The organism is Enterococcus sp. LJL51 (assembly GCF_054871795.1).
This window is the reverse complement of record NZ_JBTXLW010000002.1, coordinates 172,602-230,272: the sequence shown is the minus strand read 5'-3', so window position 1 is coordinate 230,272 and position 57,671 is coordinate 172,602. Positions and strand designations below refer to the sequence as shown.

The following is a 57,671-nucleotide window of genomic DNA, read 5'->3' as shown; positions in this document are numbered from 1 at the left end:
TAAGCATCAGCCATTTCCCACGAATAAGTTGAATACTGATTACAATCGTAGTAATCAACAACAAATACTGGATTATTTCATCACTAAATTGCATTTCTTCACCTTCTGATTTATTTTTTACTTACTTATTTCTACTAACTTCATTGACCATCAGGATTGATTATTTAAAAGATTTATTTTTTCTTTTTCTGAAGTTCATCATAAGCAGCACCAATTGCCAAGCCCAAGCAAAGTCCTAAGGCCAGCTGATTCAGCAACAATCCAAATAACAGTCCAAATGACAAACCTAGCGCAAGTCCATTTTCAGATTTCTCTTTTTGACTCATCCTCAACCTCCAAATCATAAAAAATACTTTTAATTTTCAAGACTACAGGAAAAGGGCTGTCACATTTATCAAACTGACAATGCTACATCCCTAATCATCAAATACACAGCTCGCTTTCCTTGCCCTACTGTTAAGAAGTTCCTTTAAAATCCACTTAGTCTTCACAATCCAAAGAAATCAAATCTTCATAGGTTTCTCTGCGGATGACTAATTTTGCTTCACCGTTTTCAACAAAAACAACCGCTGGTCTAGGATTACGATTATAGTTACTGGCCATTGAGTAACCATACGCACCTGTACTGGTCATAGCAAATAAATCCCCAGCGACTACTTCTGGTAAATCAATTTCCTTTATTAGGACATCTCCCGATTCACAATATTTCCCAACGACAGCTACTTTACTTGTCGTTTCTCTGCTGACTCGGTTTGCCAACATCCCGGTATATTCAGCTTCATAAAGAGCAGGACGAATATTATCCCCCATCCCGCCGTCCACTGCGACGTAATGACGAACATCTGGGATTACTTTTTGAGCACCAACCTTATACAACGTAGTGCCCGCTTCTGCCGCCAGACTCCGTCCTGGTTCCAGCCACAGTTCAGGTAATGGATAGTCAAGCCGTGCACACTGTCCTTTAACGCTTTCTACGATTGCTTTTACAAACTGCTCAGGTTTAAGCGGTTCATCCGCTTCAGTATACTGAATACCAAAACCGCCGCCCATGTTCAAAATCTCAGCAGTATAGCCAAAAGCTTCTTTCCACTCATGTAGAATTGTCAGCATCTTTTCCACGGCCACTAAAAAGCCGTCAGAAGAAAAAATTTGTGAGCCAATATGACAATGAATGCCTTTCACTAGTAAACCGTCTATCTCTAATGCACGCTGCATAGCTTGTTCGGCCTGTCCACTGTTGACATCAAACCCGAATTTAGAATCAACCTGCCCTGTCAAAATGTAGTCATGTGTCTCTGCGTTCACACCTGGTGTAATCCGCAGCATCACTGCCTGCTGGACTCCTTTTGCAGCGGTTAGTTCCTTCAGCAGTTCCAGTTCATAAAAATTATCAACAATGATAGTACCCACCTTGCTGTCCAACGCAAATTCCAATTCTTCTTTCAATTTATTATTTCCATGAAACTCTATATTTTCAGGAGACATGCCGCCTTTAACGGCTGTATATAATTCACCGCCGGATACTACATCGCATCCAAGATTTTCTTCTTCCAGCAGCTTATACATTGCCAGACAGGCAAACGCCTTACTTGCATAAATAACCTTATTTTTTATTCCCAATTCATCAAGTGTCTTCTTAAAGCCTCTGGCTTTCTCTCTGATATGAGCAACATCATAGATAAATAATGGTGTCCCGTATGTTTCGGCTAACTCAGTTGTGTCACATCCGCCAATGACTAAATGTTGATTTTCGTTAAACTCTGCTGTGCCAAATAATAGCGACATTTCTTCACCTTCTTCATTTTAGTTATTACCGATAATAGCACAAAAATGATAAACTTCCTATTTATTTTTCATTTTTTTTTAAGCTGGTTTTTCTAGCCTACTTTCTGCTTTTATTATTTTCTCTTCTTGTAGATACCACTCAAATCCATTGCTGCTCATATGACTATCCAAGACCTGTCCGAAAGCTATAGAAGAAGCACATTTCCCAGAAATTTTGGCAGTGAGCTAAGATAAAATGGGCATTGTGATTCTTATATGGGTACACTTTTTAAAACTAAATTAACAGTGTTTCAAAAGTCCTTCATTTCTCGAGAACCATTAGTCTCATAGAGACAAAGCTGACTTCACTCTGATTTCAGACAAATTCTAAGTTTTCCGATTCCTTATAGTAATCTTTAATCCATCACTTTATTGACAAAAAAGCTGTCCAACCTTGAAAATTCAACGTTGAACAGCTTTACATTCAAAATATTTATATCAAAATAATAAAATTTTAAAAAACACCAGTCAGAAGCAAGGCGTGTGTGAGTTCCTGTTTTCTAACTTCTCTAGGTAAAAATACTCGAATTTCATCTTCGTTAAAACCAACTTGCATTCTATAATCATCAATGATGATTGGTCGGCGGAGTAAGCTGGTATTTTCCTGAATCAAATCCAGCAACTCGCTGATGCTCAGTTCGTCCAAATTTACTGAAAGCTTTTGATAAACCATTGACCGTTGTGAAATAAGTTCACTAGTTCCGGTCTCTGTGTACCGCAACATGTTTAAAAGCTCATCTCTTGTTAATGGTACTTTGAAAAAGTTTTTTTCCACATAGGGAATATCATGGTCTTCCAACCATTTCTTTGCTTTACGACAAGATGTGCAGCTTGGGGAAGTGTACACTGTAATCATAACTATCTCTCCTCATATATATGTTTTTACTATTAAATTCTATTATTTAAATTTATTTTTTGCAAATATTTTGCTTTTCACGTCATTATGCGAAATATTTAATCAATTTTTTTGTTTAGATTGATTATTAAATAAAATTTTATTTTGAAAATTGATTTTTTTGACAACAATAGAGGATTAATTGCTTAATATTACAGATTCTGATTTACACTTCTTTTATCAATTTATTCAAAATTTTAAGCTTTCCAGCCTGTTCCTTTATTTCTTCCTGAGCAATGGTTAGAATGGCTGCCGGTATTCTGAATGGTGAACAAGAAACATATGAAATTGGCAGCTTTCTCAGGAAACGAATAGACTGCGGATCTCCTCCAGCTTCACCACAAACACCTATCTGTGCAGCTCCTTTACTTGCTGTAATACCATCAACCGCCTGCTGAATTAACTGACCAACTCCTTTTTCATCCAAATGCTGGAATGGGTCACTTGGTAAAAGCTTCAAATTAAGATACTCATTAAGAAATTTCGCGGAGTCATCCCGAGAAAAGCCATAAGTCAGCTGCGTCAAATCGTTAGTACCAAAGCTGAAAAAGTCAGAACTTTGACTAATCTCTGCCGCTGTCAGACAAGCCCGCGGTGTCTCAATCATCGTTCCAATCTTATAAGAAATCCGATGACCATAAAGCTCAAAAATCACTTCGATTGTTTCTTCCAGTTGTTTTCGTAGTAAGCTCATTTCTTTATCCGTACTAACTAAAGGAATCATGATTTCCGGCACCACAGAGAAACCGCTCGACTGACTGACTTCAATAGCCGCTTCGATAATTGCAGCAGTCTGCATTTGATAAATTTGAGGAATACTCACTGCAAGCCGACAGCCCCTATGCCCTAACATAGGATTTTGTTCCGCTAATTCTGATATGCGCTTGCGAATCTGGGCTGGGGTTCGATTGGTCGCTATCGCAAGATCCTCTATTTCCCGTTCTGCTTTTGGCAAAAATTCATGCAGCGGCGGATCAAGCAGTCGTACGGTACATGGACGTTCCTCCATCAATTGAAAAATTTCTTTAAAATCATTTTTCTGATACTTTTTCAACTGTTCCAACGGTTTACGGAGTCCTTTCTGATCCACTGCAAGTATCATTTTACGAACTTCACTGATTCGCTCTTCACCAAAGAACATATGCTCTGTTCTGGCAAGCCCAATTCCTTTTGCCCCAAGCTTAAGGGCAGTCTGAATGTCTTCGGGCGTTTCCGCATTCCCATAAACTTCTAGTGTACTAAGCTCTTGTGCCCAATCCAGCACTTTATTTAATAGCTCCTGCTCCTCTCCTTCTTTCTTAGGGATACTCCCCTGATACAGCAAACCGGATGTTCCATCCACTGAAATAACATCTCCTGTCCCAAAGGTCACGTCACCACAGCTCGCCTGTTCTAAAAATTCATCTACCTGCAGCTCTTCACAGCCTGCTACACAGCAAACCCCCATCCCTCTGGCGACAACTGCGGCATGGGAGGTCATTCCACCTCTTGAAGTAACAATCCCTTCACTGACAACCATTCCTTCAATATCTTCTGGAGAAGTTTCCTGTCGAACTAAAATCACTTTTTCCCCTCTGTCACTGGCCGCTTTTGCCGCTTCAGCAGTGAAGTAAACCTGACCACTAGCTGCTCCCGGGCTTGCCGGCAGTCCTTTGACAAAGGGTACAGCAGCCTTTAGCGCCTCTTCTTCAAAGACTGGGTGAAGCAATTGAGTAATCATAGTTGGCGTAATTCGCTGTAGTCCTGCTTCTTTAGAAATAACTCCTTCTTCAACTAAATTTATACAGATTTTAAAAGAAGCCTTTGCTGTTCGCTTACCATTTCTGGTTTGAAGAATATATAACTTTTTATTTTCTATGGTAAATTCAATGTCCTGCATATCCTGATAATGTTGCTCCAGCTGCTCACTTATCTCACAAAATTCTGCGTAAATCTCCGGCATAGACTTTTTCAAAGCAGCAATTGGCTGCGGTGTCCTAATACCGGCTACAACATCTTCTCCCTGAGCATTTATAAGAAATTCACCGAAAATACCTTTTTCACCAGTTGAAGGATTTCTAGTAAAAGCAACACCCGTTCCACTGTCCAAACCAGAATTTCCAAAAACCATTTCCTGGATATTTACTGCTGTTCCCAAATCATCAGAAATATCATGAAGCCGCCTATAGGTTTTCGCTCTCTTATTATTCCACGAGCGAAACACAGCTTCGACAGAGTGGAACAGCTGCTCCATCGGATTTTGAGGAAAATGTTTGTGAAGGGTTTCCATATAAATTCCTTTGTAGACATCAACTAGATACTGCCAGTCTTCAGCCGTCATTTCTGTATCAATCGTATAGCCCTTTTGACTTTTATAAAAACTAAGCTGATCTTCAAACTTATTCTTGTCAATTCCCCAGACCACATCTCCGAACATTTGCAAAAGACGACGATAACAATCATAGGCGAACCGGCTGTTTCCTGTTTTTTCAGCCAGCCCAACTACCGTTTCATCATTTAAACCAAGATTCAAAATTGTATCCATCATCCCCGGCATAGAAAACTTTGAGCCGCTTCGAACAGAAATGAGCAAGGGATCCTCTGCATCTCCCAGTACTTTCATGGTCTGTTGCTCCAGTGATTGAATGTGCTGTCTAATCTCATTGATTAATTTTTCATTTAATCCGCTGCTCTCTTTTAAATAGTCCTTACAAGCTTCTGTTGTTATGGTAAACCCATTTGGTACAGGTAAATGAAGAGCTGTCATTTCAGCCAGATTTGCTCCTTTGCCGCCTAACAAATCCGACCATTCTTTTGCACCTTCTGAAAAATCATAGATATACGTCATTCTTTTTCCTCCGATAATTAGTATGTCATATTTGAATTAATTCGAATTATATAGTGTATCACATTTAGTGTCAACCTCTATTTTTACACATTATATTTTAACTTGCTTTTATATGTGACCATATATATAATTAATAGTATGTCACATTAAAAAGGTGGTTTGAAGGAATGAAATTAACTTCCAGACAACTGGAAATCATTAAAATCGTCAAGGAAAATCAGCCTATCAGCGGCGAAGAAATAGCTAAAGCTTTAGGGTTTAGCCGGGCTACATTACGCAGCGACCTCTCTATTTTAACCATGACTGGTCTACTTGATGCACGGCCAAAGGTTGGTTATTTTTACACAGGCCAGAAAGTCGAGCCGCTTCTATATGAAAAATTGTATAAGAGCAAGGTCAAAGATATTATGATTCCCCCACTGCTAATCTCTCAATCAACAACTATTTATGATGCAGTAACCAACTTGTTCATGTATGATGTGGGCTCGCTCTATGTAAAAAATGAACAAGAAGAGTTGATTGGGGTTTTATCACGAAAGGATTTGCTTAGAGCGGCTATCAGCAATCCCCATACTGAAAAAACACCGGTGGCTGTTATCATGACTCGAATGCCGAATATCATTACAGTCACTGGGGAGCACACGATTTTAGATGCTGGAGATCTGATTCTACTGCACAGTGTGGATACCCTGCCGGTAGTGTCTGAAACAGAACCTCTAAAGGTCATCGGAAAGCTGACAAAAACAAAATTAATGGAATACTTTATTCTGGCAGGAAAAGATATCGAAAATGAAAACTATTAGGAGTGTTAAAAAATCATGAAAAAAAGCAATGTGAAAATCTATTTAATCTCAGACTCAGTAGGTGAAACAGCACAGAAAATTATCTCAGCCGTCTCCGCTCAATACCCTGATATTGATATGAGCGATATTCAGCGTTTTTCTTTTATCACTGATGCAGAGCTGCTGCAGCCTATTTTAAAAGATGCTTTGCATGACAAAGCAGTTGTTGTTACTACTCTAGTTAACAAAGAATTAGTTGAGCTGGTTCGAAGCTTTGCCAGACGGACAGGTTTACTGTACGTTGACTACATGAGCCCTCTTAGTGAAATTATCGAATCAACTTTTGGCATCGCTCCCTTGCAGGAGCCTGGTGCTCTTCACAAGCTTAACGAGCAGTATTTCAACCGGGTAGCTGCTATTGAGTTTGCGGTCCGTTATGATGACGGCAAAGACCCGCGTGGTTTTCTGGATGCTGACTATGTCCTTCTAGGGGTTTCAAGAACGTCGAAAACACCTCTAAGTATGTATATGGCTAATAAAAACCATAAAGTTGCTAACCTTCCTCTTATTCCGGAAGTTCCCCTTCCAGAAGAACTGAATCAGATTGACCCAAGTAAAATTATTGGTTTAACAACATCGATGGACAGCCTTAGAGAAATACGGAAGTCACGTCTTCATTCTCTTGGTTTGAAAGAGGATTCAGCATATACTGACTGCGACAGAATTAAAGCAGAGCTGGCTTATGCAAATGATGTATTTGAAAAATATGGATCCTTAGTCATTAATGTGGAGAAAAAATCAATCGAAGAAACTGCTTCGATTATTGAAAGTGTCAACGAAGCGTAAGTTTTTGAGGAGGAAGCGATTTGACTGAACAATCAAGAGATGAACTTATAGCAGAAATTGTTAATTTAGAAGCCATTTTAAACCTGCCCAAGGGAACGGAGCATTTCGTAAGCGACCTTCATGGAGAATTTGAAGCATTCGATCATATTTTGCGTAATGGCTCCGGTAGTATCAAAGAAAAGGTGAGAATGATTTTTGCCAAAGAGCTTTCAGATGACGAAATCGCTTCCTTATGCTTTTTAATCTATTATCCAGAAGAAAAGCTAATCCGCCTAAAGCAAAAACAGCTTCTGACCTTTGATTTTTCAAAAAGAACCATTCAGCAGCTGCTGGACCTTGTCCGTTTTTGTTCTTGTAAATATACACGTTCCAAGGTCAGAAAAGCATTGCCGAAAAACTATGCCTATATCCTGGAGGAACTTATTTATCCCTATGATCAGAATGCCGATAAACAAGACTATTATGAACAAATTATCGACAAAATAATTTCTCTGCGCGAAGCGGAGGTGTTTATTACTTCTTTATGTTATCTCATTCAGCGTCTGGTTATCGATCATCTTCATGTTATCGGTGACATCTATGATCGTGGTCCAGAACCAGATAAAATCATGGATAAGCTGATAGCTTACCATTCTGTTGATATTCAATTCGGTAATCACGACATTATTTGGCTAGGTGCATTTTGCGGGTCTAAAGCCTGCTTGGCAAATGTGCTAAGAATCTGTGCCCGTTACGGCAATCTGGATTTGCTTGAAGAATCATATGGCATCAATTTGACTGGACTTCGGAAATTCAGCCGCAAATACTATAAAGATAATCTGCAGTTTCAACCAAAAAAAAATCCTTACCGGCATTTGACTGAAGAAGAGAAAATCGACAGCATGTTGATTCAGCAAGCCATAACAATTATTCAGCAAAAACTAGAAGGTCAAATTATTCTGCGGCGGCCGGATTTTGCTATGACTGACCGCTTGCTTTTGGATAAAATTGATGGAAATTCTCTTATTTTGGATAGTACAGCCTATTCCTTGGTTAACAGCTGCTTTCAAACAGTCGATCCCCATTCTCCCTTCTCTCTCTCTGAAGAAGAGGATGCATTGATTTCAGAGCTTATGTCACAATTTCAGCACTCTGAGCGGCTGGCTAAGCATATGTCCTTTCTGATGAAAAAGGGCTCTCTTTATCATGTTTATAACCAGAACCTCCTGATTCACGGCTGTATTCCGTTAAATACTGATGGCAGTTTTCAAAAGGTCAGCTTCAAAGGGCAGTCTTATTCCGGAAAAAAATTATTAGATTATTTTGATCACGCTATCACTGCGGCTTTTACGAATCGCTTCAGGCAGGTAGAAGAACTTACAGATATTATTTGGTACTTATGGTGCGGCGAAGGCTCCTCTCTTTTTGGCAAGAAAGCGATGAAAACTTTTGAACGCTACTTCTGTAGTGAAAGTGAACTGCACGTTGAAGAAAAAAATGCCTACTATTATTTACGGGAACAAAAAGAAACCTGTATGAAGCTGCTGGAAGAATTTGACATCAATCCGGTAATAGGCTGCATTATAAACGGTCATACGCCGATTAAGCTTAAGAAAGGTGAAACACCAATTAAAGCTGAAGGAAAAATGCTGGTAATAGATGGCGGTTTCTCAAAATCTTATCAAAAAGTCACAGGGATTGGCGGCTATACACTAATCTACAATTCCTACGGCATGCATTTAGCAGCACATAAGCCTTTTACAGAGAAAAACTCTGCTATTGCCAATAATGACGACATCGTATCTAGTAGACAAATTATCGATCGAAGAAACAACCGTATTAAAGTATTAGATACGTCTATCGGTGCTCGATTAAAATTGGAAGCCTATCAGCTACAGCAATACCTGTCAAAAATGGCAGATACTACCCTAATTCAAAAACAAGAATAATTAAAGACTTCTACGCCGAACAATTTTGATAGAACAAAAACTGAATGAAATCATAGAGCTTGAAACGAAAAGACAGAGATTTGCAGCGACCCCTAAAAGTTGGACCTGAAAATCTAACTTTTGAGGATTGGTATAGATTCTTTGATTTTATTTCAAGTTCTTTTTATACTGCGAAAAAATAAGTCCTTGAATCCTATAAATACGTGAACGAAAAGGATAAAAATTGCGCAAACCATAGGCAGCATGCTTGATTCCCTTGCTTTCATTTATTATTCTGTCTGTCAAACCATTGGAGAAAGAATATTGAAAAGTATTAATGATTCCTTGTTGGCATTTGAACGCTTAAATAAGTGCTGGTGTTTTTTTCTTTACGATTTTGAATTTCCACTAACACAATATTACAGAGCAAAAAGGAGCTGACAACTGCATCAGCTCCTGTGTTTGCTATATTTTTGTAAATTGACGGTTCTTCAGCTCATAAACTGTATCACATGCATTCGCCACGTCCTGTTCATGTGTCACAATGATGATACATTTATGCTCTTCATGAGCCACTTTTTGAAACAGTTTCACAATATCTTCAGAGGTCTTTTCATCTAAATTCCCAGTTGGTTCATCAGCGACAATTAATTCATGGTTACAACAAAGAGCTCTAACGATTGCCACACGCTGCTGCTGCCCGCCGGAAAGCTGTGTCACACTTTTTTTGGCTAAAGCTTCATCAATTCCTACTACTTGCAGCTGCTCCAAAGCATATGCTTTTTTATCCAGCTTTTTTAAGCCTGAAATGGCCATTGCTGTCAGTACATTGTCAAGCGCTGACATGTAAGGAAGTAGATTATATGCCTGAAAAATAATTGAGACATCATTTTTTCGGTAATTTCTTAAACCAATATTTTTTAAAGACTCGCCATTATATTGAATGGTTCCGGCTTTAGGCACATCTAACCCGGAAATTAAGGATAGAAAAGTCGTTTTACCTGAACCGCTAGCCCCTAATATGGCATACATATTTCCTTTATGAAATTCCAAATCTACATCTTTGTATAGATAGTCTTCTTCTTGCTTATACCAGTAGCCAACATTTTTTGTTTCAAGCATATTTGATTTCCTCCTATGTTGTTAAAATTTTTCTAGGCTGCAGACGAATGATTCCTATGGATGAGAGCAAGATTGAACCAAAGCTGATTAATATACCTAATCCTGCCAGCATTGCAATCTGGTCAGCAGTCACTTTGATATCCATATTTTCAATTTCAGCTGCTGCTTCCTGAGAGCTCGCACCCATACTTGCGAAGTTTCCAGGGCCTCTTCCTCTATTCCCTTGCTGTCCGCCGGAACCGCCTTCTGTCATTCCATTGTTTGCTGTCGTCTGGCTGCTTTCTGTTTGTTGCTGAATCAGCTGCTCGCCAACCACATTGCCGACAACATTTCCGCTGAAGGATGCAATAGCCAAAGCAACAAGCATACAGACAATAATCTCTGAAAAGAATTGGAGAATTACTTTCACTCTTGCTTCTCCCATAGACAAAAGCACACCAATTTCATACCGTCTTTCACGAATAGTCATCATCACAATCAAGGTTAGGATAATAACACCTGCAACCGCTACGAGAATCACAATATTCTTAGCAAAGCTAGCTACATTGTTCAAAGGCTGAAGCATCTGCTGGTACATTAGGTCATTTGTTTGAATACTGAATGTATCTGTATCAATCAGTGCTTCTGATGCCTCAACAAATTGGTCCATTTTTTCCGGATCAGTTAACGTGTAAACAGCTGAATCGATTGTTCCTTCTGAGTCGTCTCCTTTTAAGGCATTTGCAAACGTATATGAACCATAAATCGTATTAGCTGGATTTAGGAAATTGAACATCATGCCCATGCTACTGCTGCTTTCAGTGGTTTCATAAATTCCTTTAACCGTCACTTCGTATGTTGTTTCTTCATCCTCCGGACTAGTGATTGTGAAAGTATCCCCTACACTTAATTCATTCGCATCAGCTAACGTCTGCTCAATTACTACGTTATTTGTTCCTTCGTCTTCACTAGTAACCGCTTGACCATCGACAATTACTGCACTGCCTTCTGAAAAGCTGGAATACATGGAAAGATCTTTTACTCCTGTAACTTGAAAATCGCTTTGCATCATCTGAGCGCCGCCATTTTCACCGCCGCCCATCATTCCTGCTCCACCTGGTCCGCCACCCATCATTCCTGCTTGTGCCGTATCAGAACTGGAAGAACTAGCTGTATCTGTCTCCTCTGTTTCATCTTCTGTTGAAATAGGTGTAATTCCATCTCCGGCACCTGCTGAAGAAGAAGAAATAAACGAATAGGTTTTAACATTATCCAACGCTGTTATTTTTTCAGCATCTTCCAGATTGACTGGTGTTACACTGAAGCTTCCAGGATCCGGCTTTTCTTCGCCTTCCTCTGTTTCAGAGCGTTTCATTCCATTTTCACGATTCGTTGTCAAAGTAACTGTAGCTCCTACGCTTTTCTTTGCATTCTCAGTAGCTGTCAAGGCAGCGCTGCGGATTGTTAATCCTGCCAAGACAAATATTAAAATTGCTGAGAACACCGCACTCAACAACAGGGTTCTCCCTTTCTTCGCTTTCATACTTAGTAATGCCCGTCTTATAAAATCCATATAATAGCCTCCTAGCCAAATAATCATATCGGAACAATCATTACTTTAGCCCAGTCAACTTAAATAGAACTTAAAAAGACTAGGCAGCCTTTGGATAATTTTATTGATACTGCTCATTTAACCTTTCTCTTCAATGAACTCCATATTCGTCTTGCAAAAGAAACATAAAAATGATTAAATGGAACTGTCTCAAATTATTTTAGAGAGGATAACTATATTTTGGAAAAGAAGAAAATGACCCTCTATGGAATGATTTTCTTTATTTGTCTGTTTTTAATTGTTACGTTCTTTTTTTCTACGAATACAGTCAATTATGCTGTAGAACAACAAACAGCTGAAACCCCTGAACCTGAATTAGCTATTAAAACAGGTCTAGAGTCTCCCCTCGTTGAACTGGAAAAGGATTCTGCTCAGGAAACAATTGAACTAATTGAGACTGAACAGCTGGATACTTATTTCGAACAGATTCAGACGATGATTGATAAAGCAGCGGCGGATTTCAACGGAGAACTGGCTGTCACCTATGTTGACACGACTACTGGAAAACAGCTGTCAGTTAATGGAAAAAAAGAATTTTATACGGCAAGCACTATCAAAGTCCCTTTGGCAATGATGGTCGCTGACCGGGTAAGCGAAGGCGTTTTCCAATGGGATGATCAAGTGGTCTATTCCGAAGAAAACGACTACGAAGAAGGTACTGGTAAATTGTTGAACGATATCCAGCCTTCCTATTCCCTTCAAACTTTACAGGAATACAACATTACCTATTCAGATAATATCGCTAAAAATATGCTTTATGGTCTTTTTGGCGGTGATAAACAGGCTAAACGCCAGCTTTACCGATACTTCTTCCAACGTGAGGCGAATGTTGAAGATACTCAATTTACTTCTCAGGATGGCGCAAAAATCCTTTTGAAGCTTTATCGGGAAAAAGCAGACAATAAAGAATATCAAAAAATTTATGATTATATGAAAAATACTGTTTTCCATGAGCGCATGGAGACATCTCTTACTAAAGGCAAAGTAGCTCACAAGATAGGATCCTATGACAGCTTTATTCATGATATAGGTATTCTTGAGACCTCTCATCCTTTCGTTCTGTCTATTTTTACAAACGGCAAAGATGGCTCAGAAGCAATTTCAGCGCTTACCGATCAACTTTGGAAAATGCAATCAGAACAATATCCAGCTACACAGGCAACTCCTCAACAATTAATTGATAAAACCGGCGCGTGAAATCACGCACCGGTTTTATTTGTATAGATACAGCAAAGCTACAATGATAATGATTATCATTACAGATTAGAAATAATACAGAGTTAAATATCAAAAACATTGATTTTAAGCCAAATGATAATCACTATCGTTCTCAATTAGCTATTTTCATTATCAATTAGACTTTTATTGTGCTATGCTATAGATGAAGGAGGGATTTGTCATGAAACTATCAAAAGAAAAACAAGCTTTAGTAGCTACTGTACTCTGCTTAACCTTGATGGCTACTGGTTTTATTCTTGAAAAAACGGCTATTTCATTTTATCCGCTGATATTTATTCTTGCCATTTTTATTGGAGGATTCAAACAAACAAAAGAAGGTCTCATCGATACCATTGAAAATAAACATTTAAATGTCGACTTGTTAATGGCTCTTGCCGCAATTGGCGCCTGTATTATCGGAAACTGGTTTGAAGGAGCTATGCTCACCTTCATCTTCTGTCTTAGTGGTGCATTAGAGGAGTACGCGACAAATAAAAGCAAAAAAGAAATATCCAATTTAATTAATATGCAGCCTGAAACTGCTTTAAAAATCAACAATGATGGAAAGACAGCTGAAACGCCAGTAGCTGAGCTAGCCATCGACGACTTAGTGCTTGTACCAAAAGGCTCCAGTATTCCTATTGACGGCTTTTTAATTAGCGGGGAAAGTACAGTTGATGAAGCTGCTATTAGCGGTGAGTCTGTCCCAGTAGATAAATCAGTTGGAGACGAGCTTTTTGGCGGAACGATTAATTCAGGGGAAGCCTTTACGATGAAGGTAGCGAAAAAAAGCGAAGATACACTTTTTGCTAAAATCATTCGTCTAGTAGACGAAGCTCAAAATACGCCCTCACAAACTGCCAGCTTTATTGATAAAATTGAAAATATTTATGTAAAAGCAGTACTAATCATTGTCCCTTTGATGATTCTAATCCCTTTCCTATTTCTTGGCTGGAGTTGGAATGAAAGCTTTTATAGAGGAATGGTTCTTTTGGTTGTCGCTTCGCCCTGTGCCTTAGTTGCTTCTGCTACACCAGCAACATTGGCGGCTATTTCCAACGGGGCAAAAAACGGCGTATTATTCAAAGGGGGAATTTACCTTGAAAATCTTGCTGATTTAAAAGCAATCGCCTTTGATAAAACAGGAACATTAACCAGAGGAATTCCTGCAGTTACAGATGCTGTTTTTCTAACAAAAGACAGCGATGCGCTGGACATTCTCTTAGCAATGGAGCAACGATCCAGCCATCCCTTAGCTCAGGCAATCGTCCGTTTCTATAGTGAGCATCAGATTCAAAATGATTATGGGCAGCTCGACGTCCAAAATGTTGTTGGTTCTGGAATGGAAACTACAGTCAATGGAACAACCTGGCGTATCGGAAAAGCAGCATTTGGTACAGATACGTCTTCTGATAATCATTTACATCAGCAAACTGAACAGCTGTATTCAGAAGGGAAAACAGTAATTTATCTTTTTAAAGAAAATACAGTTGTTGCTTATTTCGGCTTATTGGATTTACCAAAGCCAGAAGCTGCTGGTGTACTTGCCTATTTTAAAGAACAGGGCGTGCATACAACGATGATTACCGGCGACCATTTACAAACAGCCCAGGCAGTTGCTCGTGAATTAGCTATTGATGAAATCCACGCCGGCTGTCTGCCAGAAGATAAAACAACATTAATCAAAGAGCAAAAAGCGGCTTACGGTGTCAATGCTATGGTTGGAGACGGCATCAATGATGCCCCAGCATTAGCCAATGCTGCAATTGGTGTAGCAATGGGCGAAGGAACAGATGTGGCGATGGATGTAGCCGATATGGTGTTAATGAAAAATGATTTGAGTAAGCTGCAGATGAGCCATCTGTTATCAAAAAAACTGAAGAAAATTGTTGTTCAAAATATGATTTTCTCAGTTGCTGTCATTATGCTGCTGATTTTTTCTAATTTGTTTCAAGTGATATCTTTACCTCTCGGGGTAATTGGTCATGAAGGAAGTACTATTTTAGTTATTCTTAATGGCTTAAGAATGCTAAAAACTATTCCGACGACACCAGCAAAACCAGCTGCGGGAAATTCCAGACGTCAGCTTGCACATTATGAAGGATGAGCAATCAGCACAGAAGCTTTACTTTTATTAATAAAAACCGTGATAAAAAAATATAATCGAACTAATTAGTTACTAAAGGTATGAAGGTATGCTGGATACAAAAAAACTGTCGATGAAACAATCTCATAAGTTAATTTTTCACTTAAACTTATGGAATTGCTGCAAATCGGCAGTCTTTTATTATTTTAAAGATATTTTTCTAGACAGTCAGCAATTCGCTGAGAGGCAAAACCGTCTCCATAGGGATTACTGGCATGACTCATTTTTTCATAAGCTGCTTTATCTTCTAACAACAGCTTGAAATTTTTATAGATGCTTTCTTCACTGGTTCCCACCAGCTTCAAAGTACCGGCCTCAATTCCTTCCGGCCGTTCTGTTGTATCCCGCATAACAAGCACTGGCTTCCCTAATGAAGGCGCTTCTTCCTGAATTCCGCCGCTGTCTGTTAGCACCAAGTAGCTTCTCGCAAGAAAATTATGAAAATCAATAACCTCCAGCGGTTCAATCAAACGAATCCGGTCATCTCCAGCCAAATATTTATTTGCTGTCTCCCGAACCTTGGGATTCAAATGAATAGGATAAATTGCTTTAACATCCTCATGCTCATCAATGATTCTGCGAATAGCCCGAAACATATGTGCCATAGGCTCTCCAAGGTTTTCTCTGCGATGGGCAGTAATCAATATCAGTTTGCTTTTTCCAACCCAATCCAACTGTTCATGCTGATAGGAAGCTTTCACTGTTGTCTTTAGCGCATCAATTGCGGTATTTCCCGTAATGAAAATACTGCTTTCTGCTTTCCCTTCCTTTAGTAAATGGTCAGCAGCTTTTTGAGTAGGTGCAAAATTAAACGTGCTGATTAATCCCACTGCCTGACGATTAAATTCTTCTGGAAATGGTGAATAGATGTTGTAGGTTCTAAGTCCTGCTTCCACATGTCCGAATGGAATGTGAAGATAAAAGCAAGCTAGGCCAGTGGCGAAAGTTGTAGTAGTATCTCCGTGAACCAGAACAATATCCGGATGTTCTGCTTCCAAAACAGTTTTGATACCTGTAAGAATTGCAGACGTTACATCGAATAATGTCTGATTCGCCTTCATAATTGATAAATCAAAATCCGGTGTGACACCGAATACATGGAGCACTTGGTCCAGCATTTCCCGATGCTGTCCAGTTACACACACCTTAACAGAAAAATCCGGATGTTTTTTTAGCTCATTGACCAAGGGACACATCTTAATGGCTTCCGGACGTGTACCAAATACTAATAATATTTTCTTCACTTCATCTACCCCTCCTACTTCTAAAAAAACAGTTTAATCATCTAAAAAATGTTGCCTGTCGATTGCCAGAAACTGCTCATTTTTACAAGTTAGACTTAAACGTCGTATTGAAGCTCTTTAATAGCAGCTGACAATAAATCTGTTGATGTTTTCATTTCTCCTTCTTCATAACTGACAATTGAAATGATTAATTCTGCATGAATGTCTGTCAGCACTTCAGTAGTTTTCATTTTCTTTTGGAATCCTTCCTTGATAAGCAGGCGAATCGTTTTTAACTGAGCGGCTTCTTCAAAATTCAATATCCCCCAAGTTGGCACACTGTGATCAATGATATATTTGAAATTTTCCCGGCCAAAATTCTGTTTGATTTCATCAGATATCAAACCAATCATTTCTTTTATCTGATCATTTGTAATCATCGATTTCATACTATCCCAATAGCGAATACGAATAACCATGAGGCTAAGCATAGCTGGTGCGTTCTTCGATGCTTTGGACAGCACACAAAAGTCTTCGTCAAACATATTCAGTGTGCGCAGATTTGTTTCCTGATCCAATGCATTTAACCGAGCGTTATTTCTGCGCAACTGGACGTTTTCTGCCACTTGCTCTCTGATTCGAATTGTCACTCCATAGACTAGCAAGCAAAGAATCGGCGGAACGATTAGCCAGTAAATAAAGCCTAGGGTAAAGCCGTCTTTATACATACTGACATAAAACACATAAACTAGCTGACCAAAGAAAAACAATAGATTGAAAATCAAACCTGTGATGATATTCGTAAAGTAAGTAATTATCACTAAAATCAGTGAAATCATCAAGCAGATCAAATTAAAGAAAAAGTTATTCGGTCCGACTGCCATAAAAATGGCGGTTAACAATACAACTGTAACAAACCCCAGCAAACTGGCATCCATAAGAATTCCCTGTTTGTTGCTTTTATTCATCTAAGCCGCCCCCCTTCTTGAATCCGTCATCGTAATACCGTTTGATAATGAAATACAAGGTCAATCCAACAGTTACTACAGCCAAGATAAAGACGATTCCGTAAAGCAATGCATCCTTACGACCAATAATCCTTGAAATAACTGACTGCTCTTCTTCTGAAGATGCTTCTTTCTTGAAGCGATAATCATATCGCCGATAGTTGGAATCGACAACAATCGCATCTCCTTGATAAATAGAGGTATTAGCCTGTGACTTCAATTGAGTAGAGGCTAAATAGACATTCTCTGAATCTGTTCCTGTCAGGACTAGTGAAACTGCATCCTTATTATATGGAGAAAATAACAACTGAGCAGTTCCTATTGTTTTCCCATAATCAGATTCCACACTTAGCTTTTCGTTAGACGTAATCGTGCTAAAATCCTCGACATATTGGAAATAAAGCTGATTATTCATTTTTTTGATTAACGAATTATCTGAGGGCGTTCCTAAAATAATCAGATTATGTGCTTCAAGCTCTTTTTTAGATGGTTCTTCATTATAGAATGTAATATCACCAGTGTTACTCTGAACATAATTTCCTAACAAATTTAAGAGATTAGTCAATGTTTTAAAATAGTTAGCATCCAGTTTTTTAGGAGTAACAATCGCTAAATCAGCGTATGTCTGATTTTGAATCAACACATTGGGATAATTAGAAAAAAGAACATCCTTTGATTCTTCTGTCTTTATAAAAACATTTGAATTATTTTCAATCAAAGCCCAAGGCGTCGCACTATTTCTTAATACCTCTGGATTGTCAACATTCAAATCAAAGGCTACTTTGATAACAAATGCATCCGATACTTCCAAATTATCGGGAAAATTCAGCTGAAGACGGTCGCCGTTTGCTTTTGCTGCACTTAGCTTTTGACTGCCGATTGGCAAATCATTGACATATACGGTTGCTAATGAATTTTCAAAATCCAGATTGTCTGAATATTTCATATGAATATCGAGTGAGCTGCCGTTTACATTATTGCGGTCTACAGGTAAATCAACAAAGTAGACCTGCTCTTGGTGGTAGCTGCCTGTTAGCTTATCTCCACTTGACGTTAACGGAATATTGCCGTCAAATTCCAGTGAGGAGGTGAATGTTTTCGTATTCTCATCTACAATTTTTTCAGATTTTTCAGTTTGAGTCATCAGCTCCTGATTTGCAATATAACGTCCGGCATTCATCAACTGCGTTGTATCCTGTGACGTAACAATTAAAACGTGTTTTTCTTCACTGTTAAAAAAGCGAAGGACGGCCTTGTCAGCTGTATCGTCTTTTTTGATGTCCTTCTTATATTCTTCCGGCAGCTGATCGTATAGACCAATTATCAGCTGATATGGCAGCTGAAGAGCCTTTTCATCAGCCAAAGAACGAATCGGCAGATAGTTTTCACTCGTTGTGATAATCCGTGAAATCCCTGTGAGCGCATAGCTGGCTGCAGTTAACTCTTCCGCTTTTGCAGCTTCCGGCACAATAACTGCACTTTGTTGGTTAGCAATAGTATCAGCTCCTACAAAATGATTATAAAAAGAGTGAATTGTATTTTCAGGCAGAATTAAGTCATATTGAAAATTAACATTTGATCCATCATAAATCGTTAACCAGTTAGCTGGTGTTTGTACCAGCTTATAATTATCAGAGCCTTCTGCATTAACAATCTGACCTTCAATCGTCAATGTATTCGTGTTGCTGAGCAGCTCTAAAGGGATATCAACTGTCTGCGTTTGAATTCCTTCAGACTTCTCTGGGCGCCATGAATAGAATTTCACGCCGTTGACAGCAACCGTAATATCAGAGACCTCCGAAGACTCAAGCTGAGTAATCTGATAATTTAGATTAAACGTGGCTTTTTTTACATCCCAGTAGTCAATTTTGCTGAAGTACATGGTTGCTTTGACCGAAGTACCTGTCAGCGAACTGGTAACATTTTGAAAAGGCTGTGTATACGTATGATTACTCTGTTCCTCCGTTTCTGCATGAACAGCTGTTGGCACTGCTGAAAGCAGCAGTAGACATAACATTAAAACAAGTTTTTTCATTCCTATCCCCTCACTTCATTTCAGGCGTTTATACTCACGTTAGTGATTGACACCTCTACGTTCCAAAGTAGTTTATTGCACAATAAAAATAGCAAAAGCCACTACTATCAATCGCTTATCTCTTCTATTTGAACCGTTCAGTTTTATACCATTTTGTTGCTGTTTGTTTATGGAAAACATTCTCTTTGATATACATGAACATTCCATAAGCCGCGACCACTAGCCACATCTGACTATAAGTGACATACATCAAGCCAATCACACCGATGTTTCGCAGATTCATTTCCCCTTTTTCCGTACTGATGCTAAGATACGTACTGAAAATAAATAGAAGGACTGCTAATCCCCACAAGCTGTTACTAAATCCTTGAAGATTTGTATGAGCATAGCCGGAAACGGAAAGAACCAGAAAGACATCCGATAAAACCAGCGAAGTCATCAGTAGAAAATAGATGGATAGAAAATAAAGAATGTCAAACCGAATTTTTCGAGCTCGTTTGTCAAATAACAGTTTTGCATTCTTGACAATGACATAGATGTTTCCCTTTACCCATCGTGTCCGCTGTCTAAACCAAACGGGCAGCGTTTGCGGCTCCTGCTCCCAAGTTACAGCTTTCGGCTGAAACTTAATCTTATAACCCATCATATATATTCTAAAACTGATTTCTGTATCCTCAGCCAATGCTTTGTCATCCCAGCCGCCGATCTCCTCAATAATCGAACGCCGCACAATAAAGTTTGTTCCTGGAATAGTGCATAGCTTAAAGAGCTGAAAACGGCCGGCTTGAGCCATCCATTGAAAGGCAAGGGTTTCAATATTAATAAAATTAGTCAATATATTGGTGTTCTTATTACGCGTTCTGAACTTCCCTACAACTGCTCCATATTCTCCTCCTGCAGCCAACTCTGCTGCAAGATACCTCAAGGCATTAGGTTCTGGTGTATTGTCTGCATCATAGATGGCAATCAGTTCCCCCTGCGCTTGTTTGAAGCCAATATTCAAAGCATTGGATTTACCCTTTCCGCCAGTTACTGCATCCGTATTGATTACATGTAAATTTCGCTCAGGATATTCTAGTCCCAACCTCGCTAAAAGCTCGGCACTGTCATCACTGGAATTATCATTGATAACTATTACCTCATATTTATCTCGCGGGTAGTTAAAATTTAATAGCGCCTCTACTGTTTTCACAATCACAATTCCTTCATTATGTGCGGGAACCATGATACTGACAAACGGCGCCTTTTTTTCATCCAGCTGGGGCGGCTCTCGAGGATCGGTCCGTAAGTAATAAATATAACCAGCAATTACTAAAATCATATTTACAATTAGCAGCGACCAGATAATCAATGTGGCGCCTAGCATGATGCCGTCTGTAATTGTCATTTTCTTTTTCCTCCTCGACTAACATATTTCGAACGATAGTTTCGGTTTCCTCTAACAAATAAAATGACTAGCAGAATGAGCACTGAACCAATAAAAATAATCAATCCGGTATTAATTCTCCGAAAGAATCCAGCAAACAGTCCTTGATACTGATTGCTTAATGGTCGAACCTGCTCAGAATCTGCAAACTGACTAACACCTTGACCGTTTAGAGTAAAACGACCATCTGTATAAGCAATACGTTGTGTCTGAGTATTCAACTCAAATGTATACTGACTATCCAGCGACTGACTAAAATCAAATTTCAACTCATTTATCTTTGCCAAAACTGATTTTTCTTCAGTTTCATCCTTTGGAAAGTTAAAAGCCAGACTGACCGGCATTGGAAACAGATAGGATAAATAAGTTTGTTCTTCTTTCCACTGTACCCTGTCAAGTGCAGACTCTTCAAGTGAGTAAAAGCTTGTTGCATAAGTAGGGGCTCTATCGTCTTGAGCCCGGTAATGCATATCATCCACTGCAGGATTCTCCTCTAAAATAACCGTTTTGCCAAAGCTTAAGCCATCCAGCCGGTACTGACTATCCTGATTCCAATATCCTGGAGCGCTCAAACCGATTGGATAGATATTGTGAGAAACTAGTAGGCTAATTTGCTCAGTCATTATTGTTTGAAGCACTCGGCCGTCATTTAAATCTGCACTGTTTACAGCAGGAACAGCTAAAAAAATTACAGCGGATTCCTGTGCTTTCGCAAGGATATCTGTAAATATTTCATAGGTTAGCAAATCATTATTTCTGTTGATACTTGTTGTACTCAATGTATAATACAAAGCCATCTTATTGATTTTACTTAAAAAATCATTCGCAACCTCCATATCATTAAGGGGAGAAAAACCTTTGAATGTCAGCAGCGGCTGATAATTACTGCTCTTCCCTAGCCATTGCTGAATCAGCTCTGCACTCTGTAGAAAAACTGCTCCTTTGGTATCATACATTGGTAAAAACGCATTTTTACCCTGAATCACGCCAAATGGGTATTTCTTCTCTTCCAGTTCCTGACTAATCAACTGTCCGTAAAGCTGCCCATCCTCAGTTTCCAGTACCATGCTCTGGTCTTGATAATCCAGCAGCTGTTGAAAAGCTTCGTCATTGTGAACCAGTGTATACTGACGATGACTTAACTGCCTAAAACTGCCAGCGAATCCTGCCTGTTCAGTTTGGTCAAGTCCCATGCCAATATGCAGCTTTTTTCCTTCGAAGTTTTTGCGGTCTCTTCTAAAGTAATCCGACTGAAGCCCTTTTTCCGACCAGTTAACAAATGAAATAACTCCTGTGTATACATCATCCCTCAATGTATTTTCCAGATAAGCATTATCTTGTACAGTGTCTACTTTTACACCCAAGCTTGTTAGAAGCCTCTGCAGTGAATCAACATTTTTTTCCCCGGCATTTGCCAAGTTCAGGCTGTCATAAACTAAAAGTACCCGTTCTTGTTCAGTTGCCTCACCTTTTTGTGAAAAAGAAATCAGCGGAAATAGAACCATAATAATGAGTAAGAAGATTTTCTTCATAGCATAAATCTCCTTTCATCTGCCCATAAGCGGCCGCCTAATAAATCCGCGATAAAAATGAGCAGTAAAATATCAAAATAAACAGATGCTAAAAACAGATGGCGGGTAAAATCTGCATCTCCTTCATAAATAACAGCTAGTATAAAGGTAAGGAAAAAGTTTACAATTAATCCTAAAATAAAGAAAAACCGAAAACATAACCACTCCTGTTTCTGCTTCAGTCCCTGGTAAAAACCAATCCCATATACAACGAGCAGGACAAAAGAAAATAAGAAAAAGAAACGAAAATCTTTAGGAAAGACAGCTGCTTTAATTCGATTAAACAAGGTATAAAATAATGTTTGTTGTCCCGGTTGACTACTATCTTTCTGTAGATAATTACCTAGCTCTGTCGGCTTTACTAAATACATGTCCTGTACACCTATTTTTAACAGTGCTGGCAGTTCATCAAAATTCGCTAAATAAGAAGCTGTAACCCATATATACGTACTTTTTTTAATTAAATTTTCTTTAAGTGCCTCAGAATTTAACGGGATGGGCGAATATTCATCGTAATAGCTAGAGCCTTTGAGTAATCCGTACTGAGGATTTATCTCCCCTCCTGCTAAAATTTCTCCTGGCTTTTCTGCATTCAAAATCAAGCCTCTATTTACACTATGGTAAGCATCCCTTTGATGGGTCATATCAGGTGTTGCAGCATAGATTGATACCGTTAGACCAACTAGCCCGATTAAGGTGGCCAGTAACGTCAAACGTTGAGTAGCGCTTAACGAATAGAAGAGCAGCCCTAAAGCTGTTACTACAACTCCGATGACCAAAAAGAAATACTGCTGATAGGCTCCTGCAAAAAGAATAATTGCTAATAAGATAGTAACGAAAAAGCCATATGGACTAACCTTGACCCGAAAATAATAATAAAGGAAGCCGCAAAAATAAAGAAGACCAATATACGCAGCCGCTTCTGGATAAAACGAATTGAAATAAATAATATATGAGCCATCTCCTAACGTAAGAGCGATGATGACTGCTAAAAAATAACCACGCTTTTTATTCATGCCAAAAGAAAAAGAATGTGTAATCAAATAGATTGCAGGAAGCAAGGCCACTAAGTAGATCGCTCCTAAAAAACGAAGGTCAAACAGCCTTGTACTAAAAAACAACTGATTTAACCAAAGGGCGGCAGTAATAAATAATTGATTCGTTGAAAAAAAACCAGTATCTGTTTGATTAAAGTACTGACGAATACCATAAATATTTTGAAAATAATCATTGTATGGATAGGTTTCCGGGTTTTGAATGTATAAATTATTTTTATTCAGCATCATGAAGTAGTCGCCATTATCGGCTAAACCATTAATAGGCGGAATAAAGAGCAGCAGAATAGCAGGGATTGCCACTAAAAGTACAGCGAGACCTGCCGGAGAGATATAATGACTAACTATTTTTATAGATTTTTCAATTCTTTCTTTCATAAGGTTCACTCCTTTTATCATATTCCATACGCAAGGAGTGCCATTAGATTATTAAACGAATACACTTCTTTCGTTATCGTATCACCAAAGCCGCCATAAAGAATACTCGTTGGATCCATTGTCTGAAAATTTTTCAAAATCTCTATTGCCTGCGTATATAATTCCTGATCATCAACAAAGTAACCAATCAAAGCGGCAATTGCATAGCTGGCTGCCGATTGATTTTTATCAATTGCATTTCCATTTAAATCATAAGAATTGAACAATGTTCCTTTTGCTACCCGATCTTTAACAAAGGCAATACTCGTTGGTTGTACTTCACCAATCTCTGCCAAGTAGCGAATAGTTAGTAGGGACTCGATGATATTAACCCCATTCCCATCCTGATATTCTTCCTCTTTATAGCTGTATTTTTGATGATATAGCGGAAAATCATCTGAAATATAACCGTTTTTAGCAATATTCACTTGGTACTGCAGATAATCTTTACTAATCCCGTGCATTTGATAAAGGTAGGCAAGTGTTTTGTAATCTAGATAAAATAAAGAAATATCTTGAGATTTTTCTTTATTTTCTTCATCATAAAAGTCAATCAATAGACCATTGTTGGTTGACTGCTTTAAAAAATGAGTACTGATAGCTTTCACTTCTTTTTCGTAATTAAATGCATCATTGCCGAACTTAGCTTCTGCAATAATCAAGGCACGCATAATACGCAAATCATCCAAACTAGCATTCACTGGATAGCGTTTCCCCTTCTCACTAACACGATAACTGAACTGTGTCCCGTCATAAAACATTTCCTTCATTTTTTTGTAGAAAACATCAAATCGTCCCTGCGTATCTAAAGCCGCTAAGTCCAATAAATAGATCCCTGCTGATTCACTCAAAAGATCATGGCCTGTTGCTTCATTTTTCTGGGCTCCATCCGGGAGGTAATTAGTGATGATCTGTCCATCAGGCATCAGCTTTTGCTGAATAAAGTTTTTCAGTAAACTCCGACGGTTTTTCGTATCTTCATCTGATCTTTCTAAATTTAATACAAAATCAGACGGTCCAACAGTCATCATTTCCTGAACACTTTCATCAACTGAGGCAACATTTACATCCGTATTTTCACGATTTTTCAAAAATAAAAAACCTCCAATTACCAACAGAGCAACAGCTGCAATCATTAGTCCTATCTTTTTCATAACCTATCAAACTCTCCATTATATTTGCTTCCATTTTACATTCTTAACTAATTTTTTACCAACAATACACATAACACTTACTTATGTATTTTTTTAAGAAGAATCCAAGCTAAAAGCTTGACTTTTTAAAGAATCGATTTCCTAAAAAATATCTATTTCATAACATTTTAGAGTTAATTCTTGGTTAGAGCCGAAGTTATTAGATAAATTAAGCTTTTCAAAATTATTTTTGCTGTTAAGGAAAAAAACTTGTCATCTTTTATTGCAATGCCTGATTGGATTCGGTATAATGATTACTGTTGAATTACATTTTAGACTTTCTAGAATGTAAGACCTTATTTTATCGGAGGTGAAATAAATGCCAAATATTGAATCTGCAATCAAACGTGTGCGTACAAGCGCGGACGCTAATGCAAAAAATTCATCTCAAACAAATGCGATGCGTACAGCTATCAAGAAATTTGATGAAGCTGTTGTTGCTGGTGCTGACAATGTAGATGTCTTATATAAAGATGCTGTTAAAGCTATTGATATGGCTGAAACTAAAGGTTTGATCCATAAAAATAAAGCAAACCGCGATAAATCTCGTTTAAGCAAAAAAATTGCAAAATAATCGATGATTAAGAAGTTGACTTTGGTTAACTTCTTTTTTTGTAAAAAAAGCTAAGCCTTTTAAATCTAATCAACAAGTCGTTGTTAGCATTTTAAGGCTTAGCTTATATTTTATTATTTTATTTTGGCGGCTAGTAAAATGGCATTAGCGGTATTTTATTAAAGAACCTGCGTTGATATCTTTAATATAAACAGCTCAAATAACAATTCCTTAGCCATTTTTCCAGTTTTCACTGCAAAATCATTTTCAATTAATTCATCATAAATTTTTTCAAGCCTAGTGAGTTCAAACCGTTTGCTTTGCTGCATGCCAAGTTTAATTCTGTACGGATGGATTTTTAAAGCCTCTGCTATATTTGCCTGCTGATAGCCTAATTGAGCTAGTATCTTAATTTGCAGAAGCAGCCGAATTTGACTTAGTAAGATTGCAGTTAGCTTAATTGTTTCCTCTCCTTGTAAAAGTAAATCCTGATACGTTTGAAGCGCCTTTTCACTGTTTCCGGAAAGAATTTCCCCAGTCAAGTCGAAAACATTATGTTCTAATGACTTCGGCACTAACTCCTCCACTATATCTACAGAGATTTTCTTGTCTTCTGAGGCAAACAGAAATAGCTTTTGAAGTTCGCTAATAATCTTGGTTAATTGAAAATCAGATAAATATAAGAGTAAATCAAAAGCCTTTGGCTGAATGTCATAGCCTTCATTTTGAATGGTCTGCTGCACGTAATTCCGAAGAGTTTTTTCATCCATCGGCGATACATCTACCACCACTGCTTTTTTCTTAAGAAGTTTTGTAACCTTTTTTCGTTCATCCAGCTTCTCAACATTTGCTAAAAATACAAGAATCGCTGTATCTGAAGGCTGTTCCAAGTAGTCCATTAGTTCTTTTAAATCATGTTCTGGACCGCCGGCCTTCTTTTCACTTGTTAGAAAATAAGGATCATCCACAAAAACTAATCGATGGTCGCCAAAAAACGGCAAGGTTTCAGCTTCTGCTAACGCCATTGAAAGAGTGGTTTCCGACATATCATAGGATGTTACATTGAACTCCTCGTCTTCCGGCTGAAACAACTGTCTTAGAAGCTCTGTTTTGAACAGCTCGCTTAAATAGGTTTCCGTTCCTAAAACTAAATAAACCGGAGCAATTTTATTCTCCCTTATCTCCTTTAAAACTGTTTGTAAACTCATCAGATCCCTCTTTTCTCTTATTCATCCTACCATTACTATCTACGAAAATCTAGTCAGAATCTAAAACCGTATTTCCTTTAGAAAGAGCTGTAAAAAGGTGCCAAGTATAATAAACCATGCCCTGTTGATCTGTTCGATAGATTTGAATATTATTCTCCTTCAATCTACTAAGAATTTCTTCATGAGGATGTCCAAACCTGTTCTCCCTGCCACAGGAAATAACAGCATCTGTCGGAGCAATGAGCTCCAGAAATTTAGAGCTGGTCGATGTGCGGCTGCCATGATGCCCAACCTTTAGAAGATCTGTTTTAAGTGTGGGAAAATTGGTTATCAGCTGTTGTTCCCCTGCTTCTTCTAAGTCACCAGTAAATAGCAGACGACGGCCTTTAATCTGCATTTGAATAACTACAGAGTCATCGTTGCTTCCTTTCCCAACTTCAATGGGAGCCAGCACCTTTAAGTCAAAGGAGCTTTGTAAAACTGTTTCTCCAGCTAGCAACGGGTAACAACGTGTTCCTTTACTACGTAAAGCTCTAAGCACTGCCTGAAAAGATTTTTTTTGCTCTGCCCCAGCCCCAAAATATACGGCATGGATCGGTATAGCATGATTTATTTCCAGCAAGTCTCCCATATGATCTGTATCGCTATGAGTAATAATCACTTTATCCAGCTTCTTTACACCGCGGCTTTTAAGAAACGGCACAACCGTGTATGCTGCATTGCTTTTTTGATGTCTGAGCTGCCAAGGTTCCTTGGGAAAGGCTAGACGTCCGCCAGTATCAATCAGAATTGACTCTCCTGCTAACGGCTTCTGAATAAAAATACTGTCTCCCTGGCCTACATCAATAAACGCAACAATCCCATTCTGAAAAAAGTATTTTTGGTTTAACAATAGCAGTAGCAGTCCAGCAGCCAAAAGTGCATACGAAAACTTCTTTCCTAAATAATATAAAAGCGTCATAATCAGCCCAATTTCAATAAAAAATAACCATAGAGGTATACTACCGATAACAACTGTAAATATATTGTGTGTGCCAACCCATTCAAAAAAACGATTTAGATGCACCAATGCTGCTTCTAAAGCTTGGCTGACTATTGGCGGCTGATAGATTGTCGATGCGATAAATACAGCCGTTAATATTGGCAAAAGCAGCCACTCAAACACAGGCATCAACAGAAAGCTTAGCAAAACTCCTATCGGCTGCCATTCGTAGACTGATAGACCGAGAATTGGCAAAGTATATAAAGACAGAAGACCAGAGAATAAAAGCTGCTTGATTAGATAGTTTCCTTTGTTGCTTTTTTTCAGCGCCTCAGTAGTAAAGAGAATACCAAAAGAAAGGAAATAGCTGAATTGACCAGCTAGTGTGAATAATAAAAACGGATCAAATAAGACACCCAGCAGCAATGTTATACTCCAAATATCAAGAGCGGAAAGATGCAGCTGATACCGCTGATTTCCTTCCATAAGATTTTTCTGAATCAATGCTCGAGATACACTGATAGAAAAACCGGCAAGACCTGCGTAGAAAAAGGAGACAAGTAACTGTAGCCAAAAGAAGGACTCAATTGTTAGCCCTGTTCGCAACGCTGCTGATTTAAAAACTTTTGTATAAAATGACACGTGCATACCCGAAAGACTAAAAAGATGAAGAATTCCTATGGATTGAAGCTGTTCACTTTGTTCCGACTGGGCGCTTTTTTCACCGAACAGCAACAGCTTTAAATAATTGGCAGCTGTCTCAGGAAATTCTTTTTCACAATATAATAATGCTTTTTTTCTAACTATGGTCAAATAGGCAAAAATATGATAAAACGGCGGCTTTTCTACGGTAATCCTCTGAATTTCTTTAATCGTGAATACTTGGTTGATTCCACGATAACGAAGCATTTTCTGATAATCAAAACCATTTAAGTTGGTAGCTGAAGCAGGACTTTCCAGCGTGCCGGATAGATGCAGCTTTAACTTTTTATCCATCCTGAGCCAAAATTTCTGTTCTTTTTCATTAGATAGATAATAGGATGCACGAATAGCAAGTTTTTTTTCATCTTTAATCAGGGTTCCGTCTATTTGAAGCAAATCACCTCTAAGGTTAATTTTATCTGGTTGAACAAATAAAACAGAAACTGTATCTCCCAGAATTGCTTTTTGTTCAGCGCGCTCCTGCAATCTGGTATTTATTGAAAAAAAAAGAACAAAAAAACTGCACAAAAAACCCGCTGTAATGATCGGACGGTTTCTTGTGCATAAAAGTCTGAGTAGGACCAGCAGACAAATGCCTACAGTCAGAAAGCTTCTTTGTAAAGACAAACAATAAACGGAAACAGCTAGAGCTACTGGAAAAATCCAGTAGTTATTCAGCTGTTTAACTGTCGCTGTCAATGACTGTACTATCTTCTTCTCCTAATTGAAGTTCAGCAAAATACTTTTTGGATAGTGTTACTTTTTCGGCAGTTGCTCCTGCTTTGGTAATTAGTTCAACTGCATATGGATCATTGCGATAATCTTTCAAATAGTGAATTTTTTTAATACCTGCCTGTAAAATCATTTTTGTACATTGGAGGCAAGGAAAATGAGTCACATATATTTCAGCATGCTCCGTTGGTATTCCAAACTTAGCACACTGTAGAATTGCATTCATTTCAGCATGAATTGTTCTAACACAATGGCCGTCTACAATATAGCAGCCGTCATCAATACAATGAACATCTCCGCTGACAGAACCATTATAGCCGCCGGCAATAATCCGCTTATCCCTTACAACTGTTGCACCAACTTCTAATCGTGTACACGTGCTTCTCAAAGCTAGTAATACGCTTTGCGCCATAAAATATTGATCCCAAGGTATTCTTTCTAAAGTCATAGCTTCTCCCTTCTATATAAATCGAAACAAGATAAATCTTCATTTCTTTATCTGTAACAGGTACTAGTCAATCGTAAAAGTACTGTGAAACAAAGAAATGAATAAATCGGACCTAGCTATTTACAAATATTTTGCTGAAAAAATAACTATTATAAATCCCATTGAATTCTTAGAAAGTATTTTTTCAATAAGAGTCAGGCTATCCATTTTCTTTTTAAAAGAAACAAAATAGATTATTAATGGAATTTATATAGTTAAATAGTACGTGAATAAAAAAACGCCGTCAATAGTCTTTACAATTTATTTTTATGAAACAAAAATATCGTCTTTAAGTTTTTCAATTGTTTTCTCGCCGATTCCTGTAATATTTGTTAATTCGTTAATAGATTTAAATTTACCATGTGCTTCTCTGTAGTTAATGATTTCCTGCGCTTTCTTTTGACCAATACCGCTAAGCGTCATCAGTTCCTGTTCACTTGCCGTATTCAAATTTACTTTTCCTTCTGCTGCCTCTTCACCAGCCTGTTCAAAGAATGCAGGGGAATCAGAGATTTCGCCCATTTTAGGAACATAAATGACCATCTGATCAGAAACACGCTGTGAAAGATTAATCTGATTCTCGTCCGCCTCTTCTTTCAAGCCCCCTGCCATTTGAAGTACATCCCAAACACGCATTCCCTCCTCTACCTCATAAATTCCCGGCTTCGCCACAGCTCCCTTTACATCTACGAAGAACTCATGAGATGTAACCGGCAGTTCAGAAGAGATAGTTTCGTTAGCACTGAAAGAAGTCTCTGTCCATGAAAGCTCTTCATCGATTAACGTAGTATTTTCCTGATTTAGTACGAATATACCTATGATGAACAAGATAAGCGCTGCACTACCTCCAATAAATTGATAGCGGTGGTTTAAAATAAATTCTTGCATATTCCTCCCTCCTAAAATAATTTACGCAATTTTTTCTAGTATTGATAAAAAATCAAGATCTCAACCATATAATAAAGTAAGAAGGGGTGAAAAGTATGGATGAGATGATTGTTAAGCTGATAAAAAATCAGGATTTTAAAGGACTTGAATTGTTAATAGACCATCTTGGCAAAGATATCTTGAAAACAATCTATTCTATACTAGACCGTCCTGAAGAACGTGATTATCGTAGAGAAGCAGAAAATGAGGTTTTTTATAAACTATAAAAAAAATGAATCATTATAATGCAACAAAAAGAAGTTTGAAAACCTGGGTCTTAACGATTACAAAAAATACCTGTATTGATAAAAAACGCAGTTTTAAAATCCAAGAGCCATATGTGCCCACTCCGCTTCACAATAGCTATATATCAGTGTTTTCATAAAGTTTAAATATCATTCGAGTTCACTATACTTCAAAAAAGTGTAGTCAAAACTAACTAGTTTTTCAGGTAAAATATCTCATGCCACTAGAATGTATAATTTAAGTGCAACACTAAAATTTGAAGGTAGAAAAGCCTGTTATAATGGTGTTGACGAATCATATCGACTAGGAGGTATTCAGCTATGACTTCATATACACACCTTACGATACGTGAGAGGGAAATGATCTTTCTCTATCATGATTTTGGATTCACTATTCGTAGAATTGGACGTTTAATCAAAAGAAATCCGTCAACTGTTATTAGGGAGCTTAAAAGGAATACTACAAAATTTAGAACATACTCGCCTTCTCTAACGCAAAAATCGTACTAAAATGCATAATTTAAGTGCAATAATTTTTTATACCTACGTTGATGTTATTCAGCATGTCAAAAGCCTTGTTTTCCTAAATAGTACTTGGTAAATATCATAGGTATTCTTTAAACAATTATAGGAACGGAGGTAAGTAGCTTGGAAGAAGACTGGGTTTTAAGACAAATTAAACAGGCAGTTGATGGCCTCGGATACCTCTTGAAGAGGAACATTGAGACTATAGAGCTGGGAGAAAATATGAGTGAAGATGGAAAAACAATCCCAACATATGATTTAATTTTGCAGTATCTAGAAAGCAAGAGGTTTCATGATGCATTCTTAATAGTTGATTCTTTAAAATATAAGTTGTCCACATATGATTTTAACACAGTTTCTAGTTGGTTTATTGAGTACTTGAAAGCTATTAACAATGGAAATACTAGTTGGATTGATATAAGTGAAATTGAAAAGTATCGAGAGCTTTTAACACAATTAATATAAATAAAAATGAATACTACAATAACAAAGAGGGCTGATAATCAGTCCTCTTTTTAATATCTATAAGTAACATGTCCGCCGTGGTGTGCTTCTCCTATAAATTTCGTTCTGTCTTCCCTTCTCAGCCAAGCTTCACGGAACAAAAAAGCCACTCCAAGAAGTGGCTAAGTTCACGAATTAAGCTATTATCTTTTCTAACTCTTCTATAGAGCCCGCAAATTCTTCTATTTTTTTCAAGTCGTTGACAAATAATTCTTTACCCTCATCACTAAATATATTTCTCGAAGATACTCTTTCATCTTTAGATTCTAAATATTCAATCATATGCTTCAACGTACCATCATGATTGCTTTCACTGTTAGAATCATATAATAGAATAATATGATCTGAATTATCGAAATTATCAGTAATAAAATTCATTCTTTCTAACCAATCATAAGCTGTTGACAATTTATCTGGAGTAGCGTGAATCAAGTTAACGTTATTTTTTAATAAATAGCCAAAATCTATAGTGTAAGTTTTCGACAAATTCTTAATCGGTTTGATTCGAATATTACTTTTCACTATTTTTTCAAGTTTCTTTCGTCCCTGAATAATAGAAGCAGCTTTTCTCTTAACAATCATAGAATTACTACCATATTCCTCATTTAGAAAGTTCTCTCCAATATAAGTATTATTCAATTGCTCTATAAACGATTCAACACTTGAGACTTTAGCATACTTTGGATTTGATAAATTGAATCCAGTTGGAAGTTCAAAAGATTTTACAATTGATATAAAATCAGGAGAAACAGGGCTTACTGAAAACGACAAATCGTTATTATTGATTGAATCAAATAGATATTTTAAATAGGAAAGACCACTTTTATAAACCAACCTATCATGTTTGTTAATTACAATTGATTTCAATTTACTATTATTTTCAGATAGAAAATTCACATAGAATTCTCCCTTATCGGGTACATTGACAAGTAAGCCAACATTAAGTTGTTCCCCACGAATCACATTAGAATAGTAGTTAATTATACTGTACCAGAGGACTCTCCTTTTGTTGTCCATTGTAACACACCTCCTGTATGGTTGGTAAAAGCATCTCGAAGTGCCAGTTGATCTATTATATGCCTGACTAACAGCTTTTGTCTACTCAGGAAATTTAGATAATCATTTTTTTGTGAATCTCCTAAAGATACCCATTCTTCCGGAATGTCTTTTAACATTTCTACAATCTCATAATCATTTATATTTTCTATATCATATATTATATCTTTAAAAGGGTTACTTTCAAAGTGGATATTTTGTTCCAAACCAGAAAAAATAGGACCTAAGTTGAGCTGATTTTGACCAGTATCTAATAGTAATTTTAAATGGAATGGAATAAAATTATTAGGATCGTTATTAGAACTAAGAAGTTTTTTTTTCTCAATTAATTGATTCTTGTAAAAAGGACCAAAAAAAGCATGCCCATGATCAATCGCATATATGTGGCGCTCCTCATTTTCATTTTTTGCTACCAAAATATTCCCTTCATTTCCATATCTATCATAATTAGATATTAACATATCAAAAGTAATAATTCTGGGGATTGCTATCTCATTCTTAATATTTTTAAAAAACTTATTCCATGAATACATTATTCTTGGTTGTCCGTTTTGCTTTGCTAATACAAAGTTTTTTAATAGATTGTTCTCGACGTTTGGGATTATTTTAGTAGCAAAGTAGCAGCCTTCTTTTATCTTATGCTGAAATCTCAATTCAGGATTATTGTCTAAAAAGTCTTTATCTATCTGAAGCACTACAAATTCTGGAGTAGGTATATCTAGTTTAAGTGCTAAAAAACTACATAATAATTCTTGAAAGAAACAAGCATCTAAAACTGTAGCGTGCTCTTCACTATATTGATTTTTCATGATAAATTGCTCGTTATTTGCATATATAACTACCGGGCAACTGCTTCCGAGTTCAGGATTAGCACTTTGAATGTATGCTTCGGCAGGAAATTTACTAATATCCACAATACAAGCTCCTTTCCTTTAACTAACTGCTTGTACATTAATTAAAACAGATGACTAAACAAATTTCAACTACAAGTTTGATTATTCCTGCTTTTAGATATTATTCAAAGTTCCTATATATTATATCAAAAATAATAATAATATCCTCTCAAAATTTTCCCAAAAAGCTTTCACTCTATGTATTCCTTGCCTCAAAAGAAGCAGGGTTTCTTATTATCCTTTTAGCAAATGCTCCCTATTCCAACCACTAAGTCATTCCTTCATGCTGTCACTTTTCTTGTTGTCTCTATTAATATTTAGAAATTTTGATATATATATAAATCGTCTCATGAATTAATTAACAACATTTATTCATGTATTACAGACTAAATATAACATTTGAGCTTGACTTAATTTGATACTTCAATTACTATAAAACGACATAGTGTGTGATTTATTTTATATCAAGGAGGACTTATTAAAAAGTTATTAATAACAATGTTTGTTGCTATGCTATTACTATTTGCTTTTCCAGTAAAAGGGGAAGCATATGCATTATGGAACTATTGGTTAGGGGGATCCAATAAAATTTTAAGGTATAATCAGCCAGGCACTAAACATAGTTTACAAGTTGCTCATGCTGATATTCACTGGAACAATCAAGCTCCAGGAACTATTCAACGAATGGATAATGCCGCTAATGTAAGACTTTATGATGTTAATAAGGGCGCTAATAAAGTTGGAGGGGTTACATCAGCAACTAGTAGAACGATAGAATTTAACGATTATTATATGATTCGAAGTAATCACCCTTATACAGAGGAATTTAGCTTTATGATTGCGACTCATGAGTTTGGGCATGCGCTAGGAATTTGGCATTCAAGTGGTCCTAAAAATGTTATGTATGGCAGTTTTGGATCTGGTATAGTGAATAATGTACCAACCGCGGACGATAAAGCAGGCTTAATTGCTTCTAAAAAAAGATGGTAGAGGTGAAATAATGAGAATAACTAAATTAAATTCATTTATAATTTTAAGTTTAGTTGTCTTCTCTCTTTCTGCATGTGGAAATGAGAAAAAAGAAGGAGCTCCAACAACGGATGAAAGTACGACAACTGACACTTCAGAGAAAAAAGATATTTTGGCATCTCTGGGATTGGAAAACCAAAATGATGTAAACACTCGAGACGAATCACTTTCAATCAGTGTTCTAGAAAGTTCTTATATGGGAGCACCTACTTATGAAGGAAAAGTTTTAGAAGCTGACAATGTTTTTGTTGCAACAGTAGAAAATATGGAAACAGTTTATCCTGATCCACTATACGATGAAAAAGGTGAACTAATTGCCAGTACACCGAAAACTATTTTTGAACTGAAAGTGCTAGAAAATCTGAGAGGAGAACTTCCAATAAACGAAACGATTAAAGCATCTAGAGATTTCTTCGGATTTGGTGATGGACCAGAAAAAGGTAAATTTATCACACTCATTGAAGATGATATCATTCCTGAAAATGGAAAAACCTATGTTTTTCTTACTTTTGTTTTGGATGGAGAACTTGCTATCTTGCCAGGAGGAGAAACTCCTAGTAATCTACCACTTGAAAATGCACCTATGGATTTAGATACTCAGTCAGAAGAAGTGATTCAAGAAATCGTTGACTCTTCATCAAAAATCCATGAAGTTGAAGAACAAATTGAAAACGAAGAAGCTGTTTTAGCTGAAATAGGAGACACACTCCTAAGCAAACCAGAAATCGAATCACGGATTGCAGGCCAAGGAAATGAACCTGACTTAGACAAGGTTGTAGTGGAATAAAATCTATTTTCCCAAAAATTTTTATAGCGTAAGAAACCCCTATCTCAATATAGGGGGGATAAATCATGGGAAATATATTTATAAAATCGGTCAGAAATCTTAACAGTCACTCACTTGATACTAATTCATTTTCAAAGAAAAGAAAAAAAGAGCTGTACAAACAAACACGTATGTACATTTTTTTACGTGAGCTAACAGAATCTTTAAGCAGCACCTACTTTAAAAAAGACGAGACTCTACAAACACTTCTCCCTTTGACAACAGACGGTGCTAATACTTCCTTTATGAGTCTAGGCATTATAGGTGCCTACCATCCGAAAAGTGAAAAAGCAAAGAAATATGTACGAGAATTCCATGATCTTAGAGGTAATCGTTTATTGATACTTACGAATCAGCGAATCATTTTCATGACAATTATTGAATATTTGGACGAAGAACTATTTTACAGCTATCCCTACGAAGAAATCAAAAAAATAACTTTGAAGAAAAATACTCTTAGTTATTTCGATTGGGGAACGTCTTTTCCACCAAAAAAAACACCCTTACACACCTATTTTTTTGACTTTGAATGTAGTAATCACATTTTTTCAGAACTATTGGATGAAACGGATGCTAAAATATTACTAAATCAATTTGAAAAGACAACTACTTTGCACCCTATTCCAATTGTAGAAAACACTTATAGAAAAAGAAGATTTGATTTTTTTGTAAACAATTTTCAGCTTGGTTACCAGCTGTTACACACTTTATCCATGTTGCCATTCTGATAGTCATTTTCCTAATCCTTGGTATTTTTTTAAACTTTGGTCCTTTTAAGTTTTATTATTTTAAAAATTTTGCGCTAAACACCCTATTTCTTCTTGTCTACTCCTAGTAAATACTTCAACAAAAGAGGCTTTATACTATTTTGTGCTGGCAGAAATTTCAAATGGAGAATCTGCCAGCACTTTTTTGAGTATTGAAACACAAACAAAGAATCACGAATGCTTTTCATTATTCTTCCTCCAATTGTGTGACAAACGGGCCAAACAACAAGAGTAAGGAAAGCAAGCGTTTTGCCTTTGGTTATCGTATTTTTTATCATTTGCGTTCACGTATTTATAGTATTCAAAATCTTATTTTTTCAAAAAAGCACTTGAAACAAAATCAGTTTTTCCTGTTTTGTTCCAAGTGCTACAATTTTATTCAGTTTTTATCCAGTCAACACTCAATGATCTTGAAATACAAAAGAAGTGATCAGGATATTCACCTTTATTTTTCTTTTAAAGTGGCTAGATAATCCAAGGCATCCTGAACTGTTTTCACCGGTACAATTTTCATTTTTGTGTCCAGCTTTTTAGCGGCTGCCACTGCTTCTTCATAGTTTGTCTTTATATCCGGATTCTCTTTTTTAACCTCATCAGATATTTCATCATCAGGAGCAAAGAAGATTTCAGCGCCACTAGCACTAGCAGTAGCAATCTTTTTATCGATACCGCCGATGCGCCCAACTATACCTTCCGAATTAATCGTACCTGTTCCGGCAATCTGGTGTCCTTTTCGTATCCCCTGCTGTGTCAACAGCTCGTAGATTTCTAAAGTAAACATTAGTCCAGCAGATGGTCCTCCGATACTCCCTGCATCAATTTTTACAGGTACTGAAGCATCTATTTCTGTATGATCAATCAAGCTGATGCCGATTCCCGGCTTTTTATCAGTTGAAAGCTCCATTAGCTTTCCTTCTGCTTCTTGTTCTTTCCCGTCATGTAAAAAGCTTACATTCACAGTTTGTCCAACCTTTTGACTCTTAATATACTCAACTAAATCCTCACTGTTTTCAAATGTTTTGCCATCTACACCTGTGACAATATCGCCAATATCAATCTTTCCATAAAAATCCGATTCTTTTTCAATAGTCATAACATATACACCATCAAATTTCAGTTCATACTCTTTCCCTGCTAGACTCAGTGCTTGAGCAACCGCCGCATTTTGAGAAGATTCCATATAGTATTTTTGAATTTGCTGATACTCTTTGCTGGAGCTGGTACCCATCAGTTCTTCTTTACTAATCAGTTCGCTAAAATCGGAAAATTGTGAAAAGAGTGCCGAAACTAAGGTTGCTTTTCTAACACTAACCGTCGTTAGATAAAAACCACCATCCTCCTTGTCCTTCTTTCCATCAACTGTCACAAAATCCTTTAAATTTTCTGTTGAGCCGGGACCTTCGATATAATAAGGAATCGGTACAATTAATATCAAAGCAAGCAGCACTAGAAAAATATACGGAATAAATCGTTTAAATGAAGGTTTTTTCTTCGTATCAGTATCGTTCATCGCTCATCGCTCATTTCTCTATGGATCGGTTGACAGCCTCCGGTAGGTATTCAGAAACATCTCCGCCAAATGTTATAATTTCTTTTAATATACTTGAACTAATATGGGCGTACTTCTCATCGGAAAGTAGAAAAACTGTCTCTATGTCCGTCTGTAAGTGCCTGTTCATCAAAGCAATATTCTTTTCATATTCAAAATCCTGAATATTTCGAATCCCCCGTATTAAAAAACCAGCACCTAACTCTTTAGCTGTTTCAACAGTTAATTTGTTTTCTTGGCGAAAAACGCGAACGTTAGCCAAATGACTTACCGCTTCTTTAATCATTCGTTCCTTTTCTTCCGGACCGAACAGTGATTTCTTTGTTGTATTCGTAAACACACCAATAATAACCTCATCGAAAATCAGTGCAGCACGCTCAACTGTATTTAAGTGTCCCATAGTAAATGGATCAAAGCTCCCTGGAAAAAGTCCGATTTTACTCATCTCTCTCTTCCTTTCTATAGATTGTTATTTTTGTAATACCATAAACAGCTTCTCTGGATTTAAACAAACAATCAATCTGTTCGGGCAGTTCAACGGCTTTATCCGTTTCACATACAGCAATACAATGGTCATTCAACAATTTTTTTTCAGCCATAAACTGCAGCTGTTCTGCAATTTTCTGTTGGGCGTATGGAGGATCCAGCAAAATGATATCGAATTTCCGCTGTTCGCTCTCAAAGGTTTCCAATGCTCTGTCCGCATCCATTTTCATCACAATGTATTTTTCCGGTTCTTTAGTCACAGCGATGTTCTCTTTGATTACCTTGAGGGCTGCAAAATTTTTCTCAATGCAAAATGCTTGAGCAGCTCCTCTCGACACTGCTTCAATGGCCAATCCGCCACTCCCTGAATATAAATCTAAAACAGTCTCTTCATCAAAATAAGGACCAATCATATTAAAGATTGATTCCTTCACCTTATCTGTCGTTGGTCTAGTATTTTCTCCATCCAGCGCTTTCAACCTTCTGCCCCGATATTCTCCTGCAACTACTCGCATTTTTTCTTCCTCTCCTATGCCAGTCTCCTTCTAAAAGGCTACAGGCTCATCCTTTACAAACTATCTTTTCTTGTCAGTTTAGCCTTGATTAATGGAAAAAAGATGAAAAATGTTTGAAGTTCCTACACATTTTTCATCTCTTCAAATTTAAACATTTTCTGCTAAACGAATCTGCGTGTTGATTTCTTCTACTTCGAAGCCTTCTTCTACCTGATAAGCAGCCTTCGTACCAATTTTTTCTGCAAAATTCATTTCTACATCTGGACGATAAGAACGCTCAACCTTGCGGACGAAGTGCAGACTATTTACTTTTTCTTCTGCTGCTTCGATATTTTCTTCATTCAAATAAAGAACGACGTACTTCATCCTGCGTGATACATATTGAACGAATCCATGCCTTCTCAAAGCCTTCAATTGTTTTAGTGAATATACCCAAACAATTAACCCTCTGCGTTTCTGAATTGCCAACTCTTTTTCTTCATTAACTTGCATGACAGCTTCCTCCACATCCATGATTACTACCTTTGGTGAAGAAAGGATTGCCGGCATCAACTTTAATATCATCAGAAATTGTTTTTGCGATTGCCGAGCTAAGACTATCCAGTACTGTCTGAACTTCCGTTTCAGAAAAGCGGAACTCAGCTACTTCTTCACACATATCCAACTGACGTTTTGCCTGACGCAGCGCCCGCTGTTTGCTTCTAAAATCCGGTGCATGTGCACCATAGTTTTCAATTCGCTCAAAATCAGCTCTGGCTGCTAAAAAGCCTGTTAGCTTCTCTTGAACTTCATCAGAGCCGGTCATGTCATTTCTATTTTTTCTATAACTGACCATCATGTCACTATTTAAAACAGACTGTACCAATACCGCAGTCTGGTCTTCTATATCAAAAAGCGATTCATTTACTATCATAATTATCCACTTTCCTCTGTTTCATCAGTATTCTTTTCAATAGTCTGTAATAAGACTAACACATCTTCTTTAGAAAAAGCAATGCCGATGTCTTCATTTTTATCACTGGCAAAACGCAGATAGTATGCACCATCAGAAAACCAAAAAAGTGCAGTGAATGATGGATCATAAACTGGGGTCATGAATGCCCCTGCTGGTTTCTGAATCGTCAAGCTGCTTTTAGCGATCATGGTTTCATACTCTTTTTTTGTAAAAGCAAAAGAAGAAGAAATAGCACCTAAGCTTTCACTTTTTACTTGAGATAGAGCTTCTAGCCGCTCTACTGTTAGTATATCGGCAATATATTCTTCATAAGAAGCATATAAATACTCCGCATTTCGTTCAACTGCAGGATTAATTGCATAAGCAGGTAATTCTTCTTTGATTCTCAGGAAATTAATTGTTCTGGTCATCGTTTTTTGCTTCTCATCAATACTCTCTGCACTGGTTTCCCCAATAGGAATAGCTAAGCTCTGACCATAAGCAAGCTGATAAGGCATAACCGTTAGTAAGTACTCTTTTGACAAATAGACAACCCCTGATAAAACATCTTTTCCATGAGTAAAAAACAGAATGGCGAAAGTATCGTTATCAAAGGCAATCATTGGCCGATAATTCATATCTTCTTCCATTAGTTCTATAGAAAAGGTTTCCTGATTATACTCAATATCAAAATTTGAATAGATAGTTGTCAATTCTGATATATCTGAAAGATTCATTCCCATATCAAATGGTGCTGTATTCTCAGTATCATTAAATGCTTTAACAGCAGCTATTTTACCATTTGAAACGCTGAGCTCCATGTACTCAGAATCTTCTTCACCAAATGTCCACAGTTCATAGCCTAAGCCAGTGTCATACTTAGTCAGCGGCTCACCAAATTCTTTAACAAAATCCGTACTGTTTTTTCCTATGTATAATGAAAAACCGGAAGCCGGCAGTTCTTCGTGAGGCAAAGCCGTATGGGAGACATTTTGTCTCCCATTTTGATTTACAGTGACTTCGGCTTTTTCAGAAGGAAAAAATACAGGTTCTAGATAGCCAATAACAAATACTGAAAAGAGTACTGCGAAAAAAGCTAAATATCGTCTCATTTAATCCTCCTATTATTTAAATCCAAATAACTATCTTTTATTTCTCTGAAAGTTCCATCAGTAAATCACCAGAGCTGATTGCTTCACCTTCGGTAACATAGACATGCTCTACCACGCCATCAAAATGTGCTTCAAGACTTGTCTCCATCTTCATTGCTTCTGTAATCATTAATGGATCGCCTTTTTTAACCTTGTCGCCCTTTTTAACCAATGTCTGTAAAACAGAACCTGACATCGTAGCAGCGACATGACCTTTATTTGTCGGCTCAGCTTTTCTTTTGGTTTGAACATTTGATTTAATGGAGTTGTCTTTAATAACCATTTCTCTTCGCTGTCCATTCAGATTAAAGAACAGCGTACGATTTCCTTCAATATCTGGCTCGCCAATCTCATCCAGACGGATAATCAGGGTCTTGCCGCGTTCAATTTGCACCTCAACTGTTTCTCCAAGACGGATGCCATTGAAGAACGTCGGCGTATCAAGAAGTGTAACATCTCCAAAGGTCTGATAGGAAGTCTGATAATCCAAGAAGACCTGCGGATACATCAAATAGCTTAAAACCTCTTCATGTTTTGGTTCAAATCCAATTTTTTCAGCTAATTCCTGACGAACCTTGTCAAAATCAACTGGTTCTGCCAAACTGCCGGGACGTTCGGTAAAGGCAGGTCTTCCTTTGAGAATCACCCGCTGCAGCTCTTTAGGGAAACCGCCCGCTGGTTGACCCAAGTCTCCTTGGAAGAATGTCACAACGGATTCAGGGAAGCTCAATTCAGCTCCTTTAGCATAAACATCTTCTTCCGTTAAATCGTTTTGAACCATGAATAACGCCATATCTCCTACGACTTTAGAAGAAGGAGTGACTTTTACAATATCACCGAACATCAGATTTACAGTACGGTACATTTTCTTAATTTCATCCCAGCGGTCGCCTAAACCAATTGCTTTCGCCTGCTGCTGTAAATTGGAGTATTGTCCGCCAGGCATTTCATGCATATAGACCTCTGTCTGAGGTGCGTTCAGTCCATTTTCAAATGGTGCATAGTACATCCGGACATCTTCCCAGTAATGGTTAATTTTTTGTGCATTATCCACATCAATATCTGGTGTTCGCGCTCCATTAACCAATGCATAATAGAGACTCGTCATACTTGGCTGACTTGTCGCTCCGCTCATCGCACTTGCTGCTACGTCCACAATATCTACACCAGCCTTAGTTGCTGCTGAGTAAGTAATAATTCCGTTACCGCTGGTATCATGAGTATGAAGATGAATAGGTACATTAACTGTATCCTTCAGCTCACTGATTAACCGATAAGCAGCCTGAGGCTTCAGCAGTCCTGCCATATCTTTGATAGCAATGATATGACTGCCAAGCTGTTCAAGTTCCTTTGCCATATCTTTATAATATTGAACATTGTATTTTGCACGTGACGGATCATTTATATCCCCAGTGTAGCAAATCGCCGCTTCGGCAATTTTCCCGGTATCTCTTACAGCCTGAATACTCTTTTCCATCTGAGGAATCCAGTTCAAACTGTCAAAAATTCTGAACACATCAATTCCCTGACTAGCCGATTCCTTGATAAACTCTGCAATAACATTATCAGGATAGTTCTGATAACCAACAGCATTAGAACCTCTGAACAGCATCTGGAACAAGGTATTCGGCATCAGCTTTCTCAATTTTCTCAAACGCTGCCATGGATTCTCATTCAAGAAACGGTAGGCAACATCGAAGGTTGCTCCGCCCCACATTTCAGCAGAAAACAGCTCTGGCAGCCCTTCACCAGTCAGCTGTGCAATATCTTTAAAATCTTGTGTCCGGACTCTAGTAGCCAATAAACTTTGATGGGCATCTCTGAAGGTAGTATCTGTCAGTAAAACATTCTCCTGATTTTTTACCCACTCTACCACCTGATCCGCACCTTGTTCGTCCAAAATATTCTTCGCAGTTACAAAGTCTTTTTTGATATTCATATCTTCAGGTATTCTAGGGGATTCATAGAATTTTTTAGCTGTTTTTTCTACTCCGGGGAACCCATTAACTGTTACTTCCCCAATGAACTTCATCGTTTTATTACCGCGGTCGCGGACTCTTGGAAACTCAAATAATTCCGGAGTATTATCTATAAATGTTGTATGAGCTTCACCTGATTGAAAAACAGGATGACTAACTACATTTTGCAGGAAAGGAATATTGGTTTTAACTCCTCTGACACGAAACTCCTTCAAACAGCGCTGCATTTTCTGAACAGCCTTCTCAAATGAAATCCCATGTGTACACACTTTAACTAAAAGCGAGTCAAAATAAGGTGTGACTGCATACCCTGAATAAGCATTTCCTACGTCTAAACGAACACCAAAACCACCTGGTGAACGATACGTGTCAATTTTTCCTGTATCAGGCATGAAATTGTTCAAGGGATCTTCAGTTGTAATCCGGCACTGAATCGCAGCACCATTTAAACGCAAATTCTCTTGTTTAGGAATACCAATTTCTGTATGAATATCTAATCCCTGAGCAATTAGCAGCTGTGAAACAACTATATCTATATCAGTAACCATTTCTGTAATCGTATGTTCTACCTGAACCCGGGGATTTACTTCGATAAAGTAAAACTGGTCATTCTCCACCAAAAATTCTACGGTTCCAGCATTTACATAGCCTACATGCTTCATCAGCTGAACAGCAGCGTCACAAATTGCTTTTCGCTGCACATCATCCATAGAAACACATGGCGCTACTTCAACAACTTTTTGGTGACGTCTTTGAACAGAACAATCTCTTTCAAATAAATGGACAACATTCCCGTGATGATCGCCCAAAATTTGAACTTCAATATGCTTTGGATTAGAAATATATTTTTCGACATACACCTCATCAGAACCAAAAGCAGCTTTTGCTTCACTTTTCGCCCGATCATAACCTTCTTTTGCTTCCTTTTCATTATAAGCTACCCGCATGCCGCGGCCTCCGCCGCCTAATGCAGCTTTAATCATGACTGGAAATCCATGTGTTTTCCCAAAATCAATGACTTCATCTACAGTTGCCACAGGTCCATCAGAACCGGGAATAGAGGCGATACCAGCTGCTACGGCAGCTTCCTTCGCTTTAATCTTATCTCCGAAAATATCCAAATGATGGGTTTTCGGTCCAATAAAAATAATTCCCTCTTCTTCACAGCGTTGAGCAAATTCTAAGTTTTCTGATAAAAATCCGTATCCCGGATGAATAGCATCCGCTCCGGATTTCTTAGCAATTTTTAGCAGTCCCTCAATATCCAAATAAGCTTCAATTGGTTTTTTCCCGCGACCAATTAAATACGCCTCATCTGCCTTAAAGCGATGAACAGAATATTCATCCTCTTCAGCATAGACTGCCACCGTCTTGATTTTTAACTCCGTACAGGCTCGAAAAATTCGAATGGCAATTTCTCCACGATTTGCTACTAAAACTTTTTTCATTCTTTCACTCCTACCTTCATCAAAATTTACCTTCAATTATTTATATATCAGTCTCACTTAGACGATATTCTTCAATTAGCTTCTGACGTTTCTCATCTGCACTGATGTTCAGTACAAAGGCAATAGCGATAGAAATAATCAGCAGACTATTTCCTCCATGACTTAGAAACGGGAACGTAATCCCTGTTAATGGAATAACACCAGTGATTCCGCCTAAATTGATAAATACCTGAATCAGCAGCATTGCCCCAATCCCAATACACATCAATGAATTAAACGGTTTTCTGGAACGTACCCCCACCAGAATGATGCGGACAATCATAAAAAATAGAACAGCCAATATCAACATTGAAACAACCAGTCCTAATTCCTCAATCGTAATTGAAAAAATGAAATCAGAATGAGCTTCAGGTAGAAATCCTTTTTTCTGGATACTATTACCCAAGCCTCGGCCAAACCAGCCGCCGTTGCTCATTGCGTAATAAGAATTTACCAGCTGGTGCCCCGTATCTCTTTCATCTTTGAACGGATTCAGGAAAATTTCAAAACGCTGATAAACATATTGATAATTTTTAGGAATAAAGCTTCCCTTGGTAAGCAGCAAAAGCTCAATAATTCCGATACTGCCCAAGATTCCAGCGCCGCCAATGACATAGGTATACATATAATTAATTCCACTGGCTAAAAGCATAACAATTGCCAGTAAGGTTAAGATTGCTGCATTTCCTAAATCGGGCTGAATAACAACAAGTAAAATCAGAAAGCCAATTAACAGCATCGGACGTAGAACAGCTTTTTTAAATTCCTTGTCAATATACTGCTGACGTCGAGCTAAAATGTAGGCCAGATACCAGACAACCATAATTTTCAAGTATTCAGCCGGCTGCATTGAAAAAGGCCCGATTTTGAGCCAGCCACGGGCTCCGTTCAGCGTGACCCCTAGGTTCGTAAAACGAACAGCCAGAAGCAGCACGGAAATAACCGCAATAGCTAACATAATAAAGCCTTTGTTCTGATAAACAGTTGTTTTCATTTTATAAATAAAAAACATTGCTACTAAACTTATAATCCAAAATTGCAGCTGGTTCATCACCAGCCCTGTTGCCGGCAACCCTTTACTCATCTGTTGAGCAGATGTTGAGCTGTAAACCATAATCAGCCCGACACAGCTTAGTATCAGATAAGGAATCAGTATACTGTAATCCAGCAGGTGCCTTTTTTTTATCTTTTTTGGCAAAGTTTAAACCTCCCTGCCAATCTCTTTTTTATCCTGTGTTTCTTCATAAACCTCAGTATATAAACGATTTAATTCTTTTTCTAAATTGCTCAAAAGCTGATTTCCCTCTTTAGAGCTGAGAATGCCTAAACGAATAGCATATGTGATTTGTCGTGAAAAGCCGTACATTTGTGTATCTACTACTTCTTCAAATGCTTTACATTGAGAAATACAAAGGCTGTTCTTTTGATTGCGGATTAGCATCATGATTCTATTAGAATCTTCTTTTAGCAATTCTAGTGCAAATTCTTTAGAAATAGGCTCCATCTGCGTTCAACCTCCTGTCTTAATTATGTCATTATAGCATATTTTCCGGTTTTATTAATAGCGATTTTCTGAAAATCACTACTCTAAGACAAAACTTAATTTTCAAGAATTCTGTGTCAATCAGTCCAGCAAACGGATTCATCCCTTAAATAGCTTAGAACTAGCACTAGTTTAATAGTAACTAAGCGAAATTGTTCAATTAGCATACAAATAGTTGTAATCCTTTAGAAAAATAGCTGCTGCGCCAGAATGCTTCAATCACTATCCAACGATTTAACGCTACATCCGCTGCTGTCTGTTCAGGCTAATTCAAAATTTCTTGTTGTACACGGTCTTTTCTTTATGTCTATTACAGGAAAATATCCTATTCATAGTATCAGAAAACAAAAAAAACTGCTAACATCAACTCATACCATTACTATTCTTTTATTCAGCACTTTGATACTCCTTAAGCGCTTGGATGAATACTTCCCCATATTTATCCAGTTTATTCTGTCCTACACCTTTAACCTGCAAAAATTCAATCGGGTTCTTCGGCAGCTTTTCACAAAATTCCTTCAAGGTACTATCGGAAAAGATTAAGTATGGCGGAACATTTTCCTGTTGAGCTAAATCTGAACGTAAAGCGCGCAAAGCTTCAAACAAGCCATCATCCACAGTCACTGTACGTATCTTCTGATTCTCTTTTCTAAAGACCTGCTTTTCGCCTTTCAAAACCAGAACACCGCTATTGGAAACTGATAACAAAGGGAATTGTCCATCAGAAGGAGTAAGATAGCGCTCTGCTGTTAAATAATCAATCAGCTGACTGATTTCTTTTTGTGTCCGCTCCTTCAGCAAGCCATAGGTCGGCAGCTTTTCAAAGCCCCATTGGTCAATTTTTTGATCCTTCGACCCCGCCAGCACCTTAGCCACCAGCCCTTTGCCAAAGCGCTCGCCCATTCTTTTCACACAGGATAGAACCTTCTGGGTATCCACAGTAATGTCTACCAGTTCCCGCTCATCCAGACAGTTGCTGCATTTCATACAGTCTTCGCCCTTCTCGCCAAAATAGCGCAGAATAAACTTTTGCAGACAAATTTGTGCATTGCCGTATTGAGACATCTCCCTCAACTTCATGTATTCCTTCTGCTTGTACTCAATTGAAGACTCAGATTGATCAATAAAATATTGCTGAATCTGTAAATCCTGCGGCGCATAAAACAGGACTGCATCACTAGGAAGACCATCTCTTCCTGCCCGCCCAGCCTCCTGATAATAGGATTCAATATTTCCCGGAATCTGGGCGTGGATTACAAAGCGGACATTGCTCTTGTTAATTCCCATTCCAAAGGCATTAGTAGCAACCATTACCTGAAGCTCATCGAAGAGAAATTTCTCCTGATTTTCATTGCGCAAAAGCTCATTCATTCCGCCATGATACATTCCTGCAGAAACATGCTTGCTTTTTAGTAAATGATAAATCCGTTCCACTTCTTTCCTCGTACTGGCATAAATAATTCCAGACTGATTTTTGTTCATTTTTAAGTATTCTAAAAGGAAAACATCTTTATTTTGATCCTTAATCACCTGAAAGGACAAATTTTCCCGAGCAAAACCGGTTGAAATCTGATTCTCCTTTGGAATATGCAGCTGCTCAAGAATGTCCTGAGCCACTTGAGGTGTTGCTGTCGCAGTTAGAGCAATAATCGAAGGCTCTTGCTGAAATTGTTGAATTGTTTCCGCCATTTTCAAATAACTGGGACGAAAGTCATGGCCCCACTGGGAGATACAATGGGCTTCATCTACTGCCAGCAAATCGATTTCAACATGAGTCAACAGCTGTTGAAACTCAACTGATTCCAGCCTTTCAGGCGCAACATATAATAGTTTAATTTTTTTATCTACAGCCAGCTGAATTCGCTGATTAATCTCTTGAAAGGATAATGTACTATTTATAAATGCCGCAGGAACTCCCATCAGATTTAAAGCATCCACCTGATCCTTCATTAACGAAATAAGGGGGGAAACAACCAGTGTTAAATTATCCATCAAAAGAGCCGGCAGCTGATAGCAAACTGATTTCCCACCCCCAGTAGGCATGATTCCCAAGACATTTTCTTTATTCAGCACACGATCAATGATTTCTTTTTGTCCTACTCTAAATTCATCGTAGCCAAAAACTTCCTTTAATACATTCAGACTATCCGTCATCTTTTTGTCTCCTATCCGTTTTCACTGTTAGCCATTTTAACATGAGAAGAATACTGTCTTCAAGCAAACATCTAATTAGACTAGTATATGATAGAATCAAACTAATTCTATCAATTCTTATTTCCAGCCGTTTGGTTCAAAAGAGTGTGTTGTAGGGACAAAATATAATTAATTTACGCTGCTGGTTCACCTTTTTATTATTTAACTAATTTCCAACTGTTCTTCAATCTCTCAAAAAATTATGTATTTGTTTAATATAACGAAGAGAACTACACGAATAATACCTTTAGACAACTACGTTTATACTGCTTCTATTTCGCCTGTCTAGCCACATTTAGGCAAAATAAAAGCTCGGGACTTCAGTCAAATCCCGAACTTTCTGCCGCCTTTTCCACTAGTCAACAGCTATTTCCTCTGGCTCTTCTTCAAAGAAGAGCAGTAAATCCTTCATGGTTAAATTTGCTTTTTCCTGCTCGCTTAAATCCTGTACAATCTTGCCTTTCTGCATAACAATCAGCCGATTGCCGTAACGCAGAGCATCTTCCATACGATGGGTAATCATCAAACAGGTAAGTCCACCATCTTTAATCCTTTGGTCGGTCAGCTTCATCAGCTGTTTAGAGGTTTTAGGATCCAGTGCTGCTGTATGCTCATCCAACAACAATAGCTGGGGTTTCGTCAGAGTTGCCATTAATAAGCTCAACGCCTGACGCTGCCCGCCCGACAACTGTCCAGTAGGTGTGTCCAGATGTTCTTCCAGACCATTCCCCACTTCTCCACAGATTTCAACAAACAGCTGCCGCTGTTCATTCAGTTTTCTATTTCTAAACGGACGTTTTTTTCCTCTGTACAAAGCCAGCAACAGGTTTTCCGCTACGGTCATCCGCGGAGCCGTACCTTGTTTTGGGTCCTGAAAGACGCGGGAAAAAAATTCGGCTCTTTTTTCCTCTGAAGCAGAGGTAATGTTTTGCCCGCTGATTTCAATTTTCCCACTTGTAAGGCTGAGTGTTCCGGCAAGACTATTGAACAACGTGCTCTTACCAGCTCCGTTACCGCCAAGCACTGTAATAAAATCACCCGCATTAATCGTAAGAGAAACATCATTTAGGATTATTTTTTGTTCATGCATACCATTATTGATTATTTTCTTTGCGTGTTCGATTTTTAGGATTGCACTCATCTTTTCTCCTCCTTTTCAGAACCAATTTGCAGATTCAAGGCTTTTCTCAGCTGAGGAATCATCAAACATACTGCTAAAATTCCTGCAGAGAAGATTTTTAAATACGTCGTGTCAAAGCCTAGTTTTATAACTGCAAGAATCAACAACTGATAAATGATACTGCCCACAATAATTGCCATTAAACGTTCAGCGAAGGTCAATTCACCGAAAAGCACCTCACCGATGATAATGGAGGCCAAGCCGATAACAATTACACCGATTCCTTTGTTTACATCAGCGTACCCATCATTTTGAGCAATCAATGCACCTGATAAAGCGATAATGCCATTGGAAAGCGTTAAACCTAGAATTTTCATTTTATCCGTTTTGATTCCAATGGACCGAGCCATTTCTTCATTATCTCCTGTAGCAATGTAGGCCTGACCTAGAACAGTATTAAAGAAAAATAACAGAAAGCCAATAATTATTGCTAGTACAAAGATTCCAAGGAATACAATATCAAAATAATTTGGAAGCTTCAATGAAGCAAATATATCTTGAATTTTCGGTTGGTTTAGCAATGACAGATTTGGCGTCTGCATGACGTACAAAATCACTGAGTTTAACCCTGACATTACTAAAATCCCGGATAAAATCACTGGAATTTTTCCTTTAGTAAATAACAGCCCAGTTACCAGCCCAGCACACATTCCTGCTGCCACACCTAATAATGTGGCAAAAACTGGAGAAATACCATTTGTAATAGCAGTCACGCAAACTGCTCCTCCTAAGGGGAAGGACCCCTCTGTTGTCATATCTGGAAAATTCAATATACGATAAGTCATAAATATTCCTAATCCTAAAATAGCCCATAACATCCCTTGACCAATTGCTGATACAATCATTTATCCCACTCCATTCTTCAATTTGTCAGTTACTGTGAGGCTGTGACATAAGTTTGTCTCGGTCCCTTAAAACTGAATAAACGGTGCTCCAAAAGCAGCTCTTTCGGAAATAAGCAGAATAATCTCAAAAATATGAGGAGCCATTTTCGGATTATCCTTCTTATTTCTCGGAGTTAAACACTTTTATCACAACCTCTTTATGCTTCACTCACAGAAAAATACTAGTCAGTTTCGTCATCTGTCTTTTTTGCTTGTTCCAGAATATTTTGAGGAATTGTCACCCCTAATTTTTCTGCCTGCGCTTCATTGATAATAATATCTCCAGTCGTAAATGTATAAATCGGCGTTGTTGCCGGATCAGATTTCCCTGACAGAATATCGGCTGCCATCTTCCCTGTTTGAACCCCAAGCTCAAATTGGTTGATGCCAACTGTTGCCAAACCGCCCTCCGTCACCATTGTATCAACAGATGGAATAATCGGTGTCTTTGTTTTATCAGCTTCACTAACTACCGTCTGCATGGCATTCGCAATCGTGTTATCCGTTGGAATATAAATGAAATCAACCTCATCAGCCATCACCTGAACAGTTTGAGCAATCTCATTACTGGAAGGAACTACATAAGATTTTGAGGTTAGCCCGACAGCTTGAGCCGCTTTTTCTGCTTCTGCCGCCTGATACTTGGAATTTTCCTCAGCAGATGAATAGAGTATCCCTACTTTTTTTGCCTTTGGCAGCAGTGAAACAGCCAGCTCAAATTGTGAAGCAACAGGAGACTTATCACTTACTCCAGTAATGTTCCGTCCCGGCTTCTCATTGCTCTCTACTAAGCCTGCACTTACAGGGTCGGTAATCGCCCCTAAAACAATCGGCAGGTCTTCTGTGCTGTTCGCCAGAGCCTGAGCTGCTGGTGTGGCAATGCCAATCAATAAATCAGAGTTTTTCTGAATCAATTGTTGACTCATTGTTGTCAGCTTACTCTGATCCGCCTGACCATTTTGAAAAACAATCTTGACTGTTTTTCCATCCTCGTATCCTTCGTCCTTTAATCCCTCTTGAATCCCCCGATAGATTTCATCCAATGCAGGGTGACTGACAAACTGCAGCACGCCCACTGTAGGAATATCCTCTACCTTTTCTTCTTTTTTCTCAGTAAAAAATGAACCAGCTAAAAACAAAAGAATCCCGCCTATTACAATCATTAATCGTTTTGATTTCATACTTTTTTCCTCCTCATTAGAATATCCCCGCATATTTATACACAAAAACTCTTATTTTTTAATAAAAAAAGAGCAGCGACAAACCCTAAATGGTGCGGTCGCTGCTTATACACAAAAACCACATAGATATCGACCTATGTGGTTTATTATTTAGTCATCTTAAATAAAAGCCAGCATAGATACAAAATTTAGAATTTGTCTTCTAAAGTTGTATCTATGAAAGAATCACACATACAACTCATCTACGCCAGTTTTGCCATGAATAGTTCATTTGGATAGATAATTGATTCATGTTTGATTCCTCCTAGTTTTTTGATACTCGTAGTTTATCCTATTTCAACAGGAGTTGTCAATAAGATTTTACATTTTTTTCAAAGGCTGTAAAAACAGCGGACTGATGAAAGAGTCTGGGACATAACTTAATTTCCAAGCTTCTAGGATGCTCAAATCCAAATAAACGGTGGAACAGTAACACATAACATCTCTAAACTACAACGAGTAAACGCAGATGGCACTTACATGACCTAGACTGTGTCGAGTAACCGCAGACAACAATGAAATGGCGGTCCTTTGCCCAGTCCCTTCCGGCCAGCTGTCCAAATCGTTCGCTTTATCTTCCCTTTTTCAAAAAAAACTTGAGACAGCATCAGGAAGTTCCTGCATGTGCTTCAAGCTCTATGATGTTATTCAAATTTTTCCTACTAAAATAACTGTCTACAAGGTCCATTACTCTCGTTTGTCTGATAGTGATGTCAATTTCTTTCGATAACTCCAGCTATTCTTATATTCCTTAAAAGGGTAGAATTTCAAGCTTGTAAACATTTTCTGAGAAGCCTTATTCCAATTAAAAATTTCTCTTACAATCATGGTTTCTCTGCCCATTTTCTTTGATTTATAGATAAAATACTTTGTTACCAGTCGGCCAATATGCCGGTTTCTATACGCTTCATCTATCACTATTGCATAATCATCTTTTGAAAGCCAGACATCCCCTACTGTTCGGAACTGTCCTTCTTCCAAACATTCTATATAATAAAGCAAGCCGTTTTTATTTTGCCAGTCGTACATTTGGCTGATTTTATTTTGATCATAAGCTGTTGCTACTCCAACTATATTTCTCATACTCTCTGTATCCTGATACCAGCCAAGAGATTCTGAACGTACCGTATCATAAGGGACTAAGCGGACACGCTTGCTTAAGTACACCTTTCTTTTTTCGGACTGCTTAAAAGAGGGCTCCTTTGGTTTCAGAACCCTCTTTTGCTTTAATAAAACTGCGGCTTTCTGCTTCCACTCAGTAACGATCACGTGAACCACTTCTTACGTATACAGGTACAGCTTTCTTTTGAGTGTTCATTAAAAAGAAAATACCTAAAGCGAATAAAATTAGAAATCTCATCTTAATCCCCTCTTTCTGTTTACTGTATTGACTGTAGTTTTTCCTGCTCCAATTGCTCTTGGTTTTGAACAGGTTCTGCTGTTTCAGACGATGCAGCTGGATTCGTTTGTTCTTCCGTCTGAGCCTCAGGCTGTGCTTGTGTCTGATCATTTGTATCAACACTCGCCAGGGGCAGCTGATTTAACTCCGGAATCAAAGCTGTCTTCACGTCCATGTTTTCATTTACAGAAAAACGATTTTTCTCTTTACCATTTTCAAAGAAGATGGCTGTTGTCTCTTCTTTCTTTACATTATACTTCTTTTCAATCTTAGATGCATCATATACGATTGGATAGATAGTCAAACTGCGGCTAAAGGTCTTCATCGTCTCTTCATCTTTAAAAAGAGAAATCATCTGGTCATAGGTTCTTCCGCTGGGAAGTGTGAACACAACCGTCATTGCCCGGCTTTCTTTTATCTCTTTATCAATCGTTTTTGTATCAGCAAAGCTAGCCTTTTTTCCCGGCAAATCAATCTTAACCAAAGATTCAACCTGGGAAGAACGAATATTTGCCTGAACTCGGGGAACAATAAAAATCAAACCTACTACACAAAGAACTAAAGCAATGCCCAATCTAATATACAGCTGTTGATTTTTATTGGTTAAGTTCACTTTATCTTTAATCGTATCAAACTTTTTTTCCAACTTATTCTCTCCTTTATTACTTCTTTCTCCATTATACTAATAGTTTGTTTTTTTGCCTAGCAAAACTAAACAATTCTATCCAAGAAAACGCATACACTCTAAAAGGAAATGTGATACACTATAAATAAAACTGAGAGAAGGGGTGTTATTTATGAGTTCTATTAATCAACTCTCTATTACAGATATTCGTAAGGAAAATCCTTTGTTTTCAAAAATAAGAAACACCATTGAAACCTGTTTTTACGGGAACAATGTGACGCCAGTCACAACACTGAATCAGGCTTATACTCTTGCCTATCATGCTTCGGGAACAATCGTAACGGATCTACCAGTTTTCCAGCCGGAATCGCTTGAGCTGCCGTCAAATTGTCGTGTACTAGTGACCAACGACGGTCAGGTAGTTGGCCGAACCGCTATCGCTCGCAGAATAATTGGACAGCCGGGGATTGATGAGGACTATTATAGCGCTATTTTAAGAGAAGCTGGCTATACTATCGGGAAAAAGAGCTGCTATCATGCTTCTGCTATCGTAGGTCTCGACAGCAGCTTTATGATTCGCAGTCACTTACTGCTTCCAGAAGGATTTGAAGGAAATCTATACAGCTGGCTGCTAAACTTCCAAATAGCTAATACGCAGTATAAAAATAAGTATGCCGATTCCACTTCTTATGATGAAGGAGATATTTATTTATTAGCTGATCCAGAGTGGACTCACCCTGATTTTCCTCATGGATTGGTACTTTTTGATTCGCTTCACAACACTGCAGCAGTTCTTGGACTGCGTTACTTTGGTGAGCTGAAAAAAGCAATTTTAACTCTCGCCTGGGGAATTGCTCATCGGAACGGCTATATCGCCTGTCACGGTGGAATGAAGCAGTACCGTTTAGAAGAAAACAGTTATACAATGGCGGCCTTCGGTTTATCAGGTTCAGGTAAATCAACAATTACACTGGCAAAATACAACGACCAGCTGCCTGCAACGGTTCTTCACGATGATGCTTTTATTATTTCAAAAACCGACGGATCATCTACAGCACTTGAACCTGCCTATTTTGATAAAACACAGGATTATCCGATGGCTGATCCAGCCGTTTCCTACTTTCTAACCTGTCAAAATATCGGCGTGACCTTAGATGACTCCGGCAGAAAAGTATTAGTCACCGAAGATATCCGTAACGGAAATGGGCGAACGGTCAAATCAAGACATGCAACACCTAACCGAAAAAATCACTTCACAGAAAAAATCGATGCCGTCTATTGGATTATGAAGGATGACAGTCTTCCGCCTATTTTAAAAATAAATGACCCAGTGCTGGCTGCTTTGTTTGGTGCAACATTAGCGACCAAACGATCTAGTGCAGAAAACCTTGCCTCGGGTATTGATCACGAACAGCTGGTAATTGAGCCGTTTGCCAACCCGTTCAGATGCTATCCTCTAGCTGAAGATTATCAGGATTTCCAGCAATTATTCCAACTGGGAACTGATTGCTATATCCTTAATACTGGCTATTTTAATGGAAATAAAGTGACGCCTCAGCAAACTTTGCATTGTATCAATCAGATTGTGGAAAATAATGCTGTATTCAAACCGTTTCTGCCGCTTTCAGATATATCTTATCTTCAATTGGAAGAACATCTCCCGGATTTTGGCAGCTCAGACTATCTTAAGAAACTCAAAACTCGTCTATGTGACCGCTTATCTTTTATTCAATCAAAAGAACTGCAGTCTGAAGGCTACGATGCATTGCCAAAAGAAGCAGCACAACGTCTGGAAAAGCTGATTATCAGTTTGTCTGATTTTCAAGCTGCTCTATAAAAAACTAAAAATGTCTGGTGTTTGAAAACCTGCACCAGACATTTTTTATTTACTTGTTATTCAAGTTTCTTGTATCCGTTTCGCCTCCTGATAGGTGATAATCCCGCCAGCTATACTGGCAGCACCTAAAAGAATCGCCCATTTATGCGGTGTACACAAGCCGAATACCGTTAAGCCTACACCAAGTGCACTGTTCGTTACTGTACTAATCTCTAGCGAACGCTTGCCGGGCTTCGGCAGCCTGATTTTCATGCCAGTCGAAGCATTGACTATTTTTTCCGTATCTTCCAGTACACGAAACATTGATTTTGTTTTTTTCTTCTCCATTTCTTATCCCCGCCTTCTATTATTTAAATAGGTGGTCTATTACACTGTTCAATAAGAGCTCAAATATTTCTTCTGACGCAAAATCTGTTTGTTTTTTCAATTCCACGGTGTAAAGAAGAGTGCTGACAGCAGCATATACCTTCTCTTCATCTATTTTCATATCCAACCCGCACTGCTCAACGATTTCAAAAAAGAACGCTTTTCCATCTACCTGCATTTCTGCAATTTTATCTTTTGACAATTTATTTAAAAATGCCAAATAATCGGGTGAACCAAAATCATAAAGAAATGGTGCACGTTCATATTCTTTAAAATGCCAGATAAGCGCCTTTAAAAAACCAGACTTTCCTTGTTCTTCCTTAATAATTGATAGAATTTTCTGCTTGAGTCTATTCTGAACGGTTAAAAGTGTTTCAAAGAAAAACTCTTCCTTTGAAGAAAAAAGTAGATAGAATGCTCCTGCAGAAATTCCCACAGCTGCAGTCAGTTCACCAATGCTGGTTTTTTTATAGCCAAACCTAGCCCAACGTTGCTCGCATTCCTGACACAATTTTTCTTTCAGCACCTGCTTCTCTTCATCAGAAAATCCTTTAGGCCCTCTACTCAAAATTTCCCTCCTATAATTAATGAACCAAATTATTTTTTTATTCACAATTAATGATATTCCAATTTCATCGATCTGTCAAACACGATTTGAAGAATAGGAACAGATTCTAATCAGCTAAAAGAGCTAAAAATTCTAACTAAAAAAAACTTATCCAGAACACTTTAATAATCAAGTGTTCTGGATAAGGGACATATGTCGTATCTGCTTCAATCCGCTTTAACGGTTAATTGAACGGGCAATCCGATTAAGGGTATGCCGCATTCCGCGAATTGTCACAGACATTTCATAAATATTTTCAGCTGGTGCTAATCCGCCATAGCCGGCATCGCCAATATGTTGAATATCCACTCCGCATATTTTATTCGTCAATGCAATTTGACGAATCGTTTCTTTACTGGCACTTTCCTGACTCGTACCAATAGCAGACATGGTCAATAAGTCATATTTTTTAGCAATAGCTACCGCTTCCTTCAGGTTTTCTTCAGTAAAGCCTTGAATGGTCCCAACCGCTGGTAATAATAAAATATCGGCTCCAGCTTTTGCATAGTCCTCCACAGCTTCAAGAGAAACAACCGGCTCATCTGAACCCGCACTGTGCATTTTTCCGGCAATAATTAAGCCTGAAAAATTCTCTTTTGCCACAGCTACAGCCTTGGCAATTTCTTTATTTGTTACACCAGTACCTGGATTACCAGTCAGACAGATAAAGTCCATTCCCAGCTCTTCTGCACGCTGAATCGCCTCTTTAGAGCTAATTCTACCTTTGGAAATATCCAGCTTCTCACTGAACATCGGAGAGTTTTCATCCACAGGCTCCAAGTTGACTCCTACTGGACGTCCTACCAGTTTTTTCAACTCAGCTACTGGATTTTCATTATTATGCTCCGGATGTTGTAAATAATCCATTAGCTTTTCCTGTGTCATTCCAGGCAAGCCTTGAATAATTGGATTAAAACAGTCAAAAACATTTAATAAAATTAGATCAGCACCAAACGAAGCAGCTACCTCAGCATTTGTAATATCTCCCGCCTGAGGAGAAGCCATTACCACGTTCTCAGATAAGATCGTCCTTCCCTCGCTGGCTTTAATTGATTGCTTCAGCTCTTTTGCTGACATTTTTACAACCTCACTGTAGCTTGCACTAATTAATCGTTTTACCATTAGTCATCCTCCTAAAATCAGTCTATACCTATTATAACTGATTCTTTTTTAAAAAGAAAACGCACACAATCAG

Annotated in this window: 52 protein-coding genes and 1 pseudogene (1 of these 53 only partly in view); 14 read left to right on the top strand and 39 right to left on the bottom strand. The window is 38.0% G+C overall.

The features are described from left to right. From ACYSNQ_RS03280 to ppdK, 5 genes are all read right to left on the bottom strand, one after another. Positions 1 to 94, bottom strand: the 5' portion of a protein-coding gene (locus tag ACYSNQ_RS03280) for a DUF3784 domain-containing protein (RefSeq protein WP_426081372.1). It extends 215 nt beyond the left edge of the window; 94 of the gene's 309 nt are visible here — the first part of the coding sequence; the start codon lies at positions 92 to 94; its stop codon lies beyond the left edge, outside the window. 79 nt (positions 95 to 173) lie between these two features. Continuing rightward, the gene (locus ACYSNQ_RS03275) at positions 174 to 326 is read right to left on the bottom strand and encodes a hypothetical protein (RefSeq protein ID WP_426081371.1); all 153 of its coding nucleotides are present in this window, start codon (positions 324 to 326) and stop codon (positions 174 to 176) included. A gap of 154 nt (positions 327 to 480) precedes the next feature. Next, on the bottom strand, positions 481 to 1,785 hold the full coding sequence (gene lysA / locus ACYSNQ_RS03270; protein ID WP_426081370.1) for a diaminopimelate decarboxylase: 1,305 nt from the start codon (positions 1,783 to 1,785) through the stop codon (positions 481 to 483). A gap of 493 nt (positions 1,786 to 2,278) precedes the next feature. Then, complete coding sequence (gene spx / locus ACYSNQ_RS03265; RefSeq protein ID WP_426081369.1) at positions 2,279 to 2,680, bottom strand: transcriptional regulator Spx; 402 nt, start codon at positions 2,678 to 2,680, stop codon at positions 2,279 to 2,281. 205 nt (positions 2,681 to 2,885) lie between these two features. Further along, complete coding sequence (gene ppdK, locus ACYSNQ_RS03260; protein ID WP_426081368.1) at positions 2,886 to 5,546, bottom strand: pyruvate, phosphate dikinase; 2,661 nt, start codon at positions 5,544 to 5,546, stop codon at positions 2,886 to 2,888. Between the two features lie 167 nt (positions 5,547 to 5,713). Here ppdK and ACYSNQ_RS03255 point away from each other — a divergent pair, with 167 nt between their 5' ends. The 3 genes from ACYSNQ_RS03255 to ACYSNQ_RS03245 are packed head-to-tail and all read left to right on the top strand — an operon-like array spanning position 5,714 to position 9,102. Continuing rightward, positions 5,714 to 6,349, top strand: coding sequence for a helix-turn-helix transcriptional regulator (locus ACYSNQ_RS03255; protein ID WP_426081367.1), 636 nt, complete (start codon positions 5,714 to 5,716; stop codon positions 6,347 to 6,349). A gap of 15 nt (positions 6,350 to 6,364) precedes the next feature. Beyond that, on the top strand, positions 6,365 to 7,174 hold the full coding sequence (locus ACYSNQ_RS03250) for a pyruvate, water dikinase regulatory protein (RefSeq protein ID WP_426081366.1): 810 nt from the start codon (positions 6,365 to 6,367) through the stop codon (positions 7,172 to 7,174). Between the two features lie 20 nt (positions 7,175 to 7,194). Further along, positions 7,195 to 9,102: a fructose-1,6-bisphosphatase gene (locus ACYSNQ_RS03245; protein ID WP_426081365.1), complete on the top strand. Its 1,908-nt coding sequence runs from the start codon at positions 7,195 to 7,197 to the stop codon at positions 9,100 to 9,102. A 147-nt stretch (positions 9,103 to 9,249) separates the two neighbouring features. On the opposite strand, the gene ACYSNQ_RS03240 is transcribed toward ACYSNQ_RS03245, so the two are convergent. From ACYSNQ_RS03240 to ACYSNQ_RS03230, 3 genes are all read right to left on the bottom strand, one after another. Then, positions 9,250 to 9,420 carry a hypothetical protein gene (locus ACYSNQ_RS03240; RefSeq protein WP_426081518.1) on the bottom strand — a complete coding sequence of 57 codons (171 nt, stop codon included), beginning with the start codon at positions 9,418 to 9,420 and terminating at the stop codon, positions 9,250 to 9,252. Positions 9,421 to 9,546: 126 nt separating this feature from the next. Further along, positions 9,547 to 10,203, bottom strand: a complete 657-nt coding sequence (locus ACYSNQ_RS03235; protein WP_426081364.1) for an ABC transporter ATP-binding protein — start codon at positions 10,201 to 10,203, stop codon at positions 9,547 to 9,549. A 13-nt stretch (positions 10,204 to 10,216) separates the two neighbouring features. Next, positions 10,217 to 11,755, bottom strand: a complete 1,539-nt coding sequence (locus ACYSNQ_RS03230) for an ABC transporter permease (RefSeq protein WP_426081363.1) — start codon at positions 11,753 to 11,755, stop codon at positions 10,217 to 10,219. Between the two features lie 219 nt (positions 11,756 to 11,974). On the opposite strand from ACYSNQ_RS03230, the gene ACYSNQ_RS03225 reads away from it, so the two are divergent. Beyond that, entirely contained in the window at positions 11,975 to 12,991 is a 1,017-nt protein-coding gene (locus ACYSNQ_RS03225; protein ID WP_426081362.1) for a serine hydrolase, read from the top strand. A 202-nt stretch (positions 12,992 to 13,193) separates the two neighbouring features. Continuing rightward, on the top strand, positions 13,194 to 15,119 hold the full coding sequence (locus ACYSNQ_RS03220) for a heavy metal translocating P-type ATPase (RefSeq protein WP_426081361.1): 1,926 nt from the start codon (positions 13,194 to 13,196) through the stop codon (positions 15,117 to 15,119). A 185-nt stretch (positions 15,120 to 15,304) separates the two neighbouring features. On the opposite strand, the gene wecB is transcribed toward ACYSNQ_RS03220, so the two are convergent. The 7 genes from wecB to ACYSNQ_RS03185 form a co-directional block, all read right to left on the bottom strand. Next, on the bottom strand, positions 15,305 to 16,402 hold the full coding sequence (gene wecB, locus ACYSNQ_RS03215) for a non-hydrolyzing UDP-N-acetylglucosamine 2-epimerase (RefSeq protein ID WP_426081360.1): 1,098 nt from the start codon (positions 16,400 to 16,402) through the stop codon (positions 15,305 to 15,307). A 95-nt stretch (positions 16,403 to 16,497) separates the two neighbouring features. After that, positions 16,498 to 17,349 carry a diguanylate cyclase gene (locus ACYSNQ_RS03210; RefSeq protein ID WP_426081359.1) on the bottom strand — a complete coding sequence of 284 codons (852 nt, stop codon included), beginning with the start codon at positions 17,347 to 17,349 and terminating at the stop codon, positions 16,498 to 16,500. Beyond that, entirely contained in the window at positions 17,342 to 19,423 is a 2,082-nt protein-coding gene (locus tag ACYSNQ_RS03205) for a cellulose biosynthesis cyclic di-GMP-binding regulatory protein BcsB (RefSeq protein WP_426081358.1), read from the bottom strand. The genes ACYSNQ_RS03210 and ACYSNQ_RS03205 overlap by 8 nt, the downstream gene beginning before the upstream one ends. A gap of 124 nt (positions 19,424 to 19,547) precedes the next feature. Continuing rightward, entirely contained in the window at positions 19,548 to 20,810 is a 1,263-nt protein-coding gene (locus ACYSNQ_RS03200) for a glycosyltransferase family 2 protein (RefSeq protein WP_426081356.1), read from the bottom strand. Beyond that, positions 20,807 to 22,381: a hypothetical protein gene (locus ACYSNQ_RS03195; protein ID WP_426081355.1), complete on the bottom strand. Its 1,575-nt coding sequence runs from the start codon at positions 22,379 to 22,381 to the stop codon at positions 20,807 to 20,809. Before ACYSNQ_RS03195 ends, ACYSNQ_RS03200 begins: the two co-directional genes overlap by 4 nt. Continuing rightward, positions 22,378 to 23,853 (bottom strand): glycan biosynthesis hexose transferase WsfD, encoded by a 1,476-nt coding sequence (gene wsfD, locus ACYSNQ_RS03190; protein WP_426081353.1) that lies wholly within the window; start codon positions 23,851 to 23,853, stop codon positions 22,378 to 22,380. The genes ACYSNQ_RS03195 and wsfD overlap by 4 nt, the downstream gene beginning before the upstream one ends. 17 nt (positions 23,854 to 23,870) lie before the next feature. After that, positions 23,871 to 25,046 carry a hypothetical protein gene (locus ACYSNQ_RS03185; RefSeq protein ID WP_426081352.1) on the bottom strand — a complete coding sequence of 392 codons (1,176 nt, stop codon included), beginning with the start codon at positions 25,044 to 25,046 and terminating at the stop codon, positions 23,871 to 23,873. 358 nt (positions 25,047 to 25,404) lie between these two features. On the opposite strand from ACYSNQ_RS03185, the gene rpsT reads away from it, so the two are divergent. Continuing rightward, positions 25,405 to 25,659, top strand: coding sequence for a 30S ribosomal protein S20 (rpsT, locus tag ACYSNQ_RS03180; RefSeq protein ID WP_426081351.1), 255 nt, complete (start codon positions 25,405 to 25,407; stop codon positions 25,657 to 25,659). 158 nt (positions 25,660 to 25,817) lie between these two features. Here rpsT and holA read toward each other — a convergent pair whose 3' ends face one another. The 4 genes from holA to ACYSNQ_RS03160 form a co-directional block, all read right to left on the bottom strand. After that, positions 25,818 to 26,846 (bottom strand): DNA polymerase III subunit delta, encoded by a 1,029-nt coding sequence (gene holA / locus ACYSNQ_RS03175; RefSeq protein ID WP_426081350.1) that lies wholly within the window; start codon positions 26,844 to 26,846, stop codon positions 25,818 to 25,820. A gap of 49 nt (positions 26,847 to 26,895) precedes the next feature. Next, the gene (locus tag ACYSNQ_RS03170) at positions 26,896 to 29,157 is read right to left on the bottom strand and encodes a DNA internalization-related competence protein ComEC/Rec2 (RefSeq protein ID WP_426081517.1); all 2,262 of its coding nucleotides are present in this window, start codon (positions 29,155 to 29,157) and stop codon (positions 26,896 to 26,898) included. Positions 29,158 to 29,212: 55 nt separating this feature from the next. Further along, positions 29,213 to 29,710, bottom strand: a complete 498-nt coding sequence (locus tag ACYSNQ_RS03165; RefSeq protein WP_426081349.1) for a ComE operon protein 2 — start codon at positions 29,708 to 29,710, stop codon at positions 29,213 to 29,215. Positions 29,711 to 30,016: 306 nt separating this feature from the next. Beyond that, positions 30,017 to 30,637, bottom strand: a complete 621-nt coding sequence (locus ACYSNQ_RS03160; RefSeq protein ID WP_426081348.1) for a helix-hairpin-helix domain-containing protein — start codon at positions 30,635 to 30,637, stop codon at positions 30,017 to 30,019. Between the two features lie 95 nt (positions 30,638 to 30,732). On the opposite strand from ACYSNQ_RS03160, the gene ACYSNQ_RS03155 reads away from it, so the two are divergent. From ACYSNQ_RS03155 to ACYSNQ_RS03145, 3 genes and pseudogenes are all read left to right on the top strand, one after another. After that, positions 30,733 to 30,903, top strand: coding sequence for a hypothetical protein (locus ACYSNQ_RS03155; protein ID WP_426081347.1), 171 nt, complete (start codon positions 30,733 to 30,735; stop codon positions 30,901 to 30,903). A 339-nt stretch (positions 30,904 to 31,242) separates the two neighbouring features. Continuing rightward, positions 31,243 to 31,428, top strand: a pseudogene (locus ACYSNQ_RS03150) (helix-turn-helix domain-containing protein); the annotation flags it as partial. Positions 31,429 to 31,569: 141 nt separating this feature from the next. Then, entirely contained in the window at positions 31,570 to 31,911 is a 342-nt protein-coding gene (locus ACYSNQ_RS03145; RefSeq protein ID WP_426081346.1) for a hypothetical protein, read from the top strand. Between the two features lie 174 nt (positions 31,912 to 32,085). Here ACYSNQ_RS03145 and ACYSNQ_RS03140 read toward each other — a convergent pair whose 3' ends face one another. Further along, positions 32,086 to 32,967, bottom strand: a complete 882-nt coding sequence (locus tag ACYSNQ_RS03140; protein WP_426081345.1) for a hypothetical protein — start codon at positions 32,965 to 32,967, stop codon at positions 32,086 to 32,088. Further along, positions 32,931 to 33,920 carry a HipA family kinase gene (locus ACYSNQ_RS03135; protein ID WP_426081344.1) on the bottom strand — a complete coding sequence of 330 codons (990 nt, stop codon included), beginning with the start codon at positions 33,918 to 33,920 and terminating at the stop codon, positions 32,931 to 32,933. The genes ACYSNQ_RS03140 and ACYSNQ_RS03135 overlap by 37 nt, the downstream gene beginning before the upstream one ends. A 477-nt stretch (positions 33,921 to 34,397) precedes the next feature. Between ACYSNQ_RS03135 and ACYSNQ_RS03130 the strand changes: the two genes are divergently transcribed. From ACYSNQ_RS03130 to ACYSNQ_RS03115, 4 genes are all read left to right on the top strand, one after another. Then, positions 34,398 to 34,889, top strand: a complete 492-nt coding sequence (locus ACYSNQ_RS03130) for a matrixin family metalloprotease (protein ID WP_426081343.1) — start codon at positions 34,398 to 34,400, stop codon at positions 34,887 to 34,889. Between the two features lie 10 nt (positions 34,890 to 34,899). After that, positions 34,900 to 35,715, top strand: a complete 816-nt coding sequence (locus ACYSNQ_RS03125; RefSeq protein ID WP_426081342.1) for a hypothetical protein — start codon at positions 34,900 to 34,902, stop codon at positions 35,713 to 35,715. Between the two features lie 65 nt (positions 35,716 to 35,780). Beyond that, the gene (locus ACYSNQ_RS03120) at positions 35,781 to 36,482 is read left to right on the top strand and encodes a PH domain-containing protein (protein ID WP_426081341.1); all 702 of its coding nucleotides are present in this window, start codon (positions 35,781 to 35,783) and stop codon (positions 36,480 to 36,482) included. A gap of 191 nt (positions 36,483 to 36,673) precedes the next feature. Next, complete coding sequence (locus ACYSNQ_RS03115) at positions 36,674 to 36,994, top strand: transposase (RefSeq protein ID WP_426081340.1); 321 nt, start codon at positions 36,674 to 36,676, stop codon at positions 36,992 to 36,994. On the opposite strand, the gene ACYSNQ_RS03110 is transcribed toward ACYSNQ_RS03115, so the two are convergent. The 15 genes from ACYSNQ_RS03110 to ACYSNQ_RS03040 all read right to left on the bottom strand — a co-directional run bounded on the left by ACYSNQ_RS03110 (position 36,967) and on the right by ACYSNQ_RS03040 (position 53,687). Next, positions 36,967 to 38,031: a SepM family pheromone-processing serine protease gene (locus ACYSNQ_RS03110; protein WP_426081339.1), complete on the bottom strand. Its 1,065-nt coding sequence runs from the start codon at positions 38,029 to 38,031 to the stop codon at positions 36,967 to 36,969. The two genes, ACYSNQ_RS03115 and ACYSNQ_RS03110, sit on opposite strands and share 28 nt — an antisense overlap. A gap of 10 nt (positions 38,032 to 38,041) precedes the next feature. After that, complete coding sequence (gene coaD, locus ACYSNQ_RS03105; protein ID WP_426081338.1) at positions 38,042 to 38,515, bottom strand: pantetheine-phosphate adenylyltransferase; 474 nt, start codon at positions 38,513 to 38,515, stop codon at positions 38,042 to 38,044. Continuing rightward, the gene (rsmD, locus tag ACYSNQ_RS03100; RefSeq protein ID WP_426081337.1) at positions 38,508 to 39,071 is read right to left on the bottom strand and encodes a 16S rRNA (guanine(966)-N(2))-methyltransferase RsmD; all 564 of its coding nucleotides are present in this window, start codon (positions 39,069 to 39,071) and stop codon (positions 38,508 to 38,510) included. Before rsmD ends, coaD begins: the two co-directional genes overlap by 8 nt. 147 nt (positions 39,072 to 39,218) lie before the next feature. Continuing rightward, the gene (locus ACYSNQ_RS03095; protein ID WP_426081336.1) at positions 39,219 to 39,563 is read right to left on the bottom strand and encodes a YlbG family protein; all 345 of its coding nucleotides are present in this window, start codon (positions 39,561 to 39,563) and stop codon (positions 39,219 to 39,221) included. Next, positions 39,553 to 39,984 (bottom strand): YlbF/YmcA family competence regulator, encoded by a 432-nt coding sequence (locus ACYSNQ_RS03090; RefSeq protein ID WP_426081335.1) that lies wholly within the window; start codon positions 39,982 to 39,984, stop codon positions 39,553 to 39,555. The genes ACYSNQ_RS03095 and ACYSNQ_RS03090 overlap by 11 nt, the downstream gene beginning before the upstream one ends. 2 nt (positions 39,985 to 39,986) lie before the next feature. Beyond that, positions 39,987 to 41,117, bottom strand: a complete 1,131-nt coding sequence (locus ACYSNQ_RS03085; protein WP_426081334.1) for a CAP-associated domain-containing protein — start codon at positions 41,115 to 41,117, stop codon at positions 39,987 to 39,989. 37 nt (positions 41,118 to 41,154) lie between these two features. Beyond that, positions 41,155 to 44,583, bottom strand: a complete 3,429-nt coding sequence (locus ACYSNQ_RS03080) for a pyruvate carboxylase (RefSeq protein WP_426081333.1) — start codon at positions 44,581 to 44,583, stop codon at positions 41,155 to 41,157. Between the two features lie 40 nt (positions 44,584 to 44,623). Further along, positions 44,624 to 45,820, bottom strand: coding sequence for an FtsW/RodA/SpoVE family cell cycle protein (locus ACYSNQ_RS03075; RefSeq protein ID WP_426081332.1), 1,197 nt, complete (start codon positions 45,818 to 45,820; stop codon positions 44,624 to 44,626). A gap of 3 nt (positions 45,821 to 45,823) precedes the next feature. After that, a complete protein-coding gene (locus ACYSNQ_RS03070; protein ID WP_426081331.1) occupies positions 45,824 to 46,126 on the bottom strand; it encodes an Fpa/YlaN family protein in 303 nt (100 codons plus the stop codon). A 426-nt stretch (positions 46,127 to 46,552) separates the two neighbouring features. After that, complete coding sequence (recQ, locus tag ACYSNQ_RS03065) at positions 46,553 to 48,319, bottom strand: DNA helicase RecQ (protein WP_426081330.1); 1,767 nt, start codon at positions 48,317 to 48,319, stop codon at positions 46,553 to 46,555. A 394-nt stretch (positions 48,320 to 48,713) separates the two neighbouring features. Beyond that, positions 48,714 to 49,499, bottom strand: coding sequence for an ABC transporter ATP-binding protein (locus tag ACYSNQ_RS03060; protein WP_426081329.1), 786 nt, complete (start codon positions 49,497 to 49,499; stop codon positions 48,714 to 48,716). After that, complete coding sequence (locus tag ACYSNQ_RS03055; protein WP_426081328.1) at positions 49,496 to 50,383, bottom strand: ABC transporter permease; 888 nt, start codon at positions 50,381 to 50,383, stop codon at positions 49,496 to 49,498. The genes ACYSNQ_RS03060 and ACYSNQ_RS03055 overlap by 4 nt, the downstream gene beginning before the upstream one ends. 221 nt (positions 50,384 to 50,604) lie before the next feature. Continuing rightward, positions 50,605 to 51,603, bottom strand: a complete 999-nt coding sequence (trpX, locus tag ACYSNQ_RS03050; protein ID WP_426081327.1) for a tryptophan ABC transporter substrate-binding protein — start codon at positions 51,601 to 51,603, stop codon at positions 50,605 to 50,607. A 726-nt stretch (positions 51,604 to 52,329) separates the two neighbouring features. After that, positions 52,330 to 52,911, bottom strand: coding sequence for a GNAT family N-acetyltransferase (locus ACYSNQ_RS03045; protein ID WP_426081326.1), 582 nt, complete (start codon positions 52,909 to 52,911; stop codon positions 52,330 to 52,332). A gap of 110 nt (positions 52,912 to 53,021) precedes the next feature. Continuing rightward, positions 53,022 to 53,687: a hypothetical protein gene (locus tag ACYSNQ_RS03040; RefSeq protein ID WP_426081325.1), complete on the bottom strand. Its 666-nt coding sequence runs from the start codon at positions 53,685 to 53,687 to the stop codon at positions 53,022 to 53,024. A gap of 151 nt (positions 53,688 to 53,838) precedes the next feature. On the opposite strand from ACYSNQ_RS03040, the gene ACYSNQ_RS03035 reads away from it, so the two are divergent. Then, positions 53,839 to 55,503 (top strand): phosphoenolpyruvate carboxykinase (ATP), encoded by a 1,665-nt coding sequence (locus tag ACYSNQ_RS03035; protein WP_426081324.1) that lies wholly within the window; start codon positions 53,839 to 53,841, stop codon positions 55,501 to 55,503. Positions 55,504 to 55,563: 60 nt separating this feature from the next. On the opposite strand, the gene ACYSNQ_RS03030 is transcribed toward ACYSNQ_RS03035, so the two are convergent. The 3 genes from ACYSNQ_RS03030 to ACYSNQ_RS03020 all read right to left on the bottom strand — a co-directional run bounded on the left by ACYSNQ_RS03030 (position 55,564) and on the right by ACYSNQ_RS03020 (position 57,598). Continuing rightward, positions 55,564 to 55,830: a hypothetical protein gene (locus ACYSNQ_RS03030; protein ID WP_426081323.1), complete on the bottom strand. Its 267-nt coding sequence runs from the start codon at positions 55,828 to 55,830 to the stop codon at positions 55,564 to 55,566. A 19-nt stretch (positions 55,831 to 55,849) separates the two neighbouring features. Further along, the gene (locus tag ACYSNQ_RS03025) at positions 55,850 to 56,437 is read right to left on the bottom strand and encodes a TetR/AcrR family transcriptional regulator (RefSeq protein WP_426081322.1); all 588 of its coding nucleotides are present in this window, start codon (positions 56,435 to 56,437) and stop codon (positions 55,850 to 55,852) included. A gap of 216 nt (positions 56,438 to 56,653) precedes the next feature. Next, positions 56,654 to 57,598, bottom strand: a complete 945-nt coding sequence (locus ACYSNQ_RS03020; protein ID WP_426081321.1) for a DUF7916 family protein — start codon at positions 57,596 to 57,598, stop codon at positions 56,654 to 56,656. Positions 57,599 to 57,671 lie beyond the last annotated feature (73 nt).

Coding starts and splice junctions, on each gene's coding strand:
- ACYSNQ_RS03275 (WP_426081371.1), bottom strand. CDS start 326: ATGAGTCAAAAAGAGAAATCTGAAAATGGACTTGCGCTAGGTTTGTCA.
- lysA (WP_426081370.1), bottom strand. CDS start 1,785: ATGTCGCTATTATTTGGCACAGCAGAGTTTAACGAAAATCAACATTTA.
- spx (WP_426081369.1), bottom strand. CDS start 2,680: ATGATTACAGTGTACACTTCCCCAAGCTGCACATCTTGTCGTAAAGCA.
- ppdK (WP_426081368.1), bottom strand. CDS start 5,546: ATGACGTATATCTATGATTTTTCAGAAGGTGCAAAAGAATGGTCGGAT.
- ACYSNQ_RS03255 (WP_426081367.1), top strand. CDS start 5,714: ATGAAATTAACTTCCAGACAACTGGAAATCATTAAAATCGTCAAGGAA.
- ACYSNQ_RS03250 (WP_426081366.1), top strand. CDS start 6,365: ATGAAAAAAAGCAATGTGAAAATCTATTTAATCTCAGACTCAGTAGGT.
- ACYSNQ_RS03235 (WP_426081364.1), bottom strand. CDS start 10,203: ATGCTTGAAACAAAAAATGTTGGCTACTGGTATAAGCAAGAAGAAGAC.
- ACYSNQ_RS03230 (WP_426081363.1), bottom strand. CDS start 11,755: ATGGATTTTATAAGACGGGCATTACTAAGTATGAAAGCGAAGAAAGGG.
- ACYSNQ_RS03220 (WP_426081361.1), top strand. CDS start 13,194: ATGAAACTATCAAAAGAAAAACAAGCTTTAGTAGCTACTGTACTCTGC.
- ACYSNQ_RS03210 (WP_426081359.1), bottom strand. CDS start 17,349: ATGAATAAAAGCAACAAACAGGGAATTCTTATGGATGCCAGTTTGCTG.
- ACYSNQ_RS03205 (WP_426081358.1), bottom strand. CDS start 19,423: ATGAAAAAACTTGTTTTAATGTTATGTCTACTGCTGCTTTCAGCAGTG.
- ACYSNQ_RS03200 (WP_426081356.1), bottom strand. CDS start 20,810: ATGACAATTACAGACGGCATCATGCTAGGCGCCACATTGATTATCTGG.
- ACYSNQ_RS03195 (WP_426081355.1), bottom strand. CDS start 22,381: ATGAAGAAAATCTTCTTACTCATTATTATGGTTCTATTTCCGCTGATT.
- wsfD (WP_426081353.1), bottom strand. CDS start 23,853: ATGAAAGAAAGAATTGAAAAATCTATAAAAATAGTTAGTCATTATATC.
- ACYSNQ_RS03185 (WP_426081352.1), bottom strand. CDS start 25,046: ATGAAAAAGATAGGACTAATGATTGCAGCTGTTGCTCTGTTGGTAATT.
- rpsT (WP_426081351.1), top strand. CDS start 25,405: ATGCCAAATATTGAATCTGCAATCAAACGTGTGCGTACAAGCGCGGAC.
- holA (WP_426081350.1), bottom strand. CDS start 26,846: ATGAGTTTACAAACAGTTTTAAAGGAGATAAGGGAGAATAAAATTGCT.
- ACYSNQ_RS03165 (WP_426081349.1), bottom strand. CDS start 29,710: ATGACTTTAGAAAGAATACCTTGGGATCAATATTTTATGGCGCAAAGC.
- ACYSNQ_RS03160 (WP_426081348.1), bottom strand. CDS start 30,637: ATGCAAGAATTTATTTTAAACCACCGCTATCAATTTATTGGAGGTAGT.
- ACYSNQ_RS03155 (WP_426081347.1), top strand. CDS start 30,733: ATGGATGAGATGATTGTTAAGCTGATAAAAAATCAGGATTTTAAAGGA.
- ACYSNQ_RS03140 (WP_426081345.1), bottom strand. CDS start 32,967: ATGGACAACAAAAGGAGAGTCCTCTGGTACAGTATAATTAACTACTAT.
- ACYSNQ_RS03130 (WP_426081343.1), top strand. CDS start 34,398: ATGTTTGTTGCTATGCTATTACTATTTGCTTTTCCAGTAAAAGGGGAA.
- ACYSNQ_RS03125 (WP_426081342.1), top strand. CDS start 34,900: ATGAGAATAACTAAATTAAATTCATTTATAATTTTAAGTTTAGTTGTC.
- ACYSNQ_RS03120 (WP_426081341.1), top strand. CDS start 35,781: ATGGGAAATATATTTATAAAATCGGTCAGAAATCTTAACAGTCACTCA.
- ACYSNQ_RS03110 (WP_426081339.1), bottom strand. CDS start 38,031: ATGAACGATACTGATACGAAGAAAAAACCTTCATTTAAACGATTTATT.
- coaD (WP_426081338.1), bottom strand. CDS start 38,515: ATGAGTAAAATCGGACTTTTTCCAGGGAGCTTTGATCCATTTACTATG.
- rsmD (WP_426081337.1), bottom strand. CDS start 39,071: ATGCGAGTAGTTGCAGGAGAATATCGGGGCAGAAGGTTGAAAGCGCTG.
- ACYSNQ_RS03095 (WP_426081336.1), bottom strand. CDS start 39,563: ATGCAAGTTAATGAAGAAAAAGAGTTGGCAATTCAGAAACGCAGAGGG.
- ACYSNQ_RS03090 (WP_426081335.1), bottom strand. CDS start 39,984: ATGATAGTAAATGAATCGCTTTTTGATATAGAAGACCAGACTGCGGTA.
- ACYSNQ_RS03085 (WP_426081334.1), bottom strand. CDS start 41,117: ATGAGACGATATTTAGCTTTTTTCGCAGTACTCTTTTCAGTATTTGTT.
- ACYSNQ_RS03080 (WP_426081333.1), bottom strand. CDS start 44,583: ATGAAAAAAGTTTTAGTAGCAAATCGTGGAGAAATTGCCATTCGAATT.
- ACYSNQ_RS03070 (WP_426081331.1), bottom strand. CDS start 46,126: ATGGAGCCTATTTCTAAAGAATTTGCACTAGAATTGCTAAAAGAAGAT.
- recQ (WP_426081330.1), bottom strand. CDS start 48,319: ATGACGGATAGTCTGAATGTATTAAAGGAAGTTTTTGGCTACGATGAA.
- ACYSNQ_RS03060 (WP_426081329.1), bottom strand. CDS start 49,499: ATGAGTGCAATCCTAAAAATCGAACACGCAAAGAAAATAATCAATAAT.
- ACYSNQ_RS03055 (WP_426081328.1), bottom strand. CDS start 50,383: ATGATTGTATCAGCAATTGGTCAAGGGATGTTATGGGCTATTTTAGGA.
- trpX (WP_426081327.1), bottom strand. CDS start 51,603: ATGAAATCAAAACGATTAATGATTGTAATAGGCGGGATTCTTTTGTTT.
- ACYSNQ_RS03035 (WP_426081324.1), top strand. CDS start 53,839: ATGAGTTCTATTAATCAACTCTCTATTACAGATATTCGTAAGGAAAAT.
- ACYSNQ_RS03030 (WP_426081323.1), bottom strand. CDS start 55,830: ATGGAGAAGAAAAAAACAAAATCAATGTTTCGTGTACTGGAAGATACG.
- ACYSNQ_RS03020 (WP_426081321.1), bottom strand. CDS start 57,598: ATGGTAAAACGATTAATTAGTGCAAGCTACAGTGAGGTTGTAAAAATG.